31 protein-coding genes, 1 pseudogene and 1 riboswitch are annotated in these 43,093 nt (G+C 68.4%); of the genes and pseudogenes, 16 read left to right on the top strand and 16 right to left on the bottom strand.

Annotation, left to right across the window (positions count from 1 at the left end; genetic code table 11):
- Positions 1-166: 166 nt before the first annotated feature.
- From trhA to ABE522_RS12750, 3 genes and pseudogenes are all read right to left on the bottom strand, one after another.
- Positions 167-835: a PAQR family membrane homeostasis protein TrhA gene (trhA, locus tag ABE522_RS12760; protein WP_346592012.1), complete on the bottom strand. Its 669-nt coding sequence runs from the start codon at positions 833-835 to the stop codon at positions 167-169.
- Between the two features lie 55 nt (positions 836-890).
- On the bottom strand, positions 891-2,492 hold the full coding sequence (locus ABE522_RS12755) for a peptide chain release factor 3 (protein ID WP_346592011.1): 1,602 nt from the start codon (positions 2,490-2,492) through the stop codon (positions 891-893).
- Between the two features lie 113 nt (positions 2,493-2,605).
- Positions 2,606-3,100 (bottom strand): annotated as a pseudogene (locus tag ABE522_RS12750) (M23 family metallopeptidase); the annotation flags it as partial.
- 236 nt (positions 3,101-3,336) lie between these two features.
- Positions 3,337-3,454, top strand: a riboswitch (SAM riboswitch).
- A gap of 79 nt (positions 3,455-3,533) precedes the next feature.
- On the opposite strand from ABE522_RS12750, the gene metX reads away from it, so the two are divergent.
- Genes metX through ABE522_RS12730 form a run of 4 tightly spaced genes read left to right on the top strand, consistent with a single transcriptional unit; the run spans position 3,534 to position 7,641 of the window.
- Positions 3,534-4,565, top strand: coding sequence for a homoserine O-succinyltransferase MetX (gene metX, locus ABE522_RS12745; protein ID WP_346592010.1), 1,032 nt, complete (start codon positions 3,534-3,536; stop codon positions 4,563-4,565).
- Positions 4,562-5,800 (top strand): O-succinylhomoserine (thiol)-lyase, encoded by a 1,239-nt coding sequence (locus ABE522_RS12740; protein WP_346592009.1) that lies wholly within the window; start codon positions 4,562-4,564, stop codon positions 5,798-5,800. The genes metX and ABE522_RS12740 overlap by 4 nt, the downstream gene beginning before the upstream one ends.
- A complete protein-coding gene (locus tag ABE522_RS12735) occupies positions 5,797-6,885 on the top strand; it encodes a homoserine dehydrogenase family protein (protein WP_346592008.1) in 1,089 nt (362 codons plus the stop codon). The genes ABE522_RS12740 and ABE522_RS12735 overlap by 4 nt, the downstream gene beginning before the upstream one ends.
- Before the next feature lie 24 nt (positions 6,886-6,909).
- Positions 6,910-7,641: a response regulator transcription factor gene (locus ABE522_RS12730; RefSeq protein ID WP_346592007.1), complete on the top strand. Its 732-nt coding sequence runs from the start codon at positions 6,910-6,912 to the stop codon at positions 7,639-7,641.
- On the opposite strand, the gene ABE522_RS12725 is transcribed toward ABE522_RS12730, so the two are convergent.
- Positions 7,642-8,907 carry a sensor histidine kinase gene (locus ABE522_RS12725; protein ID WP_346592006.1) on the bottom strand — a complete coding sequence of 422 codons (1,266 nt, stop codon included), beginning with the start codon at positions 8,905-8,907 and terminating at the stop codon, positions 7,642-7,644.
- Positions 8,908-9,247: 340 nt separating this feature from the next.
- Here ABE522_RS12725 and ABE522_RS12720 point away from each other — a divergent pair, with 340 nt between their 5' ends.
- Positions 9,248-13,912: an ESPR-type extended signal peptide-containing protein gene (locus ABE522_RS12720; protein WP_346592005.1), complete on the top strand. Its 4,665-nt coding sequence runs from the start codon at positions 9,248-9,250 to the stop codon at positions 13,910-13,912.
- Positions 13,913-13,982: 70 nt separating this feature from the next.
- Positions 13,983-15,818, top strand: a complete 1,836-nt coding sequence (locus ABE522_RS12715; protein WP_346592004.1) for a S8 family peptidase — start codon at positions 13,983-13,985, stop codon at positions 15,816-15,818.
- A gap of 55 nt (positions 15,819-15,873) precedes the next feature.
- On the opposite strand, the gene ABE522_RS12710 is transcribed toward ABE522_RS12715, so the two are convergent.
- Positions 15,874-16,863, bottom strand: a complete 990-nt coding sequence (locus tag ABE522_RS12710; RefSeq protein ID WP_346592003.1) for an alpha/beta fold hydrolase — start codon at positions 16,861-16,863, stop codon at positions 15,874-15,876.
- Between the two features lie 123 nt (positions 16,864-16,986).
- Entirely contained in the window at positions 16,987-18,369 is a 1,383-nt protein-coding gene (locus ABE522_RS12705; protein WP_346592002.1) for an L-serine ammonia-lyase, read from the bottom strand.
- Between the two features lie 100 nt (positions 18,370-18,469).
- Here ABE522_RS12705 and ABE522_RS12700 point away from each other — a divergent pair, with 100 nt between their 5' ends.
- Positions 18,470-18,700, top strand: coding sequence for a glutaredoxin family protein (locus tag ABE522_RS12700; RefSeq protein WP_346592001.1), 231 nt, complete (start codon positions 18,470-18,472; stop codon positions 18,698-18,700).
- 36 nt (positions 18,701-18,736) lie between these two features.
- Here the strand turns inward: ABE522_RS12700 and ABE522_RS12695 are convergent, their stop codons facing one another.
- From ABE522_RS12695 to ABE522_RS12685, 3 genes are read right to left on the bottom strand one after another with little or no spacing between them, the layout of a single operon-like run.
- Entirely contained in the window at positions 18,737-19,312 is a 576-nt protein-coding gene (locus ABE522_RS12695; RefSeq protein ID WP_346592000.1) for a YceI family protein, read from the bottom strand.
- 4 nt (positions 19,313-19,316) lie between these two features.
- Positions 19,317-19,886, bottom strand: coding sequence for a cytochrome b (locus ABE522_RS12690; RefSeq protein ID WP_346591999.1), 570 nt, complete (start codon positions 19,884-19,886; stop codon positions 19,317-19,319).
- Positions 19,883-20,539, bottom strand: coding sequence for a YceI family protein (locus tag ABE522_RS12685; RefSeq protein ID WP_406846353.1), 657 nt, complete (start codon positions 20,537-20,539; stop codon positions 19,883-19,885). Before ABE522_RS12685 ends, ABE522_RS12690 begins: the two co-directional genes overlap by 4 nt.
- Positions 20,540-20,746: 207 nt before the next feature.
- Here ABE522_RS12685 and ABE522_RS12680 point away from each other — a divergent pair, with 207 nt between their 5' ends.
- Both ABE522_RS12680 and ABE522_RS12675 read left to right on the top strand, forming a co-directional pair.
- Positions 20,747-24,295 (top strand): hybrid sensor histidine kinase/response regulator, encoded by a 3,549-nt coding sequence (locus ABE522_RS12680; protein WP_406846352.1) that lies wholly within the window; start codon positions 20,747-20,749, stop codon positions 24,293-24,295.
- 156 nt (positions 24,296-24,451) lie between these two features.
- Positions 24,452-27,988, top strand: coding sequence for a sensor histidine kinase (locus ABE522_RS12675; protein ID WP_346591998.1), 3,537 nt, complete (start codon positions 24,452-24,454; stop codon positions 27,986-27,988).
- Between the two features lie 42 nt (positions 27,989-28,030).
- On the opposite strand, the gene mdtD is transcribed toward ABE522_RS12675, so the two are convergent.
- From mdtD to ABE522_RS12650, 5 genes are all read right to left on the bottom strand, one after another.
- A complete protein-coding gene (mdtD, locus tag ABE522_RS12670; RefSeq protein WP_346591997.1) occupies positions 28,031-29,428 on the bottom strand; it encodes a multidrug transporter subunit MdtD in 1,398 nt (465 codons plus the stop codon).
- A 95-nt stretch (positions 29,429-29,523) separates the two neighbouring features.
- Positions 29,524-30,597, bottom strand: coding sequence for a uroporphyrinogen decarboxylase (hemE, locus tag ABE522_RS12665; protein ID WP_346591996.1), 1,074 nt, complete (start codon positions 30,595-30,597; stop codon positions 29,524-29,526).
- Between the two features lie 49 nt (positions 30,598-30,646).
- The gene (locus ABE522_RS12660; protein WP_346591995.1) at positions 30,647-30,889 is read right to left on the bottom strand and encodes a WGR domain-containing protein; all 243 of its coding nucleotides are present in this window, start codon (positions 30,887-30,889) and stop codon (positions 30,647-30,649) included.
- 88 nt (positions 30,890-30,977) lie between these two features.
- Positions 30,978-32,090 (bottom strand): 3-dehydroquinate synthase, encoded by a 1,113-nt coding sequence (aroB, locus tag ABE522_RS12655; RefSeq protein ID WP_346591994.1) that lies wholly within the window; start codon positions 32,088-32,090, stop codon positions 30,978-30,980.
- Complete coding sequence (locus tag ABE522_RS12650; protein ID WP_346591993.1) at positions 32,087-32,629, bottom strand: shikimate kinase; 543 nt, start codon at positions 32,627-32,629, stop codon at positions 32,087-32,089. The genes aroB and ABE522_RS12650 overlap by 4 nt, the downstream gene beginning before the upstream one ends.
- A 96-nt stretch (positions 32,630-32,725) precedes the next feature.
- Between ABE522_RS12650 and ABE522_RS12645 the strand changes: the two genes are divergently transcribed.
- The gene (locus tag ABE522_RS12645; protein WP_057508723.1) at positions 32,726-32,929 is read left to right on the top strand and encodes a dodecin family protein; all 204 of its coding nucleotides are present in this window, start codon (positions 32,726-32,728) and stop codon (positions 32,927-32,929) included.
- Between the two features lie 33 nt (positions 32,930-32,962).
- On the opposite strand, the gene ABE522_RS12640 is transcribed toward ABE522_RS12645, so the two are convergent.
- The gene (locus ABE522_RS12640; protein WP_346591992.1) at positions 32,963-33,790 is read right to left on the bottom strand and encodes a kinase; all 828 of its coding nucleotides are present in this window, start codon (positions 33,788-33,790) and stop codon (positions 32,963-32,965) included.
- A 39-nt stretch (positions 33,791-33,829) separates the two neighbouring features.
- Between ABE522_RS12640 and pdxH the strand changes: the two genes are divergently transcribed.
- Both pdxH and ABE522_RS12630 read left to right on the top strand, forming a co-directional pair.
- Positions 33,830-34,429, top strand: coding sequence for a pyridoxamine 5'-phosphate oxidase (gene pdxH, locus ABE522_RS12635; RefSeq protein WP_346591991.1), 600 nt, complete (start codon positions 33,830-33,832; stop codon positions 34,427-34,429).
- Between the two features lie 135 nt (positions 34,430-34,564).
- Complete coding sequence (locus tag ABE522_RS12630; RefSeq protein ID WP_346591990.1) at positions 34,565-35,032, top strand: DoxX family protein; 468 nt, start codon at positions 34,565-34,567, stop codon at positions 35,030-35,032.
- A 159-nt stretch (positions 35,033-35,191) separates the two neighbouring features.
- Here ABE522_RS12630 and prpR read toward each other — a convergent pair whose 3' ends face one another.
- Complete coding sequence (prpR, locus tag ABE522_RS12625) at positions 35,192-36,781, bottom strand: propionate catabolism operon regulatory protein PrpR (protein WP_346591989.1); 1,590 nt, start codon at positions 36,779-36,781, stop codon at positions 35,192-35,194.
- A gap of 153 nt (positions 36,782-36,934) precedes the next feature.
- Between prpR and prpB the strand changes: the two genes are divergently transcribed.
- The 4 genes from prpB (at position 36,935) to prpF (ending at position 42,999) form a co-directional block, all read left to right on the top strand.
- A complete protein-coding gene (prpB, locus tag ABE522_RS12620) occupies positions 36,935-37,825 on the top strand; it encodes a methylisocitrate lyase (protein WP_346591988.1) in 891 nt (296 codons plus the stop codon).
- Positions 37,826-37,855: 30 nt separating this feature from the next.
- On the top strand, positions 37,856-39,013 hold the full coding sequence (prpC, locus tag ABE522_RS12615) for a bifunctional 2-methylcitrate synthase/citrate synthase (protein ID WP_312684137.1): 1,158 nt from the start codon (positions 37,856-37,858) through the stop codon (positions 39,011-39,013).
- Between the two features lie 149 nt (positions 39,014-39,162).
- On the top strand, positions 39,163-41,778 hold the full coding sequence (gene acnD, locus ABE522_RS12610) for a Fe/S-dependent 2-methylisocitrate dehydratase AcnD (protein WP_346592013.1): 2,616 nt from the start codon (positions 39,163-39,165) through the stop codon (positions 41,776-41,778).
- Between the two features lie 36 nt (positions 41,779-41,814).
- Positions 41,815-42,999 (top strand): 2-methylaconitate cis-trans isomerase PrpF, encoded by a 1,185-nt coding sequence (prpF, locus tag ABE522_RS12605; protein ID WP_346591987.1) that lies wholly within the window; start codon positions 41,815-41,817, stop codon positions 42,997-42,999.
- The last annotated feature ends 94 nt before the right edge of the window (positions 43,000-43,093 follow it).

Genomic DNA, 43,093 nt, shown 5'->3' with positions numbered 1-43,093 from the left:
ACCCATGGTCGGCGAGCGCAGCGGGCCGTTGGCGGGAACATTCCGCCGACCATGGGTCGGCGCTACCAAGCCACCCCGCCCCGCCAACCAGCAGCCCAGCAGCTTTTGACGTTGACGTTGACGTTGCCTTCGCTGTTGCTTCAAGCCCGCGCGCAAGCGCGGGAAATCACAACACCTGCGCAGTCACCGCGACGAAGTGGCAGACGCTGCCGCCGATCACGAACAGATGCCAGATGGCATGCGAATAACGGATCGATTCGCGGTGGTAGAAGTAAGTGCCCAACGTGTAGGACAGCCCGCCGGCCAACAACCAGCCCAGCGTCCACAGGTCGATCGCCGCCAGCATCGGCTTGATCGCCACCACGATCAGCCAGCCCATCGCGATGTAGATGCCGGTCGACAGGGCCTTGAAACGGCCGGTGTAGAACAGCTTGAACACCACCCCGGCCAGGGCCAGCGTCCAGATCGCGGCGAACATGCTCCAGCCCCAGGGGCCGCGCAGGCCGATCAGCATGAACGGGGTATAGGTGCCGGCGATCAGCACATAGATCGCGCAATGGTCGAAGACCTTCAAGCGGCCCTTGGCCACCGGGTGCTGGATCGCGTGGTACAGCGTGGAGGCGGTGTACAGCAGCAGCAACGCCACGCCGAACACGATCGAACTGAACAGTTGCCAGCCGTCGCCGTGGATGGCGGCCAGGGTGATCAACACGGCGCTGCCGGCCAGGGCGAACACCGCACCGAGGCCATGGGTCAACGCGCTGGCGATTTCCTCGCGGATCGATTCAACAGAGGTCATGAAGGACGAATGGGTCGCAGGGAGGGGGACCTGCATCCCCCCTATCATCGCCGCGATGGCCGGCGCGTGCACGCCCGGCCACCGCCATGGTTCAGGACGTGGCGGTGTAGGCCGCTTCACGGGTAGCCGAGAAGCGCACGTCCGGCGCGCGTTCCTGCGCCAGCTGCAGGTTGACCCGCGTCGGCGCCAGGTAGACCAGCTGCCCGGCCGCATCCACCGCCAGGTTCAGCGCGTTCTTCTCGCGGAACTCTTCCAGCTTCTTTTCATCGCTGCAGGTGACCCAGCGCGCGGTGACCACGCTGACCGGCTCGAAGGTGGCTTCCACGCCGTATTCGTCCTTCAGGCGGTACGCGGCCACGTCGAACTGCAGCACGCCGACCGCACCGAGGATCAGGTCGTTGCTCATCAGCGGACGGAAGAACTGCGTCGCGCCCTCTTCGGACAACTGCGCCAGGCCCTTCTGCAGCTGCTTGAGCTTGAGCGGGTCGCGCAGGCGTGCGCGGCGGAACAGTTCCGGGGCGAAGTTGGGGATGCCGGTGAAGGTGATCGCCTCGCCTTCGGTGAAGGTGTCACCGATGGAAATGGTGCCGTGGTTGTGGATGCCGATGACATCGCCCGGCCATGCCTCGGCGGCGATCTCGCGATCACTGGCCATGAAGGTCAGCGCGTTGGCCAGTTTCATGTCCTTGCCGGTCCGCACGTGCAGGGTCTTCATACCCGCCGCGAAACGGCCCGAACACACGCGCATGAACGCCACGCGGTCGCGGTGCTGCGGGTCCATGTTGGCCTGGATCTTGAACACGAAGCCGGTCAGCTTGTTCTCTTCCGGGGCCACCGCACGGCCGGTGCTGGCACGCGGCTGCGGCGACGGGGCGTGTTCGACGAAGAAGTCCAGCAGCGGTTGCACGCCGAAGTTGTTGACGCCCGATCCGAAGAACACCGGGGTCTGCTTGCCGGCGCGATAAGCGTCCAGGTCGAACGGGTGGCTGGCGCCCTGCACCAGTTCCAGCTCGTCGCGCAGTTCGGCCAGCATCTGTGCGCCGATTCTCTCCGCCAGTCCCGGGGAATCGATGGACGGGAAGATGGTCGAGTCCTGGCGGGTGAAGTTGCGGCCCTGCTCGTACAGATGCACTTCCCCGCTGATCAGGTGGACCACGCCCTTCAGGCGCTGGCCCATGCCGATCGGCCAGGTCACCGGTGCGCACTGGATGCCGAGCACACTCTCCACTTCATCCAGCAGGTCGATCGGTTCCTTGCCCTCGCGGTCGAGCTTGTTGATGAAGGTCATGATCGGCGTGTCGCGCAGCCGGCAGACCTCCATCAGCTTGATGGTGCGTTCTTCCACGCCCTTGGCCACGTCGATCACCATCAGCGCCGAGTCCACCGCGGTAAGCACGCGGTAGGTGTCTTCGCCGAAGTCGGCGTGGCCCGGGGTATCGAGCAGGTTGACGATCTTGCCTTCGTAGGGGAACTGCATCACCGACGAGGTGACCGAGATGCCGCGTTCTTTTTCCAGCGCCATCCAGTCGGACGTGGCATGGCGTGCGGCCTTGCGGCCCTTGACCGAGCCGGCCATCTGGATCGCACCGCCGAACAGCAGCAGCTTTTCGGTCAGCGTGGTCTTGCCCGCATCAGGGTGGGAAATGATGGCGAACGTGCGGCGGCGCGCGGCTTCGGTGGCGACTTCGGACATGGCAGGGGGCGCCCGCCCGGGGCGCAGATCAATGAAGTAAGCCGATGATTATCGCCGAAAAAGGGGACGGAGGGGATTAAGACGTGAAAGGCCGCGTTCGGGCCGAATGCGCCTTAATCCCCTCCGTCCCCTTTTTCGAAATGGAGCTGGCCGCGCGGGGTCACGATGCGCACCGGGATCGACTCGAGCTGCGTGCCGCGCTGTCGCTGCACGGCGAAATGCAGGTGCGGGGCGGTGCTGTAGCCGGTGTTGCCGGACAGCGCGATCGGCTGGCCGGCCTGCACCTGCTGGCCTTCACGCACCAGCACGCCCTCGTGCTGCAGGTGCGCGTAGACGGCCATGCTGCCGTCCTCATGGACGATGCGCACGTAGTTGGCGCGCTCGCGGTCACGCAGCGGATCCAGCCCATTGCCGCTGAAGCCCGCCTGCACCCGGGTCACCCGACCGGCGCGCGCGGCCAGGACCGGCGTGCCTTCGGGCAGGGTGAAGTCCACCGCATGGCGGTTTTCCGCGTCGCGGTGGCTGAACCGGCCCCGCGGGGCCTGGCCCACGCTGAAGCGGCGGGCATCGAACGGCAGCTGGTAGGCGAACGAATCCGCCGCGGGGGCGCCTGACAGACCCCAGCCGGCGCGCCAGTCGAGGGCATCTGCCGCCATAGCGGGTTGCGCACACAGGGGCAGCAGGATCAGGCAGCACGGCAGCAGGCGGCGCATCGAGGATCGGCGTGGCAGCAGGAGGGCGGACTGTAGCAGCCCGCGCTGCGGCAGGCGGAAGTTGCGAATGAATCCATCGCTTCATCCGCATGAAAGGATTGACAGGCCGGAAATTCGCTGGCATCGTGGCTCCACCATCGAGACCGGCAGAGGGACAGGCCCTTTGAAGCCGGGGCAGCCCGCAGGCGCGCAAGCGTCAGCGTAGGTGCCAAATCCTGCGGGGACCCCGTGTCTACCGGAAGATGGTTCGAGCCGTGCCCCCGAAGGGCAGGACTTGGACGCGAGCCCCGCGAAGGCTCGATGGCCGTTTTCCTTATTGGATGCCGCCATGAGCTTCGCCCCCAGCACTGCCCTCCGCCCCGACTCCTTTGTTCCCGTCAGCGTGCCGGTCGAAGACCGGGTGCATGCCGCACGCGGCGAGTTCGCCGCGGTGCTGGACATGCGCCACGCCGGTCCGCGCCCGATCCGCCTCCGCTATGAGTGGGTAGGCCCCGCCGACGCCCCCGTCGTGGTGCTGGCCGGTGGCATTTCCGCCAACCGCCACGTCGCAGCCAATGCCCGGTTCAACGAGAAGGGCTGGGCCGAAGGCCTGGTCGGCCCGGGGCGGACGCTCGACCCGCAGCGGCTGCGCGTGCTGGCATTCGATTTCATCGGCGCCGATGGCGCGCTGGACGTGCCGATCGATACCGCCGACCAGGCCGATGCGCTGGCGATCCTGCTGGATCACCTCGGCATCTCGCAGCTGCAGGCCTTCGTCGGTTACTCCTATGGCGCGCTGGTCGCCCAGCAGTTCGGCGTGCGCCACCGCCTGCGCGTGCAGCGACTGGTGGTGGTCAGTGGCGCGCACCGTGCGCACCCCTACGCGGCTGCCTGGCGCGCGCTGCAACGGCGTGCCGTTGCGCTCGGCCAGTTGCAGTGCAGCGATGAAAACGGCCTGGCCCTGGCACGCCAGTTCGCGATGCTCAGCTACCGCACGCCGGAAGAGTTCGGCGAACGCTTCGACGCTGCGCCGGAAGTAATCAATGGGCGCGTGCGCGTGGCCGCCGAAGATTACCTGGACGCGGCCGCCGCGCAGTACGTCGCGCGCACGCCGGTCACCGCCTGGCTGCGCCTGTCCGAATCCATCGATCTGCACCGCATCGAGCCGGTGCAGCTGCTGCTGCCCACCGTGGTGGTGGCCGTGGAAGGTGACCGCCTGGTGCCGCTGGCCGATCTGGTCAGCCTGGTCGAAGGACTGGGCCCGCGCGGCAGCCTGCGCGTGCTGCGCTCGCCGTACGGCCACGACGCCTTCCTGAAAGAAACCGATCGCATCGACGCGATCCTCGCCAATGCCATCCGCATCCCGGGAGAAACCGCATGAGCCACGACATCAACGGCACGTCGTCCTGTAGCCGCACCACTGCCGCGGTGCGCGCCGGCATCGACCGCGACACCGCGCACGGTGCGGTGACCCCGCCGATCGTGCTGTCTTCCAACTTCAGCTTCGACGGCTTCGGCAACAAGCGCCAGTACGACTACACCCGCAGCGGCAATCCGACCCGCGACCTGCTCGGCGAGGCACTGGCCGAGCTGGAAGGCGGCGCCGGCGCGGTGGTGACGGCGACCGGCATGGGCGCGATCAACCTGGTGCTGCAGGCACTGCTGGGCCCGGAGGACACCCTGGTGGTGCCGCACGACGCCTACGGTGGCAGCTGGCGGCTGTTCAACGCGCTGGCCGGCAAGGGCCAGTTCAAGCTGGTCACCGCCGACCTGACCGACCCGCGCTCGCTGGCCCAGGCGCTGGCCAGCTCGCCGAAGCTGGTGCTGGTGGAAACCCCGTCCAACCCGCTGCTGCGCATCACCGACCTGCGCTTCGTCATCGATGCCGCGCACAGGGCCGGCGCGCTGGTCGTCGTCGACAACACGTTCCTGTCGCCCGCCCTGCAGCAGCCGTTGGCGTTTGGCGCCGACCTGGTCCTGCATTCCACCACCAAGTACATCAACGGCCACAGTGATGTGGTCGGCGGTGCGGTGGTGGCGCGCGATCCGGACCTGGCGCAGCAGCTCACCTGGTGGGCAAACGCACTGGGACTGACCGGTTCGCCGTTCGATGCCTTCCTGACCCTGCGCGGCCTGCGCACGCTGGATGCACGCCTGCGCGTGCACCAGGAAAACACCGCGGCGATCGTGCCGCTGCTGGCCGCCCATCGCGCGGTGAGCGCGGTGTACTACCCCGGCCTTGCCGACCACCCAGGGCACGCCATCGCGGCGCGCCAGCAGTCCGGTTTCGGCGCCATGCTGTCCTTCGAACTGGCGAGCTGCCACGGCGATGATCCGCACGCTGCGGTACGCGCCTTCGTTGATGGACTGCAGTATTTCACCCTGGCCGAATCACTGGGGGGCGTGGAGAGCCTGGTCGCCCATCCAGCGACCATGACCCATGCGGCGATGACGGTGGAGGCACGCCAGGCCGCCGGCATCAGCGAGGGCCTGCTGCGGTTGTCGGTGGGTATCGAAGCCGAACGCGACCTGCTGGCCGACCTTGCCGCCGCGCTGGATCGCGCCGCAGCGGTGGTCGACGCACACGCCCGGCAGAAACAGGTCGTGGATGCATGAACGCCCAGGTCATCGAACTCACCCGCGCCGCCCCGGGGCGACTGGCTCTGTTGGGAACCGGCACGGTGGGCACGGCGTTCGTCGCCCGTTACCAGGCATTGCAGGCACGCGGGCTCGCCTTGCCGCAGTTCCGTTGGTTGGCCAATTCACGCGCGGTGCTGGCCTGCGACGGTGCGCCGGAACAGCCGCTGCAGGAAGCACGACGCGCGCCCCGGTTGGTACACGACGCAGCGCCGTGGAAGCAGGCCGACACGTTGCACGCCGGTGACGTGGTGGTCGATGCCACGGCCAGTGAAGCGGTTGCTGCCGAGCACGCACACTGGCTGGCGCGCGGCGTGCACGTGGTCACCGCGAACAAGCTGGGACAAGGCGCGCAGCAGCAGCGCGCGACGCAGATCGCGGCACGCTGCGCGGAGAGCGGTGCATGTTACGGCGACAGCGCCACCGTGGGCGCGGGCCTGCCGCTGCTGAGCAGCCTGCGCGCGCTGGTCGAAGGCGGTGATCGCATCCATCGCATCGAAGGCGTGCTGTCCGGTTCGCTGGCCTGGTTGTTCCACCGATACGACGGCAGCCAGGCGTTTTCGGTGGCCGTGCGCGAAGCGCTCGATGCCGGCTTCACCGAGCCGGATCCGCGCGTGGATCTGTCCGGCGAAGATGTCCGCCGCAAGCTGCTGATCCTGGCGCGTGCCTGCGGGCTGGGGCTGGGCGATGGGCAGGTCCACGTGGAATCCCTGGTGCCGGCAGCACTGGCCACGTTGCCGGAGGCGCAGGCACTGGAGCAGCTGGCGCTGTTGGATGCACCGCTTCACCAGCGTTGGCTGCGGGCGAACGAGGCCGGGCAGGTGCTGCGCTTCATCGGCAGCGTCGAAGCGGGCGCTGCACGGGTCGGCGTGCAGTCACTGGCAGCCGACCATCCGCTGGCATCGGGCGCGGCGACCGACAACCGTGTCGCGATCCACAGTGACCGCTATCGCGATCAACCTCTTCTGATCCAAGGCCCGGGCGCGGGTGCGGAGGTCACGGCGGCGGCACTGCTGGATGATGTGCTGCGCATCGCGCGGAATGCAGGCCGAGCCTGCGGTTGAACCCAGCGGTCTGGCTATCATCGATTGATAGCGACTGTCGAAGATTGTGCGGTGATTGTTTTGCAAAACACTTCCCTCCGCGTGACCGTGCTTGAAGATGACGCCGTGCTGCGCGAAAGAATCCTTCTGCCGCGCCTGCGCGAGCAGGGATTCGACGTCGTCGGGCTGGGTACGGCGGCCGCGTTGGAGCGGATGCTGGCGACCCGGCTGCCCGATATCGTGGTGTTGGACATCGGCCTGCCCGATGCCGACGGGTTCGTCCTGGCGCAGTCGCTGCGGTCGCGGTTTCCGGCCATTGGGGTGGTGATGCTGACCGGCCGGCACAGTCCGCACGACAAAGTCCGCGGGCTGGTGGAGGGCGCTGATGCCTACCTGACAAAACCCGTGGAACTGGGACTGTTGGCCGCAACCCTGCACAGCCTTGGCCGTCGACTGCAGGCGGCCGACGATGAGGTCGTGCCCGCCATCTCGGGCTGGCGCCTGGATGGCAACGGCTGGCGCCTGCTGGCGCCGTGCGGTCAGCCGGTGGCGCTGACGCGCAGCGAGCGCCCGCTGCTGTACTGCCTCATGCAGCATCCCGGGGAGGTCGTAGGCCGTGAAACGCTGGTCGCCAGCCTCACCCACGATGCCTTTTCCTTCGACATGCACCGGCTGGATTCACTGATCCACCGGCTGCGGCGCAAGATCGCCGCGGCGAGCACGCATCCGTTCCCGCTTTCGGCCGTGCACGGCGCCGGCTACGTGTTCGCGCCGTGATCAGGCGGCAGGCAGCCGCAGGCTGATCCGGGTGCCGACGTGGCAGCTGCTGTGGACCTCGATGCGTCCGCCATTGGCGTGCACGACGTCGCTGACCACGGCCAGTCCCAGACCAGTGCCCTGGTCACGCGGCTTGGTGCTGAAGAACGGGTCGAACATGCGCTGGCGCGTCAGCGCATCCATCCCATGGCCGTCGTCGGTGATGTTCAGATGCACCGATCCGGCACGCTGCAGCACCTCGATCCGCACGCTTCCACCGGCCTGTGACCCCACTGCATCGCGGGCGTTGGCGACCAGGTTCAGCATAACCAGGTCGAACTGGTTGCGGTCCATCAGCAACCAGGCGGTGTCGGCGACCTCGCCGATCTTCAGCTGGCTCCGGTTGACGAATAACTGGCGCAGCATCGGCTGCAGTTCGACCAGCGCCGCGCGTACGCAGAAGCGCTCGGTCTCCACGCTGTCCTGGCGGCTGAAACGCAGCAGCGCGCGGCACACGTGGTCGCCCCTGCGGGCCGCCACGTCGATGCCTTCCAGTGCATCGACCAGCGCCGCTTCGCGCTGCTGCGGACTGTCGCCCAGGCGATCGCGTTCGTCGCAGAAACCACGGATCACCGCCAGGATGTTGTTGAAGTCGTGGGCGATGCCGCTGGTCAGGCGACCGGCGATATCCAGTTTCTGAGCATGCAGCAGGTGCTCCTGCAGTTTTTCGCGCTGGTCCATTTCCCGGCGCAGGGCGGCGCCGTGGCGGCGTTCGCGTACCAGGCTGTCGCGCAGGGCGCTGGCGGTACGGTCCAGGATGAAGGCGATGATCAGCCAGGCCAGCAACAGCGATGGGCCGTTGCGCATGGCGTTGGCCGTCCAGTGCCCCCCATGCCCTGAGTGGTAGTCGGTATGCATGCCGACAGCGAACACGCCGAGGATGCCCGACCAGGTCAGCCACAATGCGCTGCGACCCAGCACCAGTGCAGCCATCACCAGCAGCAGCAACAACGGCGTCTGGTCGATCAGCAGGGTATGTGCGCCGAGCTTGTGCCAGGTGATGACGCTGCTGGCGAGCACGGCGATGATGAAGAGGCGCACGGCGCGACGCGGGTTTCCGCACCGTATCAGGGCCACGCCGGCCAGTGCGGCTGTCGCGGTCAGCAGATCCGTCGCCAGTACCAGCGTCCATCCGTGCGGAACCGGACGATCTGCCAGTTGCCATAGCCAGTTCAGCGGCAGGCCCAGCCCATAGAAGCACAGAAGCAGTTGAATGGCGGGTGCCATCCGCCGGTCGACGTCGTCATGCGGTGCGACCCGTGGCCACTTCTGCAACCAGCGATGCCACGTCGAAGTGGGAGACGGAGGGGGAACCTGTGACATGCAGCGCGCGGCGGACCGACCATCGGTGAGAAGTGGCGAGTATTCGGTGACACCCCGTGCGTGACAACGATTGCAGCTGAACCGTACGTTCATCCCCGTCGCTGCTGGACGTCTGCAACCGGACTGGATGCCACGTGCCGCGCGGCGCTTCTTTGGACACTCGGGCCCGGCGGCCGGATCGGTGTACGACACCGTCTGGCCAGCGGGACGGGAGTGCTTTGCCCTTCGAACCGTGAGGTGCTGGATGAACAAGATTTTCAGTCGTGTATGGAGCCGCTCGCTGCAGCAGCTGGTGGTGGCCTCGGAACTTGCCACGCGTGGTGGTTGCCAGAGTGGCAGGCGGCGTCTGCCCCGCTGCGTGGTGGCAGGCGCACTGCTGCTGCCGGCATGGGGGGCGATGGCTGCGGATGATCCTTCGCTGCAGGCCGCGCCCATCGGGCCGAGTGGCTACGTGGCCGTTGACGGCAGCGATGATGGAAGCGATGACGCGCTGGCAACCGGTGACGCGGCGGTGGCCGTGGGCGTGCTGGCCCGTGCACAGGGCGCCGACGCCACGGCGGTAGGCAGCCAGGCGCGAGCCACGGCGGTGGGCGCGTCGGCATTCGGAAGCGGCGCGCGTGCAACGGCTGGATCGGCTACCGCGGTGGGACAGAGTGCCCGCGCGCTGGCCATCGGCGCCGCTGCGATAGGGCAGAACGCGACAGTCAGCGCACAAGGCGCTGCTTCGGTCGCGGTGGGCGCGTATGCGCAGGCCGACGCCGCCGATGCCGTGGCACTGGGCAGCCACTCGTTGGCCGATCGTACCGGCACGGTATCGGTGGGCCGACGTGGGCAGGAACGCCAGATCGCCAACGTAAAGGCCGGCAGTGAAGCGACCGACGCGGTCAACGTGGCACAGCTGGATGAAGTAAAGGCGCAGATGGAAGCGTTGGATTACATCGCCATCGACGGCGACGTGGACCGTAATGACCGCGCATCCGTCAACGGTGAGAAGGCAATCGCGATAGGGTCGCGCGCCACGGCCGATGGCAACAACGCCACGGCGGTCGGCGCTGAAGCCTGGACCCAGGGCATCGGCAGCTCGGCGTTCGGTCAGGGGGCGACGGCGATCGGTGATGCCGGCACGGCGATCGGCCAAGGCAGCGTGGTCATCGGTTTCGGCAACACCGCAGTAGGTGCCAGTGCATCGGCAGAAGGTGATCAGGCGGCCACCGCACTGGGGGCGCTGAGCACGGCCATGGGCGATGGGTCCACTGCGGTTGGCGCCAACGCGCAGGCCTATGCGCCGGGCAGCTTGGCCGCAGGCTACAACGCGGGCACCAACGGCGAAGCGGGCGTGGCCATCGGCGCCAACGCGCGTGCCGTCGGCGGCGACTTCAACGTGGCGGTGGGTGGCAACGCGCAGGCGATCGGCACCGGTGCCTCGACACTGGGTGCTGGCGCGTTGGCGCACGGCGACGACGCCACTGCGCTGGGCAGCGAATCCACCGCGGAGGGTGACGCCGCGCTGGCGGCCGGCAACAACGCGTCGGCGCATGGCGCCGAGAGCAGCGCGTTCGGTTCCAACAGCCTGGCCGGTGCCGCGCATGCCGTCGCCATCGGCGGCAGCGCCTTGGCCGCGGGCGAAGGTTCGGTCGCCTTGGGCAGTGGTGCCGCCGCGCTCGGCGAGCGCTCCATCGCACAGGGCAGCGGTGCCAGCGCCACGGCGCAGTCTGCCATCGCGCTCGGTGATGGCAGTGCGGCCGAGGGACCGGGCGCGATGGCGTTGGGCTCGCTGTCATCCTCGCGCGGCTACGCCAGCGTGGCGGTGGGCGGCCTGGCCGAAGCCAACGGCAACAGCTCGGTCGCCCTTGGCACCCAGGCGCTTGCGGACGGACCGGCAAGCATCGCCGTTGGTGTAGGTGCATCGGCCACGGGCGATTTTTCCACCGCGCTCGGCCCGTTCGGCCGGGCGGCAGGGCATAGCGCGCTGGCATTGGGCAGCGCCAACGCGGCCGGACTCACCAGCATCGCGGCAGGCTTCAAGGCATCGGCCTACGGTGATGGCTCGATCGCCTTGGGAGCAGAGTACATCTGCGATGGCATCTGCATTGAAACCAACACCGCTGCCACGGGCAGCAACAGCATGGCCGTGGGTGCCTCGGCCCGGGCATTCGGCAAGGACTCGGTGGCCCTGGGGCCGATGAGTGGTGCCTTCAGTGAGCACGCGGTCGCGTTGGGGCTGCGTTCGGAAGCGTACGGCAACAACAGCACCGCCATCGGCCAGGACGCGCTGAGCAGGGGGGCCAACAACATCGCGCTGGGCAACAAGGCGCATGCGGCCGGCGGCACCAATCCCGCCATCCTGAGCAACAACATCGCCATCGGCACCGACGCCCTGGCCGAATACGCCTACGCTACCGCTCTGGGCACCAACGCAAGCGCGACCGGGCTGGGATCGATGGCCTTGGGCTGGAAAGCCACGGCATCGGGGTGGAGCGGGATTGCACTGGGGACGTCGGCCGATGCCGGCGGCGCCTTCGGCGTTGCGGTCGGCAATGGCAGCCACGCCGATGCCTACCAGGCCACGGCGATCGGTTCGTCCGCGCGAGCGTCCGGCAGCGCGGCAACGGCTGTCGGTGGCCGCAGTTTCGCCGATGGGTGGGGCAGCGTCGCCGTCGGCAAGATGTCCTACAGCCATGGTGAGTACGCCACCGCACTGGGCACGATGGCGATCGCCTACGCCGACCGGAGCGTGGCCATCGGCAATGCCTGGGCCGCCGAGCAGGCCACCGATAGTGTCGCGCTGGGCTACGGATCGCTTGCCAAACGTGCCAACGCGGTTTCGGTGGGCGCATCGGAAGGCTGGTGGGATGAAATGGGCGATTACCACGGGCCGATGCAGCGCCAGATCACCGACGTTGCAGACGCGACGCAGGACCACGACGCGGTCAATCTGGGGCAGCTGAAGCGGGTGGAAGCCAGGGCCGGCAATGGCCGTTTCGTCGCGGTGGACGGTGCCGACGATGGCAGCGATGATCCGTTCGCCAGTGGTGAGGGCGCCACGGCGATTGGACCGCAGGCGCTGGCCGATGGCGCCGGTAGCGTCGCATTGGGGCACCAGAGCAACGCCAGTGGTGGGGGCGCGATGTCCCTGGGTGTGCACTCGCTGGCGCTTGGTGAAGGCGCCATCGGAGTGGGCAGCGCGAGTACAGCACTCGGCCTGAATACGGTGGCGGTCGGACAAGGCACAGTCGCCAGTGGAGCCTTCAATACGGCGGTGGGTGGAGCCTACGAGGGGCCCGTTGACGGCGTGCCGGTCCAACGCGCGACGATGGCTACCGGTCGCGGCGCTGCTGCGTTCGGCTCGGGCGCCCAGGCGACCGGCACCAACTCGCTCGCCGTCGGTGCGGCCGCCAGTGCGGATGACCAAGGGACAGCGGTTGGCTTCGGGGCGTCGGCCAGCGAGGGCTACGGCACCGCGCTGGGAACCTACAGCCGGGCGGAATCCGAAGGCACGGCAATCGGCTACGGCGCCGAGGCGCTGGCGCACGGCTCAACGGCGCTGGGCTGGAATGCGGAGGCCAGCGCGCTGTATTCCACCGCCATCGGTATCGGCAGTCGTGCGACACAGTGGGGCGCGGTGGCACTAGGCGATTTCGCTGACGCGACGGGCAGCGGCAGCATCGCCATCGGTGAGCTCACGGCGAGCAGCGCGTACAACAGTGCGGCGATCGGCTCGGCGGCCCAGGCCTCGGGTTGGCAATCGGTCGCCTTGGGCGCGTCGGCGGTTGCCAATGCGGCTGACTCGGTAGCAATCGGCTCATCGAGTCGTGCTGACAGGGCCCACACCGTCTCCGTCGGCAGGGCGGGTGCAGAACGCCAGATCGTCAACGTTGCCGACGCCACCGAAGGCACCGATGCCGTCAACAAGCGGCAGATGGACAGCGCGATTGCCGATATCGGGGACGGCCTGGGGGATCTCGGTGCCACCGCGGTCCGCTACGACGACGAGGGCAAGGCCCGCATCTCCCTGGGCGGTGAGCAAGGCACGACGATCAGCAACGTACGCGCAGGCGTGGCGGCGACCGATGCGGTCAACGTCAACCAGCACGAAGACGTGGTGCGCGCCCTGGGCGGCGGCGCGGCGCTGGGCGGCGACGGCATGCTCATCGGGCCGGTGTATACGGTCCAGGGCGCACGTTTCGGCAATGTCGGCGGTGCGGTCAGCGCACTGGATGGCGCGGTGAGTGCACTCGACACGCGCGTGGGCGCACTGGAATCGAGCCCCCCTGCAACGCCGGGTCCGGCGCCGGGGGACGGTGGACATGGCGGTGCCGGCGGTGGCAAGACGCCGATCGATCCATTGCCCGGCGAAGGCGCAGGCGCGGGCGAAGCGGCACCCGGCCTGGTGGCGGCCGGCACCGGCAAGGGCTCCATTGCGATAGGCGAAGGCGCTGTCGCGGATGAGGCCGACACGGTGTCGGTCGGCAGTGCGGGAAATGCCCGCCGCATCACCAACGTCGGTGCGGGCACGGCTGCCAGCGATGCGGCCAACGTCGGACAGATGCAGGCCGGCGATGCGCAGACGCTGGCATCGGCACGGACCTATACCGATTCGCGCTTCAAGGAAATGGATGACCGCTTCGTCGACCTGTCGCAGGGCGTCGACCAGCGCCTGCACCAGCAGGATCGCCGCATCGACCGCCAGGGTGCGATGAGCAGCGCGATGATGAACATGGCGATCAACGCGGCGGGCAGTCGCAGCCCGCGCGGACGCGTGGCCGTCGGTGCCGGTTGGCAGAACGGCGAGCAGGCCCTTTCGGTGGGCTACGGCAAGCAGGTCGGCGAGCGCGCCAGCTTCAGCCTGGGCGGTGCTTTCAGTGGCAATGACCGCTCGGCCGGCGTCGGCTTCGGCATCGACCTGTGACACTCCGGCCGCCCCGACCGGGGCGGCCTTCTTCAAGGGGGTTCGCAGCCCCCCACTGGATGGAACACCCATGAACAAGCCTCTTTCGTTGTGTGCCGTTGCCGTTGCCGTCGGCATCGCACTGGCCAGCCTGACACCACCTGCCGCCGCTGCCGACCTGGCAGCCGGCCGCAACGTGGTGCCGCTGCGCCTGCTTCCCGATGCCGCAGCGGCAGGCACCCAGCGGTTCATCGTCAAGTACCGGGCGGGCAGCGCGCCAGCGCGTGATCGCAGCCGGGTACAGGCCAGCCTCACGGCCGCCGCGGGTCGCAGCCCCGGCCTGCAATCCTCACGGCGTCTGCCGGGCCTGCGCAGCGTGCGCCGCAGCGCGACCGGTGCGGAGCTGATCAGCGCTTCGCGGACACTGGACGCCAACGAGGCCCAGTCGCTGCTGCAGCAGCTGCGGCAGGATCCGGACGTGCTGTATGCACAGCTGGACAGCCGCAAGCACGCACTGGACCTCATGCCCGATGATCCCCAGTTGCCGGTGTACCAGTGGGATCTGCTCAATACCGTGGGCGGCATCCACGGACCGGCGGCGTGGCAGCACAGCACCGGCGAAGGGGTGGTGGTGGCGGTGCTGGACACCGGCTCCACCCCGCACGTGGACCTGAGGGACAATCTGGTTCCCGGTTACGACTTCGTATCCTGGTATGGCCAGTCGCCGGACGAGCCCGATGTTGCCGGCGATGGTGATGGGCGTGATCCCGACGCGACCGATCCGGGTGACTGGGTCGATGCCTCGATGCCCTGGTGTGGTCGCTCGTCCAGCAGCAGTTGGCATGGCACCCACGTGGCCGGTACCGTGGCCGCGATGACCAATAACGGAGTTGACGTAGCGGGCACGGCATGGGGGGCGAAGGTGCAGCCGGTGCGCGTGCTGGGCCACTGCGGCGGACTGACCTCGGACATCGCCGACGCGATCGTATGGGCTGCTGGTGGCCATGTCGACGGTGTGCCCGACAACCCCACTCCAGCCGACGTCATCAACATGAGCCTGGGCGGCAGCGGGTCGTGTGCAGGTGACCCGGCCACGCAGGAAGCCATCGACCTGGCGGTCAGTCGCGGTACGACGGTGGTGGTGGCGGCAGGCAACCAAGGGGCCGATGCGGCGAACTACAGCCCGGCAAGTTGCCGCAACGTCATCACCGTGGGTGCTACCGGCATCGGCGGGCGCATGGCCAGCTATACGAACTTCGGCACGACCGTTGCGCTGTCGGCACCTGGCGGCGACCCGGACACGGGAGCGGGTATCTCGCTCGGCTATGTCTGGTCAACCGCCAATGAGGGCAAGACCGTGGCAGGCGGGGACATCCTGCGCGGCATGGTCGGCACGTCGATGGCTGCGCCGCACGTGGCGGGCATCGTCGCGCTGATGCAGTCGGCGGCAGTGGGGGCCGGCAGGGCGGCGTTGTCGCCGGCGCAGGTACGCGGGCTGCTGATTGAATCGGTGCGGCCGTTCCCGCTGCAGCCAGGCCGGCCGATCGGAGCCGGACTGGCCGATGCCAACCGCGCGGTGCAGCTGGCGCTCGGCAACCCGTTGCCTGAAGTGCCCGTGCCCGAGCTCTCCAGCGGCGTGCTGGTGAGCGGCCTCGGCGGCACCGTAGCGCAATCGCATGTCTATCGTGTAGAGGTGCCGGCCGGGACGCGCAGCCTGAACCTGCGCACGCTGGGCGGGCGCGGCGATGTCAGCCTGTATGCCTCGCTGGGCACCGTGCCGACGCCGGAGGATGCGCAGCTGCGCTCCAGACGTCCGGGCAACGCGGAAGCCATCGTGGTCAGCAATCCGCGAGCCGGCACGTGGTACCTGCGGCTGGTGGGCGAAACCGCCTTCAGCGACGTCGGCGTGCTGGCTGTCGCACGCTGATGCCTCCTGCATGAGGTCGGGAAAGGGGCTGGCGATGCCGGCCCCTTGCGCGCGCTCAGCGGGCGCTGAGGAAGCGCAGCAGCGCCGCGTTGAACGCTGCTGGATCCTGTACCTGCGGCGAGTGCCCCAGTCCGGCGAACTCCACGAGCTGCGCGCCGGGTATCGTCCCAGCGGCGGCCTTGCCCAGCGCAGGGTAGTCGCCCAGCGTAGCCTTCACCGCAGGCGGTGCCAGGTCACGGCCGATGGCGGTGCGGTCGGTCTGGCCGATGAACAACGTGGTCGGCACGCGGATGTCCTTCAATTCGTAGACCACCGGCTGGTTGAAGACCATGTCCGAGGTCAGCGCCTGGCTCCATGCCACCGCGTCCTTGCCCGGCCCGGCGTACATGCCGGCCTGCATCCGCGCCCAGTGCTCGAACTGCGGCTTCCAGTCGCCGTCGTAGTACACGTCCAGCTGGTATTTCCGGATCGATTCGAAGCTGGTTTTCAGCTCATTGGCATACCAGGCATCCACGCTGCGCCACGGCACGCCCAACGCCTTCCAGTCTTCCAGGCCGATCGGATTGACCAGCGACAACGACTGCGTGGCCTCCGGGTACAGCAGCGCATAGCGGGCGGCCAGCATGCCGCCCATCGAATGGCCGACGATGTGCGCGCGCTGCACGCCGAGGTGTTCGAGCAGGGCGTGGGTATTGGCCGCCAGTTGGCCGAAGGAATACTGGTAACCCTGCGGTTTGCTGGATTTGCAGAAGCCCACCTGGTCCGGCGCGATCACCCGGTAGCCGGCATCCAGCAACGGCTGGATGCTCTCCTTCCAGGTGGCGGCGCAGAAGTTCTTGCCGTGCAGCAGCACTACCGTACCTGCCGGCGCGCGTGCCGGCGGGATATCCATGTAGGCCATTTCCAGTGGCTGGCGCTGCGACTGCAGCGCGAATGTCTTCACCGGATGGGGATAATCGAAGCCTTGCAGGCGCGCGCCGTAGGTCGCGTCGGCGAGGGCGGTCAACGGAAGGCAGGCGAGCAGGGCAGTGGCCAGCAGGCGCATGGGGGGGGGCTCCTGGGGGGAAGCTTGAGGTTACCCGGAAAAGCGTGACGACCAACGGTCGTCACCCACCATCAGCGGTCGTCACCCACCATCAGCGGTCGTCCCCACCATGCGATGCGGTCGTCAGCACTCGATGACGTTCACCGCCAGGCCGCCGCGGCTGGTTTCCTTGTACTTGTCCTGCATGTCGCGGCCGGTGTCGCGCATGGTCTTGATGACCTTGTCCAGCGAGACCTTGTGCTTGCCATCGCCGCGCATCGCCATGCGTGAGGCATTGATCGCCTTCACCGCGCCCATCGCGTTGCGTTCGATGCAGGGGATCTGCACCAGCCCGCCGATCGGATCGCAGGTCAGGCCGAGGTTGTGCTCCATGCCGATCTCGGCGGCATTTTCGATCTGGCTCGGGCTGCCGCCCAGCGCGGCGACCAGGCCACCGGCGGCCATCGAGCAGGCCACGCCCACCTCGCCCTGGCAGCCGACTTCGGCACCGGAAATCGAAGCGTTTTCCTTGTACAGGATGCCGATGGCGGCCGAGGTCAGCAGGAAGTCGAAGATCCGCTGTTCGTTCGCCCCCGGGCAGAAGCGGTCGAAGTAGTGCAGCACCGCAGGCAGCACGCCGGCGGCGCCGTTGGTGGGGGCGGTCACCACGCGGCCACCGGCGGCGTTCTCTTCGTTCACCGCCAGTGCGTACAGGTTGACCCAGTCCAGCGTGGTCAGCGGATCGCGCATCGCAGCTTCCGGCTTGGACGACAGCTCGCGGTGCAGTGCCGGCGCCCGGCGGCCCACCTTCAACCCGCCGGGCAGCACGCCTTCCTGGCGGATGCCGCGGGCCACGCAGGCCTGCATCGCTTCCCAGATCTCGCGCAGCTGGGCGCGGATCTCGTCTTTGCTGCGCCAGCACTTCTCGTTCTCGAACATCAGCTGGGCAATGCTCAGGCCGCTGCGCGCGGTCTGCGCAAGCAGCTCGTCGCCGCTCTTGAACGGATACGGCAGCGGCGTTTCGTCGGGCACGATGCGGTCGTCGGCCGCATCGTCCTGGTTGACCACGAAGCCACCGCCGACCGAATAATAATCGCGCGTGGCGATCAGCTCGTCATTGGCGCCGTACGCGGTGAAGCGCATGCCGTTGGTGTGGTAGGGCAGCTTCTGGCGCTTGTTCATGCCCAGGTCGCGTTTCTCGTCGAAGCTGATCTCGTGCTGGCCCATCAGGTTGATGCGCTTGCTGCCGCGGATGCGTTCCAGCGTAGCGGGGATGATGTCCGGGTCGATCAGGTTCGGACGCTGGCCTTCCAGCCCCAGCAGTACCGCCTTGTCGGTGCCATGCCCGCGACCGGTCAATGCCAGCGACCCGTAGACGTCGGCGCGGATCCGCACCACGTCCTGCAGCCGGCCGGGATCAAGCAGCCAGCGGTGCACGAAGCGCTCGGCGGCCTTCATCGGGCCAACGGTGTGCGAGGAACTCGGGCCAATGCCGATCTTGAAGACGTCGAACGTGCTGACTGCCATGGATGCCGTGCTGCGGGTACCGGGAAAGCCGCTATTCTAGCGGCTGCCGCAACGCATCCTTGGCTGCGGCGCAGCAAAGCCGGCCACTGGAGCCCTGTCCGTGTTCATCCTGTACCAACGCGACGATTGCCAGCTATGTGACGAAGCGCTGGCGCTGCTCGCCCAGGCGCGCTTTCCGGCGTTTGATCCGGTGTTCATCGATGGCCACCCGACGCTCGAACCGCGCTACGGCGCGCGCGTCCCGGTACTGCGCGATGCCGCGGCGGACCGCGAACTGGACTGGCCTTTCGACGTGGCCGCGCTTGCGGCCTTCGGGCAGGGGAACCGCTGACGCCAGGCCATGCCCGGCGCCACCGCACGGCGCGCCTTATTTCGCCTTGAAGGTCACCACGGTGCTGATCGCGGTTTCATCGGGGATCGTCTTGGTATCGGCCCAGTCGCCCCCGCCGACCCCGAAGTCCAGCCGCTTCACCGTGGCCTTGCCCTTCAGTACCGGCTGCGCGCCCGGTGTCCAGGTGAAGGTGAGGGTGACCGGCTTGGCGACGCCACGCAGTTCAAGCGTGCCATCGGCGGCGAACTGGTCATTGCCGAGTGCGCGGAAACCCTTCGCGGTGTAGCGCGCGGTGGCGAACGTGCCGACATCGAAAAAGTCCGCGCCCTGCAGCGTGGAGTCGCGATCGCTGTTGCCGCTGCGGGCGCCGGCCAAGGGAATCGCCACGTCCAGCGAGCCCGCGGCCGGATTGGCCGGATCGAAGCTGAGCTGGGTGGAGAAGCCGGGGAACGTGCCGGCGAAGACTTCGCCGTCGTACTTGGTGGCAAAGGCCAGGTTGGATCCCGGTGCGCCGGCGGCCTGCACGTAGTCGGCGGCCATGCCGGGTGAGGCCGCCAGCAGGCCGGCCAGCGCAGCGGCGACGGCGGAGGGAGTGCTCAGTTTGATGCTCATAGAATCAGTCCTTCTGGGAAGAGGCGAGCCAGCCGCGCGGCAGCATGCGCGCCAGGGTGGCATCGCGTTGGAAAAAGTGGTGGTAGAGCGCAGCACCGGCATGTGCCAGCACCACCGCGATCAACAGCCAGAAACCGTACTCATGGATGGCATGCGAGACGGCGACCGTCTGCGGATCCGGTGCCACCAGCTTGGGCACGTCGACCAGCCCGAACCAGCGGAACGGGCGCAGGCCGCTGGCCGAGTCGTAGATCCAGCCGGACAGCGGAATGGCGAACATCAGCACGTACAGCAACCCGTGCGTGGCACTGGCAATGCGTTCCTGCCAGCTCGGCGTGCCCGGCACCGCCGGGGGCGCACCGGCGTACGCGCGCCAGCCCAGCCGCAGCGCCACCAGCGCCAGCACCGTGATGCCCAGTGACTTGTGCGCGGTGTACACCCAGAAATACTTCGGCGTCTTCGGTAGTTCGCCCATGGTCAGTCCCACCACGCCAAGGGTCAGGATCAAGGCGGCGATCAGCCAGTGCAGGGCCTGGCTCACGCCCCCCCAGCGTTGCGCATTGGGACGGGTCATGGCGTGCTCCTGGCGGACGGTTCGGGCGGAACGGGGGACGCGGGCGAGGCGGCAGCGGGTTCTTCATCAGGGCCGCTGCGGTCACGCACCGCCTCCGCTTCGATGCGCAGCTGCACGCTGTCGCCGATCATGCTGGACCACGCGGTAAGCCCGAAGTCACGGCGGCTCAACGTAGTCGTCGCCGAAAAACCGGCGGTGCGGCGGAACGGCGGCAACGGATGCCGCTTGAGTGCGTTGAGCGCCACTTCCAGTACGACCTCGCGGGTGACGCCGCGCAGGGTCAGCTCACCGATGACGCGTGCGTGCGTGTCATCGACCGGTTCCACCCGGGTGGACACGAAGCGGGCTTCGGGGAAGCGTTCGCCATCCAGCAGGTTGCGCGCCAGCGTGGCCTGGTTCCACTTCGCATCGCCCAGGTCCAGGCGGGTGATCGGCACGCGCACGTCCAGCCGCGAGGCGGCCCAGTCCGACGGGTCGAAGTACAGTTCGCCCTCGCTGCCGGATACGGTGCCCAGTGCATGGGAGAAGCCGGCGTGTTCGATGGCGAACAGCACCCGTGTATGCACGGGGTCGAGCCGGTACATCGGCGTGGCCGCCTGGCCCAGGCAGGGCAGGGCGGACAGCAGCAAGGCGAGGGTGAGGCGTTGCAGCACGCGGCGGGCTCCTGCAGGGGGACGTGACGATCATACGCACGCCGCCGGCTTCGCGAGCAGCCACATGGCTGCAACAGTTCATGGTGGTGGTGCCCCTTGCCTGTCAGGACGTGTCGGCAACGACCGCAGCAGCCTCGGCCTGGACGGACGACTCGTCAAGGCTGTGTGACAATCGCCAGCATCCAAGGGGGAGCGATGGCCAGGCACATGCATCACGGACGGGCATTGGGGTGGCTGCTGGCGCTGGCCGGCACCATGCTGGCAGGGCTGTTCGCGTGCGAGGCACGGGCCGCCACGCAGGACGCCGCCGAAACGCCCCGGCTGCGCCGCCTGGGCACCGCCGAGGGCCTGCCTTCGCGCATGGTGACCGCGCTGGCGCAGGATCGCCAGGGCTACCTGTGGGCCGCCACCGATGGTGGACTGGCGCGGTACGACGGCGTCTCCCTGCACAGTTGGCGGCATGACCCGCAGGTGGAGGGCAGCCTGCCCGGCAATGAAATCGAAACAATGCTGGTGGACGCGCAGGACCGGCTTTGGCTGGGCATCAATGGCGTGGGCCTGGTGCGCATGGGGCCCGCCCGTGATGCCTTCGAAACCATCAACGACCTCAACGAAACCTGCCAGGGACAGTTCTGGACACTGGCTGATCACGCCAACGCATTATGGATAGGCACCAGTGCGTATGGACTGTGCCGACGCGACGAAGCCGGCAAGGTGCAGGTGTTCCGTCATGACCCGGGCAACCCGCGCAGCATCCCCAGCGATACGATCTATTCCAGCCTGGTGGATGATCGCGGACGCTTGTGGATCGGCACCGAACAGGGCGTCGCGCGCTGGGACGGAACCGGTTTCGAACGGATCGGCGTGGCCGCTCTGGGCGCAGCGGCGGTGCTGCGGCTGAGCCGCGATGCCGGCGGTCGTGTCTGGGTGGGTACCCAGGCCGAGGGCATGTTCGGCATCGATGCCGACGACCGGGTCTATCGTCCGCAGTGGTCGCAAGGGCAGACGCTGCGCTCCTCGATGGTGCTGCATGATCGCCAGGGCGGCTACTGGGTCGGCGGTTCGGAGGGTCTGCTGCGTGGCGATGAGCAGCAGCTGCGGCGACTCGAAGGCGACCGCGGCAGTGGCTTCCTGACCGCGCACAGCGGTGTGCTGGACCTGCTGCAGGATCACGAAGGCGGCATCTGGATCGCGCTGCTGACCCAGGGGCTGGCCTACCTGCCGCCGGACTGGAAGCGGTTTTCGACGTGGTACCAGCTGGATGGCAAGCCACTGGACAGCCAGTACCTGCTCAGCGTCGCCAGTGATGGCACCGACTTCTACGTCGGGGCGGCGCATGGCGTGTACCGGCTGGATGGGAAAGGCACCCTGTCGTTGCTGGTCAGCGATGAAACCATCGGCAGCGGCGCCATCTGGTCGCTGCTTCCGCGCGCCGATGGCAGCATATGGCTGGGGCGCGCCGGGCGCATCACGGTGTACGATCCACGCCGCCGCACCCATCGTGACTGGCTGATCCACGGTGGCGCGGACCTGCGCCAACGCATCGACCTGATGCGCGCCGCCCCGGATGGAACGGTGTGGCTGTCGGTGATGAACCACGGGCTGCAGCAGCGTGCCGGCGATGGACGCCTGCTGCAGGAGGTGCTTGCCGGAGAGCTGCCGGGCCATAGTGAAGCGCCGGTTGAACAGATCCGCTTCGACGCCCGTGGCCGGCCGTGGATCGTCGGCGACAGGGGCGTGCTGCGCTTCCAGGACGACACCTTCATGGCCGTGCCTGGGGTGTCACGCGGCCCGATCTTCGACATCGCCTGGATATCCACCACCGGGGTGTGGCTGGCCCGCCAGGGCGCCTTTGAGCGCTATGACTGGGATGGCCTCAGCCTGACCCTGCGCGAGCAGGTCGCCGCAGCCGAAGGCGTGCCACCGGTTTCAATCGGCGGGCTGGTGCCGGGCGCGGATGGCCAGCTGTGGGCCACCAGCCCGCGTGGCCTTCTGCGCTGGAACCCGCAGACCCGGCAAGTGCGGCTGTACAGCGAACGCGATGGGCTGCCGGATGCCGAGTTCACTGGTCGTCCGCCCGCGCAGGATGCGGCGGGGCGGGTACTGGCCGTGGCGCAGACCGGCCTGGTGGGATTCGACCCCGGCGCGCGGGATGCCGCGCTGGCGCCATCGCAGCTGGTGCTCGGCGCGCTGCGGGTGCGCCGCGACGACGGCGAAGGCTGGCAGGCGCTGCCGCTGGGCGCCCCGGTGGTGCTCGGGCCGGATGATCGCGACCTGCAGATCAACGCACGCCTGTTGTCCTTTGCCAATCCACTGAGCAATGCCTATCGCTTCCGCGTGGAGGGCTATGACCTGAACTGGGTGCCCGCCGTGGACGGTGAACGCACGTTGTCGCGGCTGCCGGCAGGCGACTACGGCATCGAAGTCCAGGCCCGCCGTGCCGGTGGCGAGTGGACCCTTGCCCCGGACCTGCGCGTGCAGGTGTTGCCGCCATGGTGGCGCAGCGGCATCGCGCTGCTGACCTATGCGATAAGCGGCGTGCTGCTGCTGGCGGCGTTGGCCTGGTACGTGCGGGTGCGATTGCGTCGTCGCCAGCAATGGCAGCTGAGCCTGCACAAGCAGCACCTTGCCGAGCAGGCATCGCAGGCGAAAAGCCACTTCCTGGCCACCCTGGGCCATGAAGTGCGCACCCCGATGACCGGCGTGCTGGGCATGAGCGAGCTGTTGCTGGATTCGTCGCTGGACGAGCAGCAACGCGGCTACGCCGGGGCCATCCACCAGGCCGGCACCCACCTGTTGCGGCTGGTCAACGATGCGCTGGACCTTGCGCGCATCGAGGCCGGACGGCTGGAACTGGACATCCGGCCATTCCACCTCGGCGCGCTGCTGGACGAAGTACAGGGATTGATGGAGCCGCTGGCGCGGCAACGCGGGCTCGACTTCCAGCGCCGCGTCGGCATGCCCGGCTACGTGTCGGCCAGCGGCGACGAAATGCGCGTGCGGCAGATCCTGATGAACCTGTTGGGCAACGCCATCAAGTTCACCGAACGCGGCGGCGTGCGCCTGGAAGCGCACCCCTGCGAAGGGGGAGTCGGGCTCGCCTTCGAGGTGATCGACACCGGTCCGGGCATCAGTACGGAGCAGCAGGCGCGGCTGTTCGAGCGCTTCGAACAGGCCGAGGGGCCCCGCACCGCGTCGCGCTTCGGTGGCTCCGGGCTGGGCCTGGCGATCTGCCAGGAACTCGCCGTGGCAATGGGCGGGCGCATCGGCGTGCAGAGCCGTCCAGGCCACGGCGCGTGCTTCCGCGTGGAACTGCCGCTGCCGTGGCAGCAGGAGGAAGCCCCCCCGGCGCCCGGCCCCCATCCCCTGTCACTGGAGCTGCCCGGTCTGGCGATCCTGCTGGTGGAGGATGATCCGACCGTGGCCCGGGTCATCACTGGCCTGCTGTCGGCGCGTGGGCACCGTGTGGTCCATGTGCTGCACGGGCTGGCCGCGTTGGCGGAGGTGACCACCGCCTGCTTCGATGTCGGCTTGCTCGATCTCGACCTGCCCGCCCTGGACGGCCTGGCCCTGGCGCGGCAGCTGCGTGCCCTGGCGCATGACTTCCCGCTGGTGGCGGTGACCGCCCGTTCGGATGCCTATGCGGAAGCGGACGTGCTGGCAGCGGGATTCGACGGATTCCTGCGCAAGCCGGTGACCGGCGACATGCTGGTGGAAGCCATCGCGCGGGCGCGGCAGCGTCGGCCGTCGTCGTGAAAACCGCAAAGGCCGCAGATCACCCGTGGCGCCCCCTGCGCGAAGCGGCGGGCTTCGGTTTACCATGCCGGGACGGCGATATGCTGTCGCATCCACCGCTGCGTTGAACGCGCGGTCTGGCAGGTGAGGGACGGCAATGCGGAGATGGCAAGGGTGATGGGGCGGGGTACGGCAATCGCGTTGCTGCTGTCGGGATGGCTGCTGCTGGTACCCGCGCGCGCGCCGGCGCAGCCGGTTCCGCCCACGCCGCGGCAGCTCACCGTGTTCGATGGGCTGCCTTCCAACACCGTCAACCGGATGGCCGAAGATCGCCTGGGCTACCTGTGGATCGCCACCAACGACGGGCTGGCGCGGTTCGATGGCCGCAGCTATCGCATCTGGCGCGCCGAAGATGGCCTGCGTGACAACCGGATCTGGACAGTACTGGCCGACGCGCGCAACCAGCTGTGGATCGGTACGGAAAACGCCGGGCTGGTGCGGCTGTCGGCGGACCGTCGGCAGATGCGCTTCTATGACCGGGCCAGCCAGCCCCTGCTGGCCAGCAACACGGTCTGGAGTGTCGCTTCCACCCCTGATGGTGCGATCTGGTTCGGCACCTACGAGGGCGGCCTGTACCGCCTGGATGCGCAGGAGCGGCTGCAGCGGTTCCTGCCCGAGCCGGGCAACCCGCGCAGTCTGCCGTCCAGCAGCGTACCGTTCCTGGCCACGCTGCCGGACGGCACGCTGTGGGTCGGTACCAAGCGGGGCCTGGCGCGCTGGACCGGTACCGGTTTCGAGCGCGTGCCGGACGCCCTGCCCGCCGATACGGTGATCAACGGCATGACCGCAGACGCCGATGGCAGCCTGTGGATCAACACGCTCGGCAGTGTGATCGTGCGGCGTGCCGACGGACGTTTCGAACCCGCGCCCTGGCCGGTCCCCCGCAACGACCAGGTACTTGGGGTGATGCTGCATGACGAGCAGGGGGGCTACTGGCTGGACACCCGCTCCGGACTTGGACGTGGCGTTGATGGCCACTACCAGCAGGTGCCGCTCTACAGCGCGCTGGCCCGCGGCCGGGTACGCCCGAACTGGAGCGGCGCCTTCCAGGATCGCGAAGGCGGCGTCTGGCTGGCCAGCACCAATGCCGGCCTGTGGCATCTGCTGCCGCGCTGGTGGCAGTTTTCGGTGCTGGCACGGCTGGAAGACGAGCCTTCCTCACTGCGCAATGCCTTCGTGCTGGGCACGGCGGCGGCCCGCGACGGGGGCGTGTGGACGGTCGGTGGCCATGGCGCACTGGACAAGCTGGACCCGGTGACCGGAAAGGTGCAGCAGCACCTGACCTGGGTCAACGGCAACCACTGGTTGATGTCGGTGGCCGAGGATGCCCGCGGGCGGGTCTGGATCGGCTCGATGGACGCCCTGCAGCGCTACGACCCGACCACTCGCCAGTTGCAGCGCTGGGGCAGGGACGCGGGCACGGATGCGGTGATGGAGGGCAACGTCCAGGACATCGCCGTGTGCGCCGACCAGGTCTGGACGATGTCGCCTTCCGGTGTGCAGGCGCGCGACCTGGACGGACACCTGCTGCACGATGTACCGCTCGGGCAGGGAGGACTGCAGTCGGGACAGCTTGCCACCAGTCTGGAATGCGGACCGCGCGGCCGACCGTGGCTGACCAGCAGTGCCGGCGTGCAGGAGTGGGATGCGCAGGGCGCGCGTTTCGTCCAGGTCGATGGCGGCCCGTCGGGCGCGGTGCATGCCATGGTGCTGGCGGCCGACGACCAGGTGTGGCTGTCCCAGGACGGACGCCTGGTCCAGCATCGGTGGAACGGCAATGCCCTGCAGCGGCACCGGGCGATCGGCGCGGTGCAGGGCTATCCGGCGCTGGCGGCGAACGGGCTGGCGGTCGACGCCGGCGGCATCGTCTGGGCCAGCAGCCCGCGCGGCATGCTGCGGGTGGACCCGCGCACGCCGAGCGTGCGCCTGTACGGCGTGCACGACGGCCTGCCCAGCCAGGAGTTCCGCGAGAACACGCTGATCGCTGCCGCCGGTGGACAGTTGCTGGCAGGCACGCCGGCCGGGCTGGTGGTGTTCGATCCGCTGAAGGTAGGGCCGCCCACGCGCCAGGCCCCCCTGGTGATCGAGCGGGTCGAGGTGAGTCGCGGCGACAAGGTGGTCGAGCTGACCCACGACGCGGCCGTGACCATTGAAGATGGCGACCGTGACCTGCACATCGTCGCCCGTCTGCTTTCCTTCAGCGACGCGGCTTCCAATGTCTATCGCTTCCGGTTGGCCGGCTACGACCCGGACTGGGTGGACGGCGGGGCCGGCGGTGAGCGGGTGTTCTCGGCGCTGCCGCCGGGCCGTTACGCACTGGAAGTGCAGGCGCGCTCTGCCGACCACGTCTGGTCGCGGGTGCAGACGCTTGAATTCCAGGTGCTGCCACCGTGGTGGCGCAGCGTCACCGGCGTGCTGGTGCTGGCGGCGGCATCGCTCCTGCTGCTCAGTGGGTTTGCATGGCTGTACAGGCGGCGCCTGCACCGCCGGCACGACTACCAGATGGCCGTGCACAAACAGGAAGTGGCCGAGCAGGCATCGGCGGCGAAGACCCGCTTCCTGGCCAACTTGGGACACGAGGTACGCACGCCGATGACCGGTGTGCTGGGCATGACCGAACTGCTGCTGTCATCGCCACTGGATACCCGCCAGCGCGGCCAGGCCGAATCGATCCGCAGCGCCGGCGAGCACTTGTTGCTGCTGGTCAACGATGCGCTGGACCTGGCGCGGATCGAGTCGGGCCGGTTGGAACTGCAGGCGCAGAGCATCGACCTGCATGCCCTGCTCGCCGAAGTGCAGGCGCTGACCGCGCCGCTGGCACGGCAGAAGGCGGTGCAGTTCACGTTGTACAACGAACTGGACCCGGGGCTTGCCGCTGAAGGGGATCCGCTGCGGGTGCGGCAGATCCTGCTGAACCTGCTGGGCAATGCGGTGAAGTTCACCCAGCGCGGCTCGATCACCCTGCTGGCGCGTGCCGGCAACGAAGCCAGCGGACTCTGCTTCGAGGTCACCGACACCGGGCCCGGCATCAGCCACGAGCTGCAGAAACGCCTGTTCCGGCGCTTCGAACAGGCCGAAGGTGCGCGTACCGCGGCACAGTACGGCGGCAGCGGCCTGGGGCTGGCGATCAGCCGCGAGCTGGCGCTGGCGATGGGCGGTGACATCACCGTGGAAAGCCAGTTGGGCCGTGGCACGTGCTTCCGCGTCGACCTGCCGTTGCCGCTGCACGCGCTGGACGCCAGCGCTGCGCCCGCCGCGGAGCTGCCAACGGCGCCGACGCTTCCGCTGCGCATCCTGCTGGTGGAAGACGATCCGACCGTTGCCGAAGTGGTCGGGGGGCTGCTGCGCGCGCGCGGGCACGAGGTGGTGCATGCCGAACACGCGTTGGCGGCCCTGCGCGAGATGGCCGGTGAACGTTTCGACATCGGCCTGCTCGACCTGGACCTGCCCGGCCTGAGTGGCTTCGACCTGGCCCTGCACCTGCGCAACCAGGGCCATGCGCTGCCCCTGCTGGCGGTGACCGCGCGCACCGATGCCGACCTGGCCGAGCGCGTCGCCGCCGCGGACATGCAGGGCTTCCTGCGCAAGCCGGTGACCGGGGACCTGTTGGCCGGGGCGATCGCGCGGGCGATGGCCCGGCAGGGCGATCCGTAGGGCCGACCTTGGTCGGCACCGCCATCCCACCGGCCTGCGGCGCTATTCGGCGACTTCCTCGATCTGCTTCGGGTCCGGGCCGGTATCGGGCAGCTGCCAGAAGATCAGCGTGGAGGTCAACGTGATCGCACCAACGCACACGAACGTGGCATGCAGGGCCGCGGTGGCGCCGTGGGTTTCCAGTGGTGCGAAGGCCGCCAGCAGGCTGCCGGCGGCAGCGGCGCCGAAGCCCGCCGCCAGCATCATCACCATCGACAGCAGGCTGTTGCCCGAACTGGCGAAACCCACGTCCAGGTCGCGCAGGGTCACGGTGTTCATGACGGTGAACTGCAGTGAATTGACCGCGCCGAACAGCGCCAGCTGCAGCAGTCGCCAGCCCAGCGGCTGGTCCGGCGACATCAGCGCGAAGCTGGCCATCGCCAGGCCCACCAGTACGGTATTGGCCATCAGCACGCGGCGGTAGCCGAAGCGTTCCACCAGCTTCACTGCCAGTCGCTTGGCGACCATGCCGGCGGCGGCAACCGGGATCATCATCAGGCCGGCATTCATCGGGCTCATGCCCATGCCGACCTGCAGCAGCAGCGGAATCAGCAGCGGCATGGCGCTGCTGCCGATACGCGAGAACAGGTTGCCGAGAATCCCGATGCGGTAGCTCGGCACGCGGAACAGGGCGAGCGAAAACAGGGGCGCGGTGGAGTTGGCGGCGTGCAGCCAGTAGCCGACCAGCGCGGCCAGTCCGGCCACGGTCATCAGCATCACCAGGGCATGCGGGGTGCCCATTCCGGAGATGCCGTCCAGCGCCAGCGACAGCACCACCATGCCGAAGGCCAGCATCAGGTAGCCGCGCAGGTCGAAGCGGCTGCGGTGCACCGCGTAATGGTCGGGCATGACCTTCATCGCCACCCCGTAGCCGATGATTCCGATCGGCAGGTTGATCAGGAACACCCAGTGCCAGGAGGCAACTTCGACCAGCCAGCCGCCCAGCGTGGGCCCGATCAGCGGTCCGATCAGCGCCGGGATGGCGATGAAGCTCATCGCCCGCAGGAAGTCCTCGCGCGGCACCGAACGCATCACCGCCAGCCGCCCGACCGGCAGCAGCATGGCCCCGCCGATACCCTGCAGCACGCGCGCGGCCACCAGCTGGTGCAGGCTCTGCGCCAGCGCGCAGGCCAGCGATCCGAGGGTGAACAGGATGATGGCGATCAGGAACGTGCGGCGGGTGCCGAAGCGGTCGGCGATCCACCCGGATGCCGGGATGAAGGTCGCCACCGCCAGCGCGTAGCTGAAGACTACCGACTGCATCTGCAGCGGGCTTTCGCCCAGGCTGCGCGCCATCGCCGGCAATGCCGTGTTGACGATGGTGGAGTCCAGCATCTGCATGAAGATCGCCAGCGACACCAGCCACAGCAGGGGACGGATGGAGGCGTAGCTTGCTGTCATCGGGCTTGGATCCGCACGACCGGGAGGCGACATCTTCACCCAACGGGGGTCATGGCGCGATCAACGCACGCCCTGCCGCCACGTCGGGAAAAGCGTCAGCGCGCGCTGAGCCGGTGCACGGCATCCACCAGCACCTGCACGCTGGCCGGATCCATGTCCGGCGACATGCCGTGGCCCAGGTTGAAGACATGGCCTTCGCGCGAACCGCCGTTGCCGGCCGCATAGGTATCCAGCACGCGGCCGGCCGCCGCGGTGATCGCCTCGGGGCTGGCATACAGCGTGGTCGGGTCCAGGTTGCCCTGCAGCGCGACCCGTCCGCCGGTGCGGCGCACGGCCTCGTCCAGGTCCAGCGTCCAGTCCAGGCCGAGCGCATCGGCGCCGGTGTGCGACAGCGCTTCAAGGTGCAGGCCGGTGCCCTTGCCGAACAGGATCAGCGGCGTGCGCTCGCTGCCCTGGCCGCGTTCCAGCCCGGCGGCGATCCGTTGCAGGTAGCGCAGCGAGAACTCGCGGTACATCGCCGGGGACAGCACGCCGCCCCAGGTATCGAACACCTGCAGCGCCTGCGCACCGGCCGCGCGCTGCGCGCCGAGGTAGGCGATCACCGCATCGGTCACCACCTCCAGCAGCCGGTGCAGTTCCTGCGGGTGGTTCAGCGCCATCGCCTTGATGCGTGCGAAATCCTTGCTGCCGCCGCCTTCCACCATGTAGCAGGCCAGCGTCCACGGGCTGCCGGAAAAACCGATCAGCGGCACCTGGCCATCCAGTTCGCGGCGGATCACCCGCACCGCGTCCATGACATAGCCCAGTTCCTGTTCCATGTCCGGCACCGCCAGCCGGGCGATGGCGGCGGTATCGCGGACCGGATGGCGGAACTTGGGGCCTTCGCCCTCGACGAAGTACAGCTCCAGGCCCATCGCATCGGGAATGGTCAGGATGTCGGAGAACAGGATCGCCGCGTCCAGCGGGAAGCGGCGCAGCGGCTGCAGGGTGACTTCGCAGGCGATCTCCGGATTCTTCGCCATGGCCAGGAAGCTGCCGGCCTTGGCGCGCGTTGCCCGGTATTCCGGCAGGTAACGGCCGGCCTGGCGCATCAGCCAGACGGGGGTGTGGTCCACCGGTTCACGGCGCAGGGCGCGCAGCAGGCGATCGTTGCGGAGGGGACTGGTCACGTAAGGGCGTTCCTTGTGCGGGTAGTGCGCGGTGCGGGAAAAGGGGCGATCAGATGCGGCTGCCGTCGAGGAGCGCGAAGCCGCGATGCAGTTCCGCATCGCGCGCTTTGTCGAAGGCCGCGCGGGCCTCGGCTTGTTCCAGGTACAGCTCGCGCCGAAGCTGTGACCGGCCACCGATGCGACCCGATTCGCGCAGCAGCTCCCAGCCACCGAACAGGTCCGGCAGCAGGGTCAGGCGCAGGAAGCGGGGCGCTTCGGTGCCGGTCGCAGGATGTTGCAGGAAGGCGTGCATGGCGCAAGTGTAGCGCCGCGCCACGCCCGGCGGCTCGCGCCGGGGGCGTTGCGCAGCCGCGGGTTCCGCGGCGTACAGGTCCGTCGGTTCAGCCGGCGGCCAGCACGGCCAGCACGGCGTCCTCCTGCACGTCGGCCACGACTTCAGCGTGTCCAATGCCACGCCACAGCACCAGCCGCAGGCGTCCGGCCACGTTTTTCTTGTCCAGCCGCATGCGTTCCAGCAGCGCCTGCGGCGTCAGGCCGGCGGGAAGGGCGACCGGCAGCTGCAGGGACTGCAGCAGCGCCACCAGGCGATCGGCATCGGCGGCCGGCGCGCGGCCCAGCGCGGTGGAAAGCCGCGCCGCCAGCACCATGCCGACCGCGACCGCTTCGCCATGGTTGAGCGCATCGCGGCCCGGGGCGGCGTAGCCCTGCTCGGTCTCGATCGCATGGCCGAAGGTGTGGCCGAGGTTGAGCAGGGCACGCTCGCCCTTTTCCAGCGGGTCACGCTCGACGATGGCGGCCTTGTGCGCGCAGCTGCGCGCGATGGCTTCGGCCAGCAGGGCATTGTCGCCGGCAGACAGATCCTGCGCGTGCTGCTGCAGCCAGTCGAAGAAGTCCGGATCGCCCAGCGCCCCGTACTTGACCACTTCGGCCAGGCCTGCGCGCAGTTCGCGCACCGGCAGGGTGGCCAGCACCCGGGTGTCGGCGATCACCGCGCGTGGCGGATGGAAGGCGCCGACCAGGTTCTTGCCCGCCGCGATGTCCACGGCGGTCTTGCCCCCCACCGACGAATCCACCATGGCCAACAGCGTGGTCGGCAGCTGCACGCAGTCCACCCCGCGCATCCAGCAGGCGGCGGCAAAGCCGGACAGGTCGCCGACCACGCCGCCGCCGAGGGCGAGCACGCAGGCATCGCGGGTGGCACCCAGCGCGGCCAGCGCGTCGATGGCCCGGCCGAATTCGGCCAGCGTCTTGGAGGCTTCGCCGGCAGGCAGCACGTGTTCGCCGATGAGCAGGTCCGGCCGCGCCTGCAGCAGCGCGGCGCGTACGCCGGCCAGGTACAGCGGGGCGACCTCGCTGTCGCTGACCAGCAGCACGTGGCGTCCGCGCACATGGCGGGCCAGGGCATGGCCGTCGGCCAGCTGGCCCGGGCCGATGGTGATCGAATACGGATGGTCGCCGCCGACGGCGACGTGCAGGGGGGGAGAGTCGGTCATGCGATGGGGTCCTGTCGCTGCCAGTGCGCGGCCAGCTTCACCACCAGGTGGGAAGTGGCTTCGGCCGCGGTATAGAGATCGGTATCCAGGGTGAGGTCGGCCAGCTGCCGGTACAGCGGATCACGGTGGTAGGCCAGGTCCTGCAGCACCTGTTCGCGGTCCGGTCGCTGCAGCAGCGGACGGCCTTTGTCACGCGCCAGGCGTTCCAGCTGCGCCGCCACGCTGACCCGCAGGTAGACCACATAGCCACGAGCGGCGATGGCCTCGCGGTTGCCGGCGTCCAGCACCGCGCCGCCGCCGGTGGACACCAGCTGGCCGTGGCCGGCGAGCACCTGCTGCAGGGCCTGGCGCTCGTGCTGGCGGAAGCCGGTTTCGCCGGCCAGTTCGAACAGGGTGGGAATGCTGGCGCCGGCGTTGTCGACGATCACCTGGTCCAGGTCGATGAAGTCCAGCGTGAACCGCTCGGCGAGGCGACGGCCGATGCAGGTTTTACCGGCGCCCATGGGGCCGATCAGGATCAGGTTCGGTGCGGGATTCATGCCCCGTGATGCTAACACCTCCGTGACGCTGCCTTACGCCCCTGCGCCCCAGCCTTGGGCCGCGCGGAGCTTCCCGCGTGCCACGGAGCAGCCACCATGTCGGTCGCCAAGGTCATCGAAATCAATGCCTCTTCCAAGACCAGTGTCGAGGATGCGGTACGCAGCGGGCTGAAGAAGGTGTCCGAAAGCGTGAAGAACATCCAGGGCGCCTGGATCAACGAAACCAAAGTGGTGACCAGTGGCAGTGGCGAGATCACCGAGTGGCGGGTCAACCTGAAGGTCACCTTCCTGGTCGAATAGGCCGCAGCGCGTCCCGTCACGCGCGCGTCCGGCTCAGTGGACCCGGATCACGCGGCGCTCGGCGTCCAGCGCGATCACCCGGTCGGCCAAGGTCGGCAGCGTGCGAAGTGCCTGCCGGCTGACCCGTTCGTAGTACTGGACGAAGCGCTCCAGCTGCGGGCGGGTCATCCCGCTGCGCCCGGGTTGGGCGGCCTGCAGGTGCTGTTCCTGCTGCCAGCGCCAGCGCGGCACCACCGCGAAATCCGGCGGCTGCAGGAACCACAGCCGGTCACAGCGCCGCCACAGCGGCGCGTAGTGTTCGGCCAGTGCCTGGTTGCACCAGCGCCGCCAGCGACCGTCGGGGTCGGCTTCGCGTTCCAGCGCGTTGAGCGGTTCCTGCAGTGCGTCGGCCGGCTGCGCCGGGGTACCCAGGAACCAGCCTTCGAACACCAGCAGGTCCAGCGGTGCATCCAGGGCCTGCCACTGTGCGGGGGGCAGCCGTTCATCGGCCAGTTTGTCGAAGCGTGGCAGCGAGGTGGGCGTGCGGGCGATCACCGCATCGAGCACGGCCTGCGCCAGTGGCAGGTCATGCGTGCCCGGCGGGCCGCGGGTGACCAGCAGCGGATGCACATCGCGCGCCAGCCGCTGGCGCTGGCTGCGGGTCAGGTAGACATCGTCCACCGACAACATCGCGGCACGCAGGCCACGTGCCTGTGCACGTGCCACCACCTGCGCGGCCAGCGTCGATTTGCCGCTGCCCTGCAGGCCGCTGATCGCCAATACCGGCACCTCCGCCCCGCTGGCCAGCGCGTCATCCAGCGCCTGTTCGGCCAGCGTGTCCGGGAATCCTTTCGTCGTGGTCGTGTACGCAGCTGCCTTCATGCCGCCACAATAGCCCAATCCCTGCAGGAATGAAGTGTCATGAGCGAGCTCTACACCGAAGCGTTGTCCACCTTCTCGGCGCTGTTCGACGAAGCCCGGCAGGGCAGCGAAATCGAGCCCAACGCGATGACCGTCGCGACTGCCGACGCGGGCGGACGCCCGTCCGCGCGCACGGTGCTGCTGAAGGCCTTCGATGACCGTGGCTTCGTTTTCTACACGCACCTGGACAGCCACAAGGGACGCGAGCTGCAGGCCAATCCGCAGGCGGCGTTGCTGTTCCTGTGGCGCAGCCTGCGCGAGGCCGGCATCCAGGTGCGCATCGAAGGGGCGGTGGAGCAGGTCGGTGATGCCGAGGCCGATGCGTACTTTGCATCGCGCCCGCGTTTGAGCCAGATCGGTGCATGGGCGTCGATCCAGTCCCGTACGCTGGATTCGCGCGAGGAATTCGATGCGCGCGTGGCCGCGGTGGAGGCGCGTTTCGATGGCCAGGACGTACCGCGCCCGGCGGGCTGGAGCGGCCTGCGGGTGGTGCCGGACCGCATCGAGTTCTGGTACGGCGCGCAGTTCCGCCTGCACGAGCGCTGGTGCTATGAGAAGGCCGACGATGGCCGCTGGAGCAAGCGCCTGCTGTACCCCTGAGGCACACGCTGTGCGTGCCATGACGTGATCTGCATGTCGCTGCGCCTTGCCGCTGGCCGCGGCCGGTGGCTGCTTCAGGTGTCGGCAGGGCGGGCCGTCGCAGCCTCGCTTTCTTTGCAGGAAAGGAGAGTCGGGATGGAGGTTCTGCGCCGGCTGTGGTCCGTTGCCCCGTTGCGTGTCGGGCGGGAGGCGTGGGTGATGCTGGCCGCCCGTGTGGTCGCAGGCGTGATGTTCAGCGTGTCCGGGTGGAACAAGCTGTTCACCGTGCCTGGCCGCGAACGCATGCTGGCGACGTTGCATGACGCGGGCATTCCGTGGCCGGGGCTGAGCGCCCCGATGCTGGGCGCGATCGAATGGGTGGCCGGCGCCCTGCTGGTGGTCGGCCTGCTCAGTCGTCCGTCAGCCGTGGTGCTTGCGGCCATCTGCGTGGTGGCCGCGCTCACCGATGGCATCGCACGCATCCCCGGCGGACTGGGCGTGCTGGATTGGCTGAGCTGGTTCTTCTACCTGACCGAGGTGCCCTTGGCCGTGCTGCTGCTGTGGCTGGCGCTGGCCGGAAGTGGGCGTTTCGCGCTTGACGCGCGCTGGGCTCCGCAGCGTTAGGACGCCGTGGGCGAGGGCCGTTGGTGGTCACGCCGCTGCGCTCGCCGAGCATGGCTCGGCGCTACCCTTGATCGCGGTAGTAGTGACGGCCGCTGGCCGTCAGCCTTGCCCCGGTGGGTGACGACCGTTGCTCGTCACTGCCCACAGATCAACAGCCCCTCACCCCAGCCCCGCTGCGCGCAGCCAGCGCCACAGCGTGGTGCGCGATATTCCCAGCGCCTGCGCCATGCCTTCGCGATCATTGCGGTGGGCCGCCAGCAGCTGCTGCAGCTGCGCGCTGGACGGGCGTCCCACAGCGGGTGGCAGCGCCGGTGAGGACGGCGCGGCGAGCGCCAGCTCCGGCGCCAGTGACCGCAACCGGGACGCATCGATGGGGCCTTCGGCGGGCTGCCAATGGATGCGCAGTCGGTCGACCAGGTTGCGCAGTTCGCGCACGTTGCCGGGCCACTGCGCTGCGCTCAACAGGGCCATGGCTTCATCGTCGAGCGGGGCATCGATGCCACGCAGTTGCTGGAAGAAGTGTTGCACCAGCGGGGCGACGTCGTCGCGTCGCGCGCGCAGCGGTGGCAACACGATGCGCAACGTCGCCAGCCGGTAGTACAGATCGCGGCGGAACTGACCGGCCTGGACGCGCTGTTCGAGCGACTGCAGGGTGGCGGCGACCACGCGCAGGTTGACCGGGGTGGGCTCGGTGGCGCCTACGCGCAGCACTTCGCGTTCTTCCAGCACGCGCAGCAGGCGGGTCTGCAGCGGCAGCGGAAGCTCGCCGATCTCATCCAGGAACAGCGTGCCGCCGTCGGAGGCTTCGACCAGCCCGACGCGGCCGCCGCGGCGTGCGCCGGTGAAGGCGCCATCGCTGTAACCGAACAGCTCTGATTCCAGCAGCGATTCACTGATCGCGCCGCAGTTCAGCGCGACGAAGCGGCCGCGTCGACCACTTTCAGCGTGAAGCTGGCGGGCCACCAGTTCCTTGCCGGTGCCGGTTTCGCCGCTGACCAGCACGGTGCTGTCATGCGGGGCGTACAGCGCGATGTGCTGGCGGACCTCGGCCATCACGCTGCTGTCGCCGAGCAGCGCGGTGCCCTGGCCGGCGCGGCTGCTGCGGCGTTGCCGGGCGGGCACGCGGCGGCTGCCCGAACGCGCCAGGGTGTGGGTCAGTTCCAACGCATGTTCGAAGGCCTGGCGGACCGAATCGGCCGAGTACAGCAGCACGCCCTGCAACCCGGCGGCTTCAGCGTGGTCGATGGCCATGCCGGTGCCGACGATCACTTCGATGCCGTTGGCGCGCAGGTCGGCGATGCAGTCGCGCGCGTCTTCGCGGGTGACGAAACGGCGATGCTCGATCTGCAGGCCGAAGCTGTCCTGGAAGCTGCCGAAGGTCGGCACGTCGCTGGCATGGGTGACCAGGCCGATGCGCGGGGCGATGCGGCGTGCGCGTGCCAGCGCTTCCATCAGGTCGAAGCCGTTGGCCTGGATCGGCACCAGCGGCACGTCCAGCCGGCTGCGCAGCCAGGCGGCATTGGAACCGCCGGCGATCACCACGTCGCAGTGTTCCTGGCGCAGCCGCTGGTTGATCACTGCCACGGCCTCTTCGAAGCCGAGGTTGATCTGCTCGATGCGGGCGCGGCGGTCGAACTCGGGGATGACATCGCCGAGCAGGCCGGTCAGCCGGGACACGCTGACCGTCCAGATCACCGGCTGGGCAGGATCGGTCTCGCCGAGGGTGTCGGGGGGGCGGGGCAGGTACATGGGGCGTCGCGGGTAGTCCGGTGTTTCATGATACACCCGTTTCAATGTTTCATATGTTTCATATCGGCGCCGTCCCATCTCAGGTGAATCAGTCACTTGCGGCTTGGCACGATCTTTGCGTTGTCCTACGGTGACCCCTGACAGGATGGCCGCATGACTGCTTCCCTCATTTCCGCCGGCGCCCGTTTCCGCGAGGCCCTGGCTGCTGAATCACCGCTGCAGGTGATCGGTGCGATCAACGCCAACCATGCGTTGCTGGCCAAGCGCGCCGGTTACCGCGCCATCTACCTGTCCGGCGGCGGCGTCGCGGCCGGTTCGCTGGGCCTGCCGGACCTGGGCATCAACACCCTGGAAGACGTGCTGATCGACGTGCGCCGCATCACCGACGTGTGCGACCTGCCGCTGATGGTGGACATCGATACCGGTTTCGGGCCGAGCGCCTTCAACATCGCGCGCACGGTGAAGTCGCTGATCAAGGCCGGCGCCGGCGCCTGCCATATCGAAGACCAGGTCGGTGCCAAGCGCTGCGGCCACCGCCCGGGCAAGGAGATCGTGTCGCAGGGCGAGATGGTGGACCGGGTCAAGGCCGCTGCCGATGCCAGGACCGATCCGGACTTCTTCCTGATCGCGCGCACCGATGCCATCCAGGTCGACGGCGTGGATGCGGCCATCGAGCGCGCCATCGCCTGCGTGGAGGCTGGCGCCGACGGTATCTTCGCCGAAGCCGCCTACGACCTGGACACTTACCGTCGCTTCGTCGATGCGGTGAAGGTTCCGGTGCTGGCCAACATCACCGAATTCGGCGCCACCCCGCTGTTCAGCCGTGACGAGCTGGCCTCGGCCGGCGTGGCGATCCAGCTGTTCCCGCTGTCGGCCTTCCGCGCCGCCAACAAGGCCGCCGAAAGCGTGTACGAAGCGGTGCGCCGCGATGGCCACCAGCGCAACGTGGTGGACGCCATGCAGACCCGCAACGAACTCTACGACCGCATTGGCTACCACGCCTTCGAGCAGCAGCTCGATGCGCTGTTCGCCGCCAGGAAGTAACCTGCTGCCACGATTTCCGGGAGGAAAACCATGAACGATACGACCGCCACCCCGACCTTCAAGCCGAAGAAGTCCGTCGCCCTGTCCGGCACTGCTGCCGGCAACACCGCGCTGTGCACCGTCGGCCGCAGTGGCAATGACCTGCATTACCGTGGCTACGACATCCTGGACCTGGCCACCACCAGCGAGTTCGAGGAAATCGCCCACCTGCTGGTGCACGGCAAGCTGCCGACCCGCGCCGAACTGGTGTCCTACAAGGCCAAGCTGAAGTCGCTGCGCGGCATCCCGGCCGCGGTCAAGGCCGCGCTGGAAGAGCTGCCGCCGTCGGCGCACCCGATGGACGTGATGCGCACCGGCGTGTCCGTGCTGGGCTGCGTTTCGCCGGAAAAGGACGACCACAACCATCCCGGCGCACGTGACATCGCCGACAAGCTGATGGCCTGCCTGGGCTCGATGCTGCTGTACTGGTACCACTGGAGCCACAACGGGCGCGCCATCGACGTGGAAACCGACGATGACTCCATCGGCGGCCATTTCCTGCACCTGCTGCACGGCGAAAAGCCGCAGGATTCGTGGGTCAAGGCGATGCATACCTCGCTGATCCTGTATGCCGAACACGAGTTCAACGCCTCGACCTTCGCCTGCCGCGTGATCGCCGGTACCGGCAGTGACATGTACAGCGCCATCGCCGGCGGCATCGGCGCGCTGCGCGGTCCCAAGCACGGCGGCGCCAACGAAGTGGCCTTCGAGGTGCAGAAGCGCTACGACAGCGCGGATGAAGCCGAGGCGGACATCAAGGCGCGCGTGGAGCGCAAGGAAGTGGTGATCGGCTTCGGCCACCCGGTGTATACCGTGTCCGATCCGCGCAACAAGGTGATCAAGGACGTGGCCCGCGAACTGTCCGAAGAGCAGTCGAGCATGAAGATGTACGACATCGCCGAGCGCCTGGAAACGGTGATGTGGGACATCAAGAAGATGTTCCCGAACCTGGACTGGTTCAGCGCGGTGAGCTACCACATGATGGGCGTTCCGACGGCGATGTTCACCCCGCTGTTCGTCATCGCGCGTACCTCCGGCTGGAGCGCGCACATCATCGAACAGCGCATCGATGGCAAGATCATCCGCCCCAGTGCCAATTACACCGGGCCGGAAGACCAGGCGTTCGTGCCGATCGACAAGCGCGCCTGATGCATGACCCGGCACCCTCGTGCAGGGTGCCGTGCGGAGCGGGACGGTGATGCCGTCCCGGTTCCGTCGTGGCCTCGCACCGCCGTCCCTGCCGGTGACGCGACGCCCGGCCCGCCATAGTCCAAGAGCCAGCCATGACCAGCCCCCTGATGAACGAGTCGTACCGCAAGAACCTGCCCGGCACCGCGCTGGACTATTTCGATACCCGCGAGGCGGTCGATGCGATCCAGCCCGGTGCCTACGCCACGCTGCCGTATACCTCGCGCGTGCTGGCGGAAAACCTGGTGCGCCGCTGTGACCCGGCTGTACTGGAAGCCTCGCTGCGGCAGCTGATCGAGCGCCGCCAGGACCTTGATTTCCCCTGGTTCCCGGCCCGCGTGGTCTGCCATGACATCCTTGGCCAGACCGCGCTGGTGGACCTGGCCGGCCTGCGCGATGCCATCGCCGATGCCGGCGGCGACCCGGCGCAGATCAACCCGGTGGTGCCGACCCAGCTGATCGTCGACCATTCACTGGCGGTGGAGCATCCCGGCTTCGACAAGGCCGCCTTCGAGCGCAACCGCGCCGTGGAAGACCGTCGCAACGAAGACCGGTTCCACTTCATCAACTGGACCCGCAAGGCGTTCAAGAACGTGGACGTGATTCCGCCGGGCAACGGGATCATGCACCAGATCAACCTGGAGAAGATGTCGCCGGTGGTGCAGGTGCGCGATGGCGTGGCTTTCCCGGATACCTGCGTGGGTACCGACAGCCACACCCCGCATGTGGACGCGCTGGGCGTGATCGCCATCGGCGTCGGTGGCCTGGAAGCAGAGAGCGTGATGCTCGGTCGTGCCTCCTGGATGCGCCTGCCCGACATCATCGGGGTGGAGCTCACCGGTCGCCCGCAGCCGGGCATCACGTGCACCGACATCGTGCTGGCGCTGACCGAGTTCCTGCGTGCGGCGCGGGTGGTCGGCGCGTGGATCGAGTTCTTCGGCGAAGGCGCCAGCGCGTTGAGCATCGGCGACCGCGCCACGATTTCCAACATGACGCCGGAGTTCGGCGCCACCGCGGCGATGTTCTCCATCGACCAGCAGACCCTGGACTACCTGCGCCTGACCGGCCGCGAGGAAGCGCAGGTGCAGCTGGTGGAAACCTATGCCAAGGCCGCCGGCCTGTGGGCCGATGACCTGGCCCAGGTGCAGTACGAGCGCGTGCTCCAGTTCGACCTGTCCAGCGTGGTGCGCAACATGGCCGGCCCGTCCAACCCGCACAAGCGCGTGGCTACCAGTGAACTGGCCGCGCGCGGCATTGCCGATGAAGGCAAGCTGGCCTCCGGCAAGCTCGAACAGGCCGATGGGCTGATGCCGGATGGCGCGGTGATCATCGCCGCCATCACCAGCTGCACCAATACCAGCAACCCGCGCAACGTGATCGGTGCGGCGCTGCTGGCGCGCAATGCCAACCGCGCCGGGCTGACCCGCAAGCCGTGGGTCAAGAGTTCACTGGCGCCGGGCTCCAAGGCGGTGCAGCTGTACCTGGAAGAGGCCGGCCTGCTGGGCGAGCTGGAGCAGCTGGGCTTCGGCATCGTCGGCTTTGCGTGCACCACCTGCAACGGCATGAGCGGCGCGCTGGACCCGGTGATCCAACAGGAGATCATCGACCGTGACCTGTATGCCACGGCGGTGCTGTCGGGCAACCGCAATTTCGATGGCCGCATCCACCCGTATGCCAAGCAGGCATTCCTGGCATCGCCGGCGCTGGTGGTGGCCTATGCGATCGCCGGCACCGTGCGTTTCGATATCGAAAAGGACGCGCTGGGCGTCGATGCGCAGGGCAACCTGATCACCCTGAAGGACCTGTGGCCGAGCGACGAAGAGATCGATGCGGTGGTCAAGGCCAGCGTGAAGCCGGAACAGTTCCGCAAGGTCTACGACCCGATGTTCACCTTCAAGGTGGAGCATGGCGCGCCGATCAGTCCGTTGTACGCATGGCGTCCGCAGAGCACCTACATCCGCCGCCCGCCGTACTGGGAGGGCGCGCTGGCCGGTGCCCGCAACCTCAGCGGCATGCGTCCGCTGGCCGTGCTGGGCGACAACATCACCACCGACCATCTGTCGCCGTCCAATGCGATCCTGGCCAGCAGCGCCGCCGGTGAGTACCTGGCGAAGATGGGCCTGCCGGAAGAGGACTTCAATTCCTACGCGACGCACCGGGGTGACCACCTCACCGCGCAGCGTGCCACGTTCGCCAACCCCAAGCTGATCAATGAAATGGCCGTGGTCGACGGGGCGGTGAAGCAGGGCTCGCTGGCCCGCGTGGAACCGGAAGGCCAGGTGATGCGCATGTGGGAGGCGATCGAAACCTACATGCTGCGTCGGCAGCCGCTGATCATCATCGCCGGCGCCGACTACGGGCAGGGCAGTTCGCGTGACTGGGCGGCCAAGGGCGTGCGCCTGGCGGGCGTGGAAGCGATCGCGGCCGAAGGCTTCGAACGCATCCATCGCACCAACCTGATCGGCATGGGCGTGCTGCCGCTGGAGTTCAAGCCGGGCGTGACCCGCCTGACGCTGGGCATCGACGGCACCGAGACCTTCGACGTGACCGGTGCACGGCTGCCGCGTGCGGAGCTGACCCTGGTCATCCACCGCCGCGACGGCAGCCAGCTGATGGTGCCGGTGACCTGCCGCCTGGATACCGCCGAAGAGGTGTCCATCTACGAGGCCGGCGGCGTGCTGCAGCGCTTCGCGCAGGATTTCCTGGAGGCATCGCAGGGTGCATGACGACCTCGCCGACCCTCTTCCTGCTGGATTGACCCCATGACCTTTCTTCCACAGCTCCGCATTCCTGCCACCTACCTGCGTGGTGGTACCAGCAAGGGTGTGTTCTTCCGCCTGCAGGATCTTCCGCTCGCCGCGCAGGTTCCCGGTCCGGCGCGCGATGCGCTGTTGATGCGGGTGATCGGCTCGCCCGATCCGTATGCCAAGCACACCGACGGCATGGGCGGGGCGACCTCCAGCACCAGCAAGTGCGTGATCATTTCGGCGGCCTCGGTGCCGGACCACGACGTGGACTACCTGTACGGCCAGGTGTCGATCGATACCGCCTTCGTCGACTGGAGCGGCAACTGCGGCAACCTGAGCACGGCGGTCGGCCCGTTCGCCATCAGCAACGGCTTCATCGACCCGGCACGGGTGCCGCGCGATGGGCTGTGCACCGTGCGCATCTGGCAGGCCAACATCGGCAAGACCATCATCGCCCACGTGCCGATGCGCGATGGCCAGGTACAGGAAATGGGCGATTTCGAGCTGGACGGGGTGACCTTCCCGGCAGCGGAAATCCAGCTGGAATTCCTCGATCCATCCGACGACCAGGACGGCGGGGCGATGTTCCCGACCGGCAACCTGGTCGATGCGCTTGAGGTGCCGGGCGTGGGCACCTTCAAGGTGACCCTGATCACCGCCGGCATCCCCACCATCTTCCTCAACGCCGCCGACCTGGGCTACACCGGCACCGAGCTGCAGCCGGCCATCAATGAAGACCGCGCCGCGCTGGAGCGCTTCGAAGCGATCCGCGCGCATGGCGCGGTGCGCATGGGGCTGATCGAGCGCATCGAGCAGGCCGCCACCCGCCAGCACACGCCGAAGGTGGCGTTCGTGGCCCCGGCGCAGGACTTTGTTTCGTCCAGTGGCAAGGCGATAGCCGCCGCGTCGATCGACCTGCATGCGCGCGCGTTGTCGATGGGCAAGCTGCATCACGCGATGATGGGCACCGCCGCGGTCGCCATCGGCACCGCCGCCGCGATCCCGGGCACGCTGGTGAACCTGGCGGCGGGCGGCGGCGCACGCACGTCCGTCGTGTTCGGTCATCCTTCGGGCACGTTGCGGGTAGGGGCCGAGGCGGCGCTTGTGGACGGGCAATGGGCCGTGACCAAGGCGATCATGAGCCGCAGCGCCCGGGTGCTGATGGAAGGCACCGTACGCGTTCCCGCCGATACCCTTTGACCCGGATGCCTCGTGGGGGTTGGCCCGTGGGGGGAGCCGCCGCAAGGGGGCAAAAAAGGTAAAACCACGAGAAGGACCCCCCCCAAATAACCAC

The organism is Stenotrophomonas lacuserhaii, from assembly GCF_039674585.1.
GTDB lineage: Bacteria > Pseudomonadota > Gammaproteobacteria > Xanthomonadales > Xanthomonadaceae > Stenotrophomonas > Stenotrophomonas pennii_A.
Note: the sequence above shows the minus strand (reverse complement) of the source record. Positions and strands in the feature narration are given on the sequence as shown.

Coding starts and splice junctions, on each gene's coding strand:
- ABE522_RS12675 (WP_346591998.1), top strand. CDS start 24,452: ATGGGGCGGGGTACGGCAATCGCGTTGCTGCTGTCGGGATGGCTGCTG.
- ABE522_RS12660 (WP_346591995.1), bottom strand. CDS start 30,889: ATGCACGCCTTCCTGCAACATCCTGCGACCGGCACCGAAGCGCCCCGC.
- ABE522_RS12695 (WP_346592000.1), bottom strand. CDS start 19,312: ATGAGCATCAAACTGAGCACTCCCTCCGCCGTCGCCGCTGCGCTGGCC.
- ABE522_RS12725 (WP_346592006.1), bottom strand. CDS start 8,907: ATGGCACCCGCCATTCAACTGCTTCTGTGCTTCTATGGGCTGGGCCTG.
- ABE522_RS12715 (WP_346592004.1), top strand. CDS start 13,983: ATGAACAAGCCTCTTTCGTTGTGTGCCGTTGCCGTTGCCGTCGGCATC.
- metX (WP_346592010.1), top strand. CDS start 3,534: ATGAGCTTCGCCCCCAGCACTGCCCTCCGCCCCGACTCCTTTGTTCCC.
- trhA (WP_346592012.1), bottom strand. CDS start 835: ATGCAGGTCCCCCTCCCTGCGACCCATTCGTCCTTCATGACCTCTGTT.
- ABE522_RS12650 (WP_346591993.1), bottom strand. CDS start 32,629: ATGAATCCCGCACCGAACCTGATCCTGATCGGCCCCATGGGCGCCGGT.
- ABE522_RS12735 (WP_346592008.1), top strand. CDS start 5,797: ATGAACGCCCAGGTCATCGAACTCACCCGCGCCGCCCCGGGGCGACTG.
- aroB (WP_346591994.1), bottom strand. CDS start 32,090: ATGACCGACTCTCCCCCCCTGCACGTCGCCGTCGGCGGCGACCATCCG.
- prpF (WP_346591987.1), top strand. CDS start 41,815: ATGACCTTTCTTCCACAGCTCCGCATTCCTGCCACCTACCTGCGTGGT.
- ABE522_RS12645 (WP_057508723.1), top strand. CDS start 32,726: ATGTCGGTCGCCAAGGTCATCGAAATCAATGCCTCTTCCAAGACCAGT.
- ABE522_RS12710 (WP_346592003.1), bottom strand. CDS start 16,863: ATGCGCCTGCTGGCCACTGCCCTGCTCGCCTGCCTTCCGTTGACCGCC.
- acnD (WP_346592013.1), top strand. CDS start 39,163: ATGAACGAGTCGTACCGCAAGAACCTGCCCGGCACCGCGCTGGACTAT.
- ABE522_RS12740 (WP_346592009.1), top strand. CDS start 4,562: ATGAGCCACGACATCAACGGCACGTCGTCCTGTAGCCGCACCACTGCC.
- ABE522_RS12680 (WP_406846352.1), top strand. CDS start 20,747: ATGCATCACGGACGGGCATTGGGGTGGCTGCTGGCGCTGGCCGGCACC.
- ABE522_RS12690 (WP_346591999.1), bottom strand. CDS start 19,886: ATGACCCGTCCCAATGCGCAACGCTGGGGGGGCGTGAGCCAGGCCCTG.
- prpC (WP_312684137.1), top strand. CDS start 37,856: ATGAACGATACGACCGCCACCCCGACCTTCAAGCCGAAGAAGTCCGTC.
- ABE522_RS12705 (WP_346592002.1), bottom strand. CDS start 18,369: ATGGCAGTCAGCACGTTCGACGTCTTCAAGATCGGCATTGGCCCGAGT.
- prpB (WP_346591988.1), top strand. CDS start 36,935: ATGACTGCTTCCCTCATTTCCGCCGGCGCCCGTTTCCGCGAGGCCCTG.
- prpR (WP_346591989.1), bottom strand. CDS start 36,781: ATGTACCTGCCCCGCCCCCCCGACACCCTCGGCGAGACCGATCCTGCC.
- ABE522_RS12720 (WP_346592005.1), top strand. CDS start 9,248: ATGAACAAGATTTTCAGTCGTGTATGGAGCCGCTCGCTGCAGCAGCTG.
- pdxH (WP_346591991.1), top strand. CDS start 33,830: ATGAGCGAGCTCTACACCGAAGCGTTGTCCACCTTCTCGGCGCTGTTC.
- ABE522_RS12640 (WP_346591992.1), bottom strand. CDS start 33,790: ATGAAGGCAGCTGCGTACACGACCACGACGAAAGGATTCCCGGACACG.
- mdtD (WP_346591997.1), bottom strand. CDS start 29,428: ATGACAGCAAGCTACGCCTCCATCCGTCCCCTGCTGTGGCTGGTGTCG.
- ABE522_RS12755 (WP_346592011.1), bottom strand. CDS start 2,492: ATGTCCGAAGTCGCCACCGAAGCCGCGCGCCGCCGCACGTTCGCCATC.
- ABE522_RS12630 (WP_346591990.1), top strand. CDS start 34,565: ATGGAGGTTCTGCGCCGGCTGTGGTCCGTTGCCCCGTTGCGTGTCGGG.